The sequence below is a fragment of the Erwinia sp. 009765445 genome (assembly GCF_058137865.1).
Genome location: NZ_JBYUWC010000010.1, coordinates 1 through 56,963, shown reverse-complemented (window position 1 = coordinate 56,963; position 56,963 = coordinate 1). Strand labels below are relative to the sequence as shown.

Annotated in this window: 52 protein-coding genes and 1 pseudogene (1 of these 53 running past the window's edge); 31 read left to right on the top strand and 22 right to left on the bottom strand. The window is 57.4% G+C overall.

Annotated features, from left to right (window positions below; all coding sequences use genetic code 11):
* A protein-coding gene (locus AC3Y5R_RS12640; protein ID WP_489921627.1) for a LysR family transcriptional regulator crosses the window boundary here: on the bottom strand, positions 1 to 766 show its 5' portion. 152 nt of this gene lie to the left of the window's left edge; 766 of the gene's 918 nt are visible here — the first part of the coding sequence; it begins with the start codon at positions 764 to 766; the stop codon falls past the left edge of the window.
* Positions 767 to 860: 94 nt separating this feature from the next.
* Here AC3Y5R_RS12640 and AC3Y5R_RS12635 point away from each other — a divergent pair, with 94 nt between their 5' ends.
* Together AC3Y5R_RS12635 and AC3Y5R_RS12630 are read left to right on the top strand one after the other, a co-directional pair.
* Positions 861 to 1,478 (top strand): glutathione S-transferase family protein, encoded by a 618-nt coding sequence (locus tag AC3Y5R_RS12635; RefSeq protein ID WP_489921626.1) that lies wholly within the window; start codon positions 861 to 863, stop codon positions 1,476 to 1,478.
* A 2-nt stretch (positions 1,479 to 1,480) separates the two neighbouring features.
* Positions 1,481 to 2,371 (top strand): pyridoxamine 5'-phosphate oxidase family protein, encoded by an 891-nt coding sequence (locus AC3Y5R_RS12630; protein ID WP_489921625.1) that lies wholly within the window; start codon positions 1,481 to 1,483, stop codon positions 2,369 to 2,371.
* 54 nt (positions 2,372 to 2,425) lie between these two features.
* On the opposite strand, the gene dtpA is transcribed toward AC3Y5R_RS12630, so the two are convergent.
* The gene (dtpA, locus tag AC3Y5R_RS12625; protein ID WP_489921624.1) at positions 2,426 to 3,925 is read right to left on the bottom strand and encodes a dipeptide/tripeptide permease DtpA; all 1,500 of its coding nucleotides are present in this window, start codon (positions 3,923 to 3,925) and stop codon (positions 2,426 to 2,428) included.
* A 706-nt stretch (positions 3,926 to 4,631) separates the two neighbouring features.
* Between dtpA and betI the strand changes: the two genes are divergently transcribed.
* From betI to AC3Y5R_RS12580, 9 genes and pseudogenes are all read left to right on the top strand, one after another.
* Positions 4,632 to 5,228, top strand: coding sequence for a transcriptional regulator BetI (betI, locus tag AC3Y5R_RS12620; protein WP_489921623.1), 597 nt, complete (start codon positions 4,632 to 4,634; stop codon positions 5,226 to 5,228).
* Positions 5,229 to 5,255: 27 nt separating this feature from the next.
* Positions 5,256 to 6,713, top strand: a complete 1,458-nt coding sequence (gene betB / locus AC3Y5R_RS12615; RefSeq protein ID WP_489921731.1) for a betaine-aldehyde dehydrogenase — start codon at positions 5,256 to 5,258, stop codon at positions 6,711 to 6,713.
* Positions 6,714 to 6,767: 54 nt separating this feature from the next.
* On the top strand, positions 6,768 to 8,462 hold the full coding sequence (betA, locus tag AC3Y5R_RS12610; RefSeq protein WP_489921622.1) for a choline dehydrogenase: 1,695 nt from the start codon (positions 6,768 to 6,770) through the stop codon (positions 8,460 to 8,462).
* 106 nt (positions 8,463 to 8,568) lie between these two features.
* Positions 8,569 to 9,717: an LLM class flavin-dependent oxidoreductase gene (locus tag AC3Y5R_RS12605; RefSeq protein ID WP_489921621.1), complete on the top strand. Its 1,149-nt coding sequence runs from the start codon at positions 8,569 to 8,571 to the stop codon at positions 9,715 to 9,717.
* A complete protein-coding gene (locus AC3Y5R_RS12600) occupies positions 9,714 to 10,589 on the top strand; it encodes an ABC transporter substrate-binding protein (protein WP_489921620.1) in 876 nt (291 codons plus the stop codon). Before AC3Y5R_RS12605 ends, AC3Y5R_RS12600 begins: the two co-directional genes overlap by 4 nt.
* The gene (locus AC3Y5R_RS12595; protein WP_489921619.1) at positions 10,586 to 11,530 is read left to right on the top strand and encodes an aliphatic sulfonate ABC transporter substrate-binding protein; all 945 of its coding nucleotides are present in this window, start codon (positions 10,586 to 10,588) and stop codon (positions 11,528 to 11,530) included. Before AC3Y5R_RS12600 ends, AC3Y5R_RS12595 begins: the two co-directional genes overlap by 4 nt.
* A 221-nt stretch (positions 11,531 to 11,751) precedes the next feature.
* A pseudogene (locus AC3Y5R_RS12590) lies at positions 11,752 to 12,208 on the top strand (STM2901 family protein).
* Positions 12,205 to 12,378: a hypothetical protein gene (locus AC3Y5R_RS12585; protein ID WP_489921618.1), complete on the top strand. Its 174-nt coding sequence runs from the start codon at positions 12,205 to 12,207 to the stop codon at positions 12,376 to 12,378. The pseudogene AC3Y5R_RS12590 and the gene AC3Y5R_RS12585 overlap by 4 nt, the downstream one beginning before the upstream one ends.
* A gap of 20 nt (positions 12,379 to 12,398) precedes the next feature.
* Positions 12,399 to 12,524: a DUF1493 family protein gene (locus AC3Y5R_RS12580; RefSeq protein WP_489921617.1), complete on the top strand. Its 126-nt coding sequence runs from the start codon at positions 12,399 to 12,401 to the stop codon at positions 12,522 to 12,524.
* A 423-nt stretch (positions 12,525 to 12,947) separates the two neighbouring features.
* Here the strand turns inward: AC3Y5R_RS12580 and AC3Y5R_RS12575 are convergent, their stop codons facing one another.
* The 12 genes from AC3Y5R_RS12575 to AC3Y5R_RS12520 form a co-directional block, all read right to left on the bottom strand.
* Positions 12,948 to 13,745, bottom strand: a complete 798-nt coding sequence (locus AC3Y5R_RS12575; RefSeq protein ID WP_489921616.1) for a hypothetical protein — start codon at positions 13,743 to 13,745, stop codon at positions 12,948 to 12,950.
* A gap of 157 nt (positions 13,746 to 13,902) precedes the next feature.
* Positions 13,903 to 14,994: an alkylhydroperoxidase domain protein gene (locus AC3Y5R_RS12570; RefSeq protein WP_489921615.1), complete on the bottom strand. Its 1,092-nt coding sequence runs from the start codon at positions 14,992 to 14,994 to the stop codon at positions 13,903 to 13,905.
* Positions 14,991 to 16,019, bottom strand: coding sequence for a putative FMN-dependent luciferase-like monooxygenase (locus AC3Y5R_RS12565; RefSeq protein ID WP_489921614.1), 1,029 nt, complete (start codon positions 16,017 to 16,019; stop codon positions 14,991 to 14,993). Before AC3Y5R_RS12565 ends, AC3Y5R_RS12570 begins: the two co-directional genes overlap by 4 nt.
* On the bottom strand, positions 16,016 to 17,644 hold the full coding sequence (locus AC3Y5R_RS12560) for a dipeptide ABC transporter ATP-binding protein (protein ID WP_489921613.1): 1,629 nt from the start codon (positions 17,642 to 17,644) through the stop codon (positions 16,016 to 16,018). The genes AC3Y5R_RS12565 and AC3Y5R_RS12560 overlap by 4 nt, the downstream gene beginning before the upstream one ends.
* The gene (locus AC3Y5R_RS12555; protein ID WP_489921612.1) at positions 17,641 to 18,501 is read right to left on the bottom strand and encodes an ABC transporter permease; all 861 of its coding nucleotides are present in this window, start codon (positions 18,499 to 18,501) and stop codon (positions 17,641 to 17,643) included. Before AC3Y5R_RS12555 ends, AC3Y5R_RS12560 begins: the two co-directional genes overlap by 4 nt.
* Before the next feature lie 37 nt (positions 18,502 to 18,538).
* Complete coding sequence (locus AC3Y5R_RS12550) at positions 18,539 to 19,483, bottom strand: ABC transporter permease (protein ID WP_489921611.1); 945 nt, start codon at positions 19,481 to 19,483, stop codon at positions 18,539 to 18,541.
* Between the two features lie 14 nt (positions 19,484 to 19,497).
* Complete coding sequence (locus AC3Y5R_RS12545; RefSeq protein ID WP_489921610.1) at positions 19,498 to 21,138, bottom strand: TIGR04028 family ABC transporter substrate-binding protein; 1,641 nt, start codon at positions 21,136 to 21,138, stop codon at positions 19,498 to 19,500.
* Positions 21,139 to 21,373: 235 nt separating this feature from the next.
* Positions 21,374 to 22,156 (bottom strand): hydroxyethylthiazole kinase, encoded by a 783-nt coding sequence (gene thiM, locus AC3Y5R_RS12540; protein ID WP_489921609.1) that lies wholly within the window; start codon positions 22,154 to 22,156, stop codon positions 21,374 to 21,376.
* A gap of 23 nt (positions 22,157 to 22,179) precedes the next feature.
* Complete coding sequence (locus tag AC3Y5R_RS12535; RefSeq protein ID WP_489921608.1) at positions 22,180 to 23,091, bottom strand: sulfurtransferase; 912 nt, start codon at positions 23,089 to 23,091, stop codon at positions 22,180 to 22,182.
* Complete coding sequence (locus AC3Y5R_RS12530) at positions 23,091 to 24,443, bottom strand: LLM class flavin-dependent oxidoreductase (protein WP_489921607.1); 1,353 nt, start codon at positions 24,441 to 24,443, stop codon at positions 23,091 to 23,093. Before AC3Y5R_RS12530 ends, AC3Y5R_RS12535 begins: the two co-directional genes overlap by 1 nt.
* A gap of 95 nt (positions 24,444 to 24,538) precedes the next feature.
* Positions 24,539 to 25,387: a beta-1,6-N-acetylglucosaminyltransferase gene (locus AC3Y5R_RS12525; RefSeq protein WP_489921606.1), complete on the bottom strand. Its 849-nt coding sequence runs from the start codon at positions 25,385 to 25,387 to the stop codon at positions 24,539 to 24,541.
* A 162-nt stretch (positions 25,388 to 25,549) separates the two neighbouring features.
* Positions 25,550 to 25,723, bottom strand: coding sequence for a YnfU family zinc-binding protein (locus tag AC3Y5R_RS12520; protein ID WP_489921605.1), 174 nt, complete (start codon positions 25,721 to 25,723; stop codon positions 25,550 to 25,552).
* 350 nt (positions 25,724 to 26,073) lie between these two features.
* On the opposite strand from AC3Y5R_RS12520, the gene AC3Y5R_RS12515 reads away from it, so the two are divergent.
* The 11 genes from AC3Y5R_RS12515 (at position 26,074) to AC3Y5R_RS12465 (ending at position 37,363) form a co-directional block, all read left to right on the top strand.
* On the top strand, positions 26,074 to 27,099 hold the full coding sequence (locus AC3Y5R_RS12515; RefSeq protein WP_489921604.1) for a methionine ABC transporter ATP-binding protein: 1,026 nt from the start codon (positions 26,074 to 26,076) through the stop codon (positions 27,097 to 27,099).
* Positions 27,092 to 27,760 carry a methionine ABC transporter permease gene (locus AC3Y5R_RS12510; protein ID WP_489921603.1) on the top strand — a complete coding sequence of 223 codons (669 nt, stop codon included), beginning with the start codon at positions 27,092 to 27,094 and terminating at the stop codon, positions 27,758 to 27,760. Before AC3Y5R_RS12515 ends, AC3Y5R_RS12510 begins: the two co-directional genes overlap by 8 nt.
* Positions 27,761 to 27,778: 18 nt before the next feature.
* Entirely contained in the window at positions 27,779 to 28,591 is an 813-nt protein-coding gene (locus AC3Y5R_RS12505; protein ID WP_489921602.1) for a MetQ/NlpA family ABC transporter substrate-binding protein, read from the top strand.
* 338 nt (positions 28,592 to 28,929) lie between these two features.
* Positions 28,930 to 29,943 carry a quinone oxidoreductase family protein gene (locus AC3Y5R_RS12500; RefSeq protein WP_489921601.1) on the top strand — a complete coding sequence of 338 codons (1,014 nt, stop codon included), beginning with the start codon at positions 28,930 to 28,932 and terminating at the stop codon, positions 29,941 to 29,943.
* Positions 29,940 to 30,374, top strand: a complete 435-nt coding sequence (locus tag AC3Y5R_RS12495; protein WP_489921600.1) for a PaaI family thioesterase — start codon at positions 29,940 to 29,942, stop codon at positions 30,372 to 30,374. Before AC3Y5R_RS12500 ends, AC3Y5R_RS12495 begins: the two co-directional genes overlap by 4 nt.
* Complete coding sequence (locus AC3Y5R_RS12490) at positions 30,371 to 32,011, top strand: ABC transporter substrate-binding protein (RefSeq protein WP_489921599.1); 1,641 nt, start codon at positions 30,371 to 30,373, stop codon at positions 32,009 to 32,011. Before AC3Y5R_RS12495 ends, AC3Y5R_RS12490 begins: the two co-directional genes overlap by 4 nt.
* Before the next feature lie 4 nt (positions 32,012 to 32,015).
* Positions 32,016 to 32,981: an ABC transporter permease gene (locus AC3Y5R_RS12485; protein ID WP_489921598.1), complete on the top strand. Its 966-nt coding sequence runs from the start codon at positions 32,016 to 32,018 to the stop codon at positions 32,979 to 32,981.
* Between the two features lie 2 nt (positions 32,982 to 32,983).
* A complete protein-coding gene (locus AC3Y5R_RS12480) occupies positions 32,984 to 33,862 on the top strand; it encodes an ABC transporter permease (protein WP_489921597.1) in 879 nt (292 codons plus the stop codon).
* Entirely contained in the window at positions 33,859 to 34,866 is a 1,008-nt protein-coding gene (locus AC3Y5R_RS12475) for an ABC transporter ATP-binding protein (protein WP_489921596.1), read from the top strand. The genes AC3Y5R_RS12480 and AC3Y5R_RS12475 overlap by 4 nt, the downstream gene beginning before the upstream one ends.
* Positions 34,863 to 35,822: an ABC transporter ATP-binding protein gene (locus tag AC3Y5R_RS12470; protein ID WP_489921595.1), complete on the top strand. Its 960-nt coding sequence runs from the start codon at positions 34,863 to 34,865 to the stop codon at positions 35,820 to 35,822. The genes AC3Y5R_RS12475 and AC3Y5R_RS12470 overlap by 4 nt, the downstream gene beginning before the upstream one ends.
* A complete protein-coding gene (locus tag AC3Y5R_RS12465; protein WP_489921594.1) occupies positions 35,819 to 37,363 on the top strand; it encodes a class I adenylate-forming enzyme family protein in 1,545 nt (514 codons plus the stop codon). The genes AC3Y5R_RS12470 and AC3Y5R_RS12465 overlap by 4 nt, the downstream gene beginning before the upstream one ends.
* A 71-nt stretch (positions 37,364 to 37,434) precedes the next feature.
* Here AC3Y5R_RS12465 and AC3Y5R_RS12460 read toward each other — a convergent pair whose 3' ends face one another.
* From AC3Y5R_RS12460 to AC3Y5R_RS12435, 6 genes are read right to left on the bottom strand one after another with little or no spacing between them, the layout of a single operon-like run.
* On the bottom strand, positions 37,435 to 38,277 hold the full coding sequence (locus AC3Y5R_RS12460; RefSeq protein ID WP_489921593.1) for a VOC family protein: 843 nt from the start codon (positions 38,275 to 38,277) through the stop codon (positions 37,435 to 37,437).
* Between the two features lie 20 nt (positions 38,278 to 38,297).
* The gene (locus AC3Y5R_RS12455; RefSeq protein WP_489921592.1) at positions 38,298 to 39,452 is read right to left on the bottom strand and encodes an amidohydrolase; all 1,155 of its coding nucleotides are present in this window, start codon (positions 39,450 to 39,452) and stop codon (positions 38,298 to 38,300) included.
* A 17-nt stretch (positions 39,453 to 39,469) separates the two neighbouring features.
* Positions 39,470 to 40,303 (bottom strand): amino acid ABC transporter ATP-binding protein, encoded by an 834-nt coding sequence (locus AC3Y5R_RS12450; protein ID WP_489921591.1) that lies wholly within the window; start codon positions 40,301 to 40,303, stop codon positions 39,470 to 39,472.
* Between the two features lie 18 nt (positions 40,304 to 40,321).
* Positions 40,322 to 41,218: an amino acid ABC transporter permease gene (locus AC3Y5R_RS12445; protein WP_489921590.1), complete on the bottom strand. Its 897-nt coding sequence runs from the start codon at positions 41,216 to 41,218 to the stop codon at positions 40,322 to 40,324.
* A 10-nt stretch (positions 41,219 to 41,228) separates the two neighbouring features.
* Positions 41,229 to 41,732: a GNAT family N-acetyltransferase gene (locus AC3Y5R_RS12440; protein WP_489921589.1), complete on the bottom strand. Its 504-nt coding sequence runs from the start codon at positions 41,730 to 41,732 to the stop codon at positions 41,229 to 41,231.
* A gap of 17 nt (positions 41,733 to 41,749) precedes the next feature.
* A complete protein-coding gene (locus AC3Y5R_RS12435; protein ID WP_489921730.1) occupies positions 41,750 to 42,670 on the bottom strand; it encodes an ABC transporter substrate-binding protein in 921 nt (306 codons plus the stop codon).
* A gap of 246 nt (positions 42,671 to 42,916) precedes the next feature.
* On the opposite strand from AC3Y5R_RS12435, the gene AC3Y5R_RS12430 reads away from it, so the two are divergent.
* Positions 42,917 to 43,912, top strand: coding sequence for an MsnO8 family LLM class oxidoreductase (locus tag AC3Y5R_RS12430; RefSeq protein ID WP_489921588.1), 996 nt, complete (start codon positions 42,917 to 42,919; stop codon positions 43,910 to 43,912).
* Positions 43,912 to 45,252, top strand: coding sequence for an LLM class flavin-dependent oxidoreductase (locus tag AC3Y5R_RS12425; RefSeq protein WP_489921587.1), 1,341 nt, complete (start codon positions 43,912 to 43,914; stop codon positions 45,250 to 45,252). Before AC3Y5R_RS12430 ends, AC3Y5R_RS12425 begins: the two co-directional genes overlap by 1 nt.
* Positions 45,253 to 45,359: 107 nt before the next feature.
* On the opposite strand, the gene AC3Y5R_RS12420 is transcribed toward AC3Y5R_RS12425, so the two are convergent.
* Positions 45,360 to 46,259: a sulfonate ABC transporter substrate-binding protein gene (locus AC3Y5R_RS12420; protein WP_489921729.1), complete on the bottom strand. Its 900-nt coding sequence runs from the start codon at positions 46,257 to 46,259 to the stop codon at positions 45,360 to 45,362.
* Positions 46,260 to 46,404: 145 nt separating this feature from the next.
* Positions 46,405 to 48,297: a sigma-54-dependent Fis family transcriptional regulator gene (locus tag AC3Y5R_RS12415; RefSeq protein WP_489921586.1), complete on the bottom strand. Its 1,893-nt coding sequence runs from the start codon at positions 48,295 to 48,297 to the stop codon at positions 46,405 to 46,407.
* A 275-nt stretch (positions 48,298 to 48,572) separates the two neighbouring features.
* On the opposite strand from AC3Y5R_RS12415, the gene ssuD reads away from it, so the two are divergent.
* The 7 genes from ssuD to AC3Y5R_RS12380 all read left to right on the top strand — a co-directional run bounded on the left by ssuD (position 48,573) and on the right by AC3Y5R_RS12380 (position 56,898).
* Positions 48,573 to 49,745, top strand: coding sequence for an FMNH2-dependent alkanesulfonate monooxygenase (ssuD, locus tag AC3Y5R_RS12410; protein WP_489921585.1), 1,173 nt, complete (start codon positions 48,573 to 48,575; stop codon positions 49,743 to 49,745).
* A 24-nt stretch (positions 49,746 to 49,769) separates the two neighbouring features.
* On the top strand, positions 49,770 to 51,173 hold the full coding sequence (locus tag AC3Y5R_RS12405; protein ID WP_489921584.1) for an FAD/NAD(P)-binding protein: 1,404 nt from the start codon (positions 49,770 to 49,772) through the stop codon (positions 51,171 to 51,173).
* A gap of 94 nt (positions 51,174 to 51,267) precedes the next feature.
* On the top strand, positions 51,268 to 52,677 hold the full coding sequence (locus tag AC3Y5R_RS12400; RefSeq protein ID WP_489921583.1) for an LLM class flavin-dependent oxidoreductase: 1,410 nt from the start codon (positions 51,268 to 51,270) through the stop codon (positions 52,675 to 52,677).
* Positions 52,674 to 53,690, top strand: coding sequence for a methionine ABC transporter ATP-binding protein (locus tag AC3Y5R_RS12395; RefSeq protein WP_489921582.1), 1,017 nt, complete (start codon positions 52,674 to 52,676; stop codon positions 53,688 to 53,690). The genes AC3Y5R_RS12400 and AC3Y5R_RS12395 overlap by 4 nt, the downstream gene beginning before the upstream one ends.
* Positions 53,687 to 54,388, top strand: coding sequence for a methionine ABC transporter permease (locus AC3Y5R_RS12390; RefSeq protein ID WP_489921581.1), 702 nt, complete (start codon positions 53,687 to 53,689; stop codon positions 54,386 to 54,388). Before AC3Y5R_RS12395 ends, AC3Y5R_RS12390 begins: the two co-directional genes overlap by 4 nt.
* A complete protein-coding gene (locus AC3Y5R_RS12385) occupies positions 54,385 to 55,257 on the top strand; it encodes a MetQ/NlpA family ABC transporter substrate-binding protein (protein WP_489921580.1) in 873 nt (290 codons plus the stop codon). The genes AC3Y5R_RS12390 and AC3Y5R_RS12385 overlap by 4 nt, the downstream gene beginning before the upstream one ends.
* Positions 55,258 to 55,440: 183 nt before the next feature.
* Positions 55,441 to 56,898, top strand: coding sequence for an MFS transporter (locus AC3Y5R_RS12380; protein WP_489921579.1), 1,458 nt, complete (start codon positions 55,441 to 55,443; stop codon positions 56,896 to 56,898).
* Positions 56,899 to 56,963: the final 65 nt, after the last annotated feature.

Below are 56,963 nucleotides of genomic sequence, written 5' to 3'. Positions count from 1 at the left end.
CCAGCACCTCGCAAAGTGAGCCCTGCTGAATATCATCATAAACCTGGTAAGAGAGCAGGCGGGCGATGCCTTTACCGGCGCGGGCTGCTATCAGCTGCGTCTCCACTTCGTTAACGGTCAGCCTCGGCGTAATTCGTACCCGCTCCTGCGGTGCTTCAGCAGCAAACCGCCATTCCCGTTGCGAAGTGGCCGTGGTCCCGGCAATTAGGCGATGATCGGTTAGCATCACTGGCGTGAGCGGTTTTCCATGCAGCGTAAGATAAGCCGGGCTGGCAACCAGCATCTTTTGCACGCTGCCCACCTCGGTCGCCACCAGCGAGGAGTCGCGCAGCTGGCCAATTCGCACTGCCATATCCAGCCCCTGCTCAATCAAATCCTGATAGCGGTCGCTGAGCTGCAGATCAATCTGAATATCCGGGTACATTTCCAGAAACGTAAGCACCAGCGGGGCGATATGCTTGCGGCCAAACTGCACCGGTGCCGTCAGCCGAAGTTTGCCGCTAAGCTGATTACGGGTGGTGGTGACCAGCGCCTGCTGATAATCCTCCAGCAGGCTTCTGGCGCGTTCATACAACTCCAGTCCGGCTTGAGTGGGCTGCAGGTGACGGGTGGTGCGCTCAATCAGGCTGACGGCAAAACGATTTTCCAGCGCTGCCAGAGTCCGGGTAATGGCAGGGGGAGAACGGCGCAGCGTGCGGGCTGCTCCGGCCAGGCTGCCCTGTTGTACCACGGCGACGAACACCGCCAGCTCGTCAAGCTTATCCATGATCCTTCCACTTAGCGAAATTATGAATTGCTATTTTTGCCAGTTTACGCTGTTTTCAGCAAGAGTAAGCTGACTGAAACTACAGGAGACGAAAATGAGTACATTAACACTGTATGGCAGCGAACTGTCCGGGCACGCTCACCGAGTCAGATTGCTTCTCAGCATGCTGAAACTGGAAGCGGAATGGGTTGAGGCAGGAGCCGACGTGCGCAAACGAGAGGATTTTATGGCTCTGAACCCGCTCGGGCAGATACCTGTGCTGGTGGATAACGGCACGGTGATTGCCGACAGCAACGCTATTCTGATCTGGCTGGCAAAGCGCTATGCGCCGGACAGCGGCTGGCTGCCGCAGGAACTGCTGAAGGAGGTGCAGGTGCATCAGTGGCTGGCGAAAGCCGCTGGAGAAATCCGCTACGGTGTCGCCTCGGCGCGCTTGATCAGGCAGTTCAACGCCCCGGAAAACTACGATTCTGCAGTGAGCGTGGCAGGGAAATTTTTACCTCAGTTCGAGGCACATCTGGCCGGGCGTCAATGGCTGGTGGGTGACAGGGCAACCCTCGCCGATCTGGCCTGTTACGCCTACGTTGCCTGTGCACCGGAAGGGGGCATTGCGCTGCGTGCTTATCCAGCGGTTAAGAGCTGGTTGCAGCGTGTGGAAGCCCTGCCGGGTTTTATCGCTTTACCGGCACTGCCGCTGCCAGCGGAAGCCTGAACATGTTTCATCCGGGAGAGCAGCTGGCGCAGGACAAAGCGGGCTATGAGCGGGTCAAAGCCGCCCTCTACCCGGCAATGCCTGAGCAGCACCGTCTGTTTTATCAGGGATTACACCTGTTCTATCTCTCGGTGCAGGACGAAGAGGGTTATCCGGTAGCAGCGTTAATTCAGGGAGAGGCTGGCTTTCTGCAAACGCCGGATGATACCCATCTGGAGATCCCTCTGGCAGCTGTGGAGGCTGTTCCCTGGCTGCCGCGCCTGCAGCCGGGGATGCCGCTCGGTGGTCTGGGGCTGGATCTGTCCAACCGCCGCCGCAACCGGGTGAATGGGTTGATTGAAAGCCTCAGCGACGGTAAGCTGAGTCTGCGTGTTCAGGAGAGTTTCGGAAACTGTCCAAAGTACATTCAACGCCGGTTACTGCCGGGAGCCGATCTCCGCAGAAAACTGGAGGTGGAACGGCTTAACCGCCTGGATGCAGATGCACGTTATCTGATTTCCGCCGCTGATACCTTCTTCGTCGCCAGCCATGCACAGCGGCAGAATGAAACGGGCGGAGCGGATATCTCGCACCGTGGCGGGGTGCCCGGATTTGTGCAAATTAAGCAGGGTAAGCTGTTGATCCCCGATTATTCCGGCAATCGCTATATGAACACGCTGGGCAATCTGCTGATTGAGCCACGTTGCGCTCTGCTGATCATGGACTTTCATCAGGGGGCTGCGCTGCATATTCAGGGGCGGGCGGAAGTGCTCTGGCACGAGCCGGTCAGAGGACTGGTGGAACGCTACTGGACGGTAGAGCCGGAACGTATTTTACGGATCCGTCAGCTGTTGCCTGCCGTCGGGAGCGACGTGGAATATGCTGACTCCTCGCTGGAGGCTGGGAAGAGCTGAGCCCAAAAAAAGGGCGACATCGCTGTCGCCCCGATCTTTATCGCCAGAACAGGATTACGCTTTGACATCCTGCGGCTGTGCGACCGGCTGGTCGTCCTGAGTCATGCGGTTCAGCTTTGGCGCTGTCAGCATCATCAGTACGGCAATCACACCGGTGGCAATACCAATTTGCAGGAACACATCACCGTAGACGTGCAGTGACTGCAGTGGGTCGGTGATATCTTCCGGCACTGCCATCAGGTTCGCCACTTTACCGGCAATCATCGCTGCGCCAGCGGTGGTCAGGAACCAGGAGCCCATGATAAAGCCCATCAGACGCTGAGGAACCAGCTGTGCCACCATCGCCAGGCCCAGACCGGAGATCATCAGCTCACCGACGCTCTGCAGAGCATAGCTGAGGATCAGCCAGTTAACGGAAACGATACCCATCTGGTTAGCGAACTTCGCGCCCAGTGGCAGTACCAGAAACGCGGCTGAACAAAGGATCATCCCGAGAGCAAATTTGTGCGGCATCGGCAGACGGTCGCCCATTTTGTTATACACCGCAGCGAGAATCGGGCTGAAAATCATGATCCAGAACGGGTTCAGCGCCTGATACTGCTCGGCCTCAAACGCAATGCCCAGAATGCTGTGCTCAACGTTACGGATGGCAAAGAAGTTCAGGGAAGTTGGCATCTGCATATAGAGAACAAAGAACACCACCGCCTCTGCCATCAGCAGAAAAGCAACGATCATCTTACGGCGGGCTGCGCCCTTCAGCTTGAACGCCTCTTTGGCGAAAATCACCACGATACCCAGAGCAACCAGTGCCAGCACCATACGGGCAATGCCCTGGTTATGCAGCAGCCAGGTAGCAATCGTCACCAGTACCGCAATACCCACAAGGGTGCCCAGCAGTTTGCCGACGTGCAGCGGAGCGAAGTCAGGTTTGGAACCGTAGTTTTTCACCCACTTGCGGCACAGCATAAAGTTCACCAGCGTGATCAGCATACCCACTACGGAAAGTGAGAAGGCCACGTTCCAGCCGTAATGCGCGGCCAGCCACGGAGTTGCCAGCATAGAGAAGAACGAACCGATGTTGATCGCCATGTAATACATGGTGAAGGCACCGTCGAGGCGCGGGTCGTCTTTTTCATAGCAGGTAGAGAGCAGCGAAGAGGGGTTAGCTTTAAACAGGCCATTACCGACGGCGATAGTCGCCATGCCGATATAGACCACGCCAACGTCGTGACCGGAGAAGGCCACCAGCGCATAGCCCAGCGCCAGGACCAGCGTACCCAGCACGATAACGCGCTTGGTGCCCAGCACTTTGTCACCCAGCCAGCCGCCCACGGCCACCAGACCATAAACCAGCGCGCTGAAAGAGGAGAAGAGGGTGATGGACTCGGCTTCGGACATGCCCAGCATCTTGACGAGATAAACCGCCATGATGCCCTGCAGGCCGTAGTAACCGAAACGCTCCCACAGCTCGATCGAGAAAATCAGATAGAACGATTTGGATTGCTTAAATGCATTGAGGCTCACGGCCTCGGGTTGTTTGTTTGCAGTTGACACTAGTACCTCTGAAGTCAGTATCCTGATTCGACCCAAAAATTAAGTCGTTGTCATACAAGGTGGGCATTCGCCGCATGGTTATAAGATGGGAAAAACGGCGACCAATTTCGCCGATCATTCCGCCTCAGGCAAGTCTTTTTTCATATATTGCTGGAAAGGGGAGTGAAAGTGTTAATGGGTAGATCAAAGGTGTATAAATAGTTTTAATGACTATTTTTAATTTTTTGTTTGGTATAAACAACTTAAATGAGACTGCAATTTATTCAGTTGACAGAATTACTCTCCGATCCCCTTTTTATGGTCAATAATGTCACTGGATTATTAATGAGCAATATTATCATCTGAAAAGACTCTTTAAAGCATGGCAAACTAATGCCTGGCAGTGTTGATGGTCAATTCTAAAGCAATCGCGCATGTCAAATGTGATTCAGATCACTAAAAGTCAGCATAATATTTGTTGAAAAATAACATTCATCGCCTGGCTGGCCCCAAATTTAAATAAATGACTTGCTGTTGAACAAAGGTGCTGTTCTTGTAATGAAAATGTGACCTTCAACGCTATAAATCGGTCTATTTATCTTTTATGTCAGTGTCGCGTTCAACAAACCGCAGCAGCCTGATTCGCGACTCGATTTTATTATTGATTGAACGTTCAATATAAAATGTCTATAATCATTATCATTCAATAGCTAAAACCGATGAAGCGATGCCAAAAGTTGGAATGAAAGCCATCCGTCAGGCGCAACTGATCCATGCCACGTTGACGGTAATTGATCGGGTGGGCCTGGCAGACGCCAGCCTGGCGCTGATTGCCAAAGAAGCAGGGGTGTCGACCGGGATTGTCAGCCACTATTTCGGCGACAAAAACGGTCTGCTGGACGCCTGTATGCGGCAGATCCTCTCCGACCTCTATACGGCCGTTGAACACTATCGCCAGCAGGCAGCCGACCAGCCAGAAGCGCAAATCCGGGCCATTATCGATGGCAATTTCGACGTGTCGCAAATTGCCGGGCCGGTGCTGAAAACCTGGCTGGCATTTTGGACCAACAGCCTGCATCAGCCCGATCTGCAGCGGCTGCAGCGCATTAACGATCGCCGCCTCTATTCCAACCTGGCGTCGCAATTTGCCAGAGTGCTGGAACCCCAGCAGGCACGTCACGCAGGGGCCAGTCTGGCAGCGCTGATCGACGGGCTGTGGTTACGCATGACGCTGGCACCGCAACCCATGGAACAGGGACTGGATGACGCAAGGATGCTTTGCTATCAGAATCTCGCGCTGTGGCTTTCAGCCGCGGCGAAATAAACCCCCGAAGGAGGAGGCATGGCCGATATGCAACGCCGTGGACTGTACATTAATGGCCGGGAAGAAGCCGGTCAGGGCGAAACATTCACCACCATCAATCCCGCCAATGGTGAAGTGCTGGCAGAGATCACCGCAGCCAGCCAGCAGGATATCGAACGCGCCGTCGCTTCAGCCGCCGCCGGTCAGCGCATCTGGCGTAGCTACACGCCGTCAGAGCGCAGCCGCGTGCTGTTAAAAGCTGTTGCTCTCCTGCGTGAGCGCAATCAGCAGCTGGCAGAACTTGAAACTGCCGATACCGGTAAACCGATCAGCGAAACCGCCGTGGTGGATATCGTCACTGGGGCAGACGTACTGGAATACTACGCGGGTCTGGCCGTTGCGGTTGAAGGGGAATCTATTCCATTGCGTGACAGCGCGCTGGTATATACCCGCCGTGAGCCACTGGGGATTTGTGCCGGGATTGGCGCGTGGAACTACCCGATCCAGATTGCTATGTGGAAAAGTGCTCCGGCACTGGCAACCGGCAACGCAATGATTTTCAAACCCAGCGAAGTGACGCCGCTCAGCGCGCTTGAGCTGGCGAAAATCTTCACCGAAGCCGGTCTGCCGGATGGCGTGTTCAACGTGGTACAGGGCGCAGCCGCCGTGGGCCAGGGCCTGAGCCAGCACCCCAAAATTGCCAAAGTCTCCTTCACCGGTGAAGTGAACACCGGCAAGCGGGTGATGGCCGATGCCGCGCTCGCTAATCTTAAGTCAGTGACCATGGAATTAGGAGGCAAATCGCCGCTGATCGTCTTTGAAGATGCCGAGCTGGAGCGCGCTGTGGATGGCGCGATGATGGCTAACTTTTACAGCAGCGGCCAGGTTTGTACCAATGGCACCCGCGTGTTTGTACACCGCTCACTGCTTCCTGCTTTCGAAAAGCGTCTGCTGGAGAAGATGGCGGGGATCAACTGCGGCGATCCGCTTGACCCGCAGGTAAACTTCGGTCCGCTGGTCAGTGAAGAACACTGCCAGAAAGTGGTCTCTTATCTGAACATCGGTAAAGAAGAGGGTGCCCGCCTGCTGGCTGGTGGTTCACGTATCACCGAAGGGAAGCTGGCGAAAGGCTGTTACGTTGAGCCAACGGTGTTTACCGACTGCACCGATGAGATGCGTATCGTGCAGGAAGAGATCTTCGGCCCGGTGATGAGCGTGCTGGTCTTCGATGAAGAGCAGGAAGTGATTGAGCGGGCGAACAACACCGAGTACGGCCTTGCGGCTGGTGTATTCACTACTTCTCTGAACCGGGCGCACCGGGTTATCCATCAGATGGAAGCCGGGATCTGCTGGGTCAACAGCTGGGGTGAATCTCCGGCACCGATGCCGGTTGGGGGCTACAAGCAGTCCGGGGTTGGCCGTGAAAACGGCATTGAAACCCTGCATCACTACACCCGTACCAAATCGATCCTGATCGAAATGGGCGAGTATCCGACAGCATTCTGAAGCTGAAACTGATTTTTTGCCGCGGCGCTCCGGTCGCGGCTGCCTGGAGGTTTAATGCAGAAATTTGATTACATCATTATTGGCGCTGGTTCAGCAGGCAACGTGCTGGCCACGCGACTGACTGAGGATGCTGACGTATCGGTACTTTTACTGGAAGCGGGTGGGAAAGATCACCGCTGGGACTTCCGTACCCAAATGCCAGCCGCTTTGGCTTATCCGCTGCAGGGCAAACGCTACAACTGGGCTTTTGAAACCGATCCCGAGCCGAAAATGAACAACCGCCGCATGGAATGTGGGCGTGGAAAGGGGTTGGGTGGCTCCTCGCTGATCAACGGCATGTGCTATATCCGTGGCAATGCGATGGATTATGACAACTGGGCGAAAAAAGAGGGGCTGGAAAACTGGTCCTATCTCAACTGCCTGCCGTACTTCCGCAAAGCCGAAAAACGAGATATTGGCGAGAACGATTACCACGGCGGCGAAGGCTACCTGAGCGTCACCACGCCAAAAAAAGGCAACAATCCGCTGTTTCGCTCGTTTATCGAGGCGGCGAAGCAGGCCGGGCACCATGAAACCGACGATCTGAACGGCTACCGTCAGGATGGGTTTGGCCCGATGGACCGAACTGTCACCGCCGAGGGACGCCGATCCAGTACCGCCAGAGGCTATCTGGACGTGGCGAAGCAGCGCTCAAACCTGACCATCGTCACCCACGCCCAGACTGACCGCATCCTGTTCAGCGGCAAAACAGCAACCGGCGTAAGCTGGCTACATAACGGCAAGGAACAGCAGGTGGAAGCCACACGTGAAGTGCTGCTGTGCGCCGGGGCGATTGCCTCCCCGCAGATCCTGCAGCGTTCGGGCGTGGGGCCGGAAGAGTGGCTGCGCGAGCTGGACATTGAGGTGGTGCACCCACTGCCGGGCGTCGGGCGTAACCTGCAGGATCACCTGGAAGTGTATATGCAGTTTCGTTGTAAAAAACCGGTCAGCCTCTATCCTTCACTGCAGTGGTGGAACCAGCCAGCGATCGGTGCTGAGTGGCTGTTTAACGGCACCGGCATCGGGGCCAGCAACCAGTTTGAGGCGGGCGGTTTTATCCGCAGCGATGACCAGCCGGACTGGCCGGATCTGCAGTATCACTTCCTGCCGGTGGCGATCAACTACAACGGCAGCAGCCCGGTTAAAGAGCACGGCTTCCAGGCACACGTTGGGCCGATGCGTTCCATGAGCCGTGGTCGCGTAAAGCTGACCTCAAAGCATCCGTATGCCGCGCCATCGATCTTCTTCAACTACATGTCTGAAGAGCGTGACTGGGTGGAGTTCCGCAACGCGGTGCGCCTGACCCGTGAAATCATGCGGCAGCCAGCGCTGGCTGAATATTGTGGTGATGAAATCCAGCCGGGGGCAGAGGTGCAGAGCGATGAGCAGATCGATGCCTTTATTCGCGAGCATGCCGAGACGGCCTATCATCCCTGCGGCAGCTGCGCGATGGGTAACGATGAGATGGCCGTTGTCGATGCAGAAGGGCGCGTGCACGGTATCCGGCGTCTGCGCGTGGTGGATGCTTCGATTATGCCGCAAATTACCACCGGCAACCTGAATGCACCAACGGTAATGATCGCTGAGAAAATGGCGGACCTGATCCGTGGCCGCACGCCGCTGGCCGTTTCCACCGCTGAGTATTATCAGCTGGAGCGTGAACAGGCCGAAGCTGAACTGAGTATCGAACGGTCCGGAGGCTGGGTGTAATCTGAAACGCGGCAAAGGATTGCCGGATATCTTCTTTGTCGCCGCAGATCGGCTTTGTTATTGATGTGAAGCTTTTATTATTTCACACCAGACAAGGCAGGATATTGTGGAAATCTACTGGTATTTAACCGCACCCGACGGGCATAAGCCTTGGTCTGCTGGCGGCAGCCGTAAAATTGATTACGCCTATTTTCAACAGGTCGCCCGCGCGGTGGACCACCTTGGTTTTACCGGAGCACTCCTTGCTACTGGCGCGCACGATCCCTGGATCCTCGGCGCTTCGCTTATCCCCTATACCGAAAGAATGAAATTCCTGATCGCTATTCAGCCCGGGCTGATTTCCCCGACGCTGCTGGCGAAGATGGCGGTGACATTCAATCAGTTTTCTAAAGGAAGAGTGCTGCTCAACGTGGTCAGCGGGGATAAAAATACCCTTGGCGCTTACGGGATGCACCTGGAGCACGACCAGCGATATGAGCTGGGTGACGAATTCCTCAGTGTGCTCCGGCCACTGCTGGCAGAACAGCCAGTAAACTTCTCCGGCGAACACTATCAGATCACCGATGCCAGACTGGCGCTGGGCAACGGAGGGTATCCGCCGCCGCCGCTGTGGTTTGGCGGTTCCTCCGATGCGGCACAGGAAGTGGCAGCAAAACATATCGATACCTATCTCTCCTGGGGCGAAACACCGCCGCAGGCCGCTGAAAAAATTGCTCAGGTCAAACAACGCGCACAGCAGCATCAGCGCACGCTGCGCTATGGCATCCGCCTGTATGTGATTGTGCGGGAAACCGATGAAGCGGCCTGGGCTGCCGTTGATGAGCTCTATCGCTCAATGGATGATCAGGCTATCGCTGCCCGTCAGGCACTGGCGCAGAACTCTGACTCGGTCGGGCAGGCCCGCATGGGCGCGCTGCACAACAATGCCCGTCCTGAAAACCCGCGAGATCTGGAAATTTACCCTGGCCTGTGGGCAGGAATTGGGCTGGTGCGTCCGGGGCCGGGCACGGCGATTGTGGGCAGTCCTGACACCGTGCGCAAAACCCTGCGGGCCTATCAGGATGCGGGCGTTGAGGTATTTATCCTCTCAGGCTTCCCGCTGCTGGAAGAGGCCTACCTGTTCAGCGAGCTGGTGATGCCAGGGCTGGAACTGGATAACGCAGAACCGTTTCGCGAGCAGGCGGGAGCGGCCAACACCTTCACCTGGGGTAATTTGTGGGATCGCCCGATAGCAGAACAGGAGCCGCAGAAATGACCCTGAGAATCGGCAGTCATCCCAGCAATCTTTCCCTGTTTATTCTGCGCCATCGCGGCGTGCTGGAAGCCCGTGCGGAAGCTGAAGGCTGGCAGGTGGTCTGGAAGGATTATCAGCACGGCGGCGACAGCGCGGACTACTTGCGGCATAACCAGCTGGACGTGGTGGGCACCGGTTCAACACCACCGGTCTATGCTCAGGCCAGCGGGCTGGATGTGGCCTATCTGGGCGCTTCTCCCAGCCGTGACGCCAACTGCGCGTTACTGGTGATGAAGGAGCGTGAACGGCAGGCGGTGCAGCAGCTTGCCGGTGCGCGTATCGCCTGCATGAAAGGCTCATTTACCGATCATTTTATTGCCCGGTTGCTGCAGCAAAATGGCCTGTCGCTGAAAGATATTACGCTGGTGGATCTTGGCGGTAGCGACTCTGCGCGGGCTTTAAGGCTGGGTGACGTTGACATCTGGGCAGCGATTGACCCATGGCTGGGCGTGGCGCAGGAGGCTAAACGAGTCAGAACGCTGGCGCGGGTGGGAGAATATGTCGCCAACCGCTCGGTATTCTGGTGTCGACGGGAGTGGCAGCAGCGCCATCCGGAGCAGGCGCAACTGGTACTGGAGGTGCTGGCTGAAAATGATCGCTGGGTTGCTGAGCATCCGAAAGATGCGGCTCAACTGCTGAACCAGCATCTGCCAGCCAGCATCAGCGCCGCTACCTGGCTGAAAACAATCGGCGCTCGTCCCTGGGGGATCAGCGCGGTTTCCGCCACGCTGCTGACTGAACAACAGCAACAGGCCGACGATCTTTACGCTAGCGGTTTCCTCGACCAACCGCTCACGCTTACCGAACCGACTCTGACAGGGATCCAGGCATGAATAAGGGAAAAAAAATGGTGCTGGGTTTGCTGCTGGCGATTGGCTCTCACGCGGCCGTGGCTGAGACTACGCTGAGAATTGGTTTTCTGAAGGGGCCGACCGATCTGGCACTGGTAAAGGAGAATGGCAGCCTGGAGAAGGCGCTGGCGGCGCATGGCGTGAAGCTGGAATGGGCAGGAAACTTTACTGCAGCGGCGCCAGCGTATGAAGCGTTGAACGCAGGTTCAATCGACATGACCACCGGCAGTTCAACCGCTTTCGTTACCGCCATTGCTGCCGGGTCGCCGCTGCTGTTCTTTGGCTATCAGGCTATGCCTGCAGACGGCGAGGGAATTGTGGTTCGCCAGGATTCTCCAATCCATACTCTTGCCGATTTACGCGGCAAAAAGGTGGCCGTTAACAAAGGCGGTACCGGGGAATATTTGCTGTCGAAAGCGCTGCAGAGCGCAGGTATCCCGGAAGGAGAGGTACACAAGGAGTATCTCAGCCCGGGCGACACCGGCACGGCATTTGCCGGCGGCCATGTTGATGGCTGGGCCGTGTGGGATCCTTTTCTGACGCTGGCAAAACAGAGTTTCCAGGGACGGTTGCTGATTAACGGCAAGGCGCTGGGATCGGAAAATGCTGCCGGTTATTTTGTCAGCCAGAGCTACTACAAAGCGCATCCCGAAGTGGTGAAGTGGGTCTGGGAGGTGCTGAAGCAGCAAAATGCCTGGGCGAAACAGCATCCGCATGAAGCCGGAGCCGTCTGGGCTAAGCAGATGGGCCAGTCAGGTAACGGTGTGGGTAATCTGCTGGGTGAAGTGAATACCGTGCCGGTTACCGAGGTTGGTAGCGCCGAACAGGAACATATTCGCCATATCGCAGACTGGTACCTGCAGCAGAAACTGATTAAAAGCGTGCCGGACATTGCAGCGCATACGGTGGATCTGGGGCAGTAAGACAGGGGAAGCAGGCAGACTGCTAAAGTCTGCCTCTCTGAATCGCAGCAGCAGGCGATTCGCTGGCGGACTTCTGCGGCTATCAGTTAGCGCTGGTGGAGTGTGAAGGAATGATTATTGGCAATGCGGAATAGATTAATACGGTAGGCAGGTTCAGGCATTGTTTGCAAAGCGATCTTTTTGGTTTAAATTAGTGCCAGGACTAATGACAGGGAGCACGTATGGATACGGTTGAGGAACTGAACGGAACTTACTTTTATAAAGGGTTATCTAACATTACGCCTCATGAACTCCTTTTTTTGGGTGCTAATAGAAGAAACGGAAAAGCAATTGGGGGTACAGGATATAGCAGGTATTGCTGCTTTAATATTGGGAAATAACAGTATCGATGTTACAGGTAAACCTAATGCTGTCACTCCGGGAACATCCCATGCATCACTGTTTTTCCGTAAACATATTAGTTACGGGTTTAAAAGGAGGATTTTACCCACGCTTACAAAGAAATCATTTTCTTTAAGAGGCATAAAGATTATGTGGGTCAATAATCTTGGCGCTTTTGTAGGAAGAAGCATTGCGATTGTGGGCTGGGTTATACTTACTCATGACGTAACAATGATTAGCTTCCGGACTATCAATAACTACAATTCTGTTGTACGACCTGAGGATAAAATCTGGTGAGCCATGTAACAGATGATGATGTCAGGGATTTTGTTAAAAATAAATTGCCGTTGGTGACAACGCTTTTTCTCAAGAAAATTTATGTCGATGATAAATGCACCTTACAAGAGATATATGAAGCAGATGATATTGCAGATATGGCTGAAGAGTTTTTTTACACTTCAATGTAAAACCATCTGCTTTCACTCTTATGAATTATTATCCCTGGAAAATAAAATCATTTTTGTCCCGAAGGGAAATCAATCAGGATAAGAAACCTCTAACAATAAAGATGTTTATTGAATCAGCTAAAGCTGACCACTGGCTTTATGATTAGCATAACGTTTAAAAAAATTGTTTCCTGGCCGGTGGCGGGAACCACCATGATTATGGTGCTACGTTTCGCTTTACCTTTCACTTTCACCGCTGTTCACCCGTTTGTAATTTCACTGGCAGAACAGGACGTATTTTACAGGTTGCTGGGCTGGGATATGACGGCGGAAACTTACGGTGAGGTGGCAGGACACAGATACGGAAAAACAGACTTGCGTTAACAAGTCTGCATTCAAATACTTTCCTTTCCAGGAACGGATAACCGTTTTAAACGGTGCTCTTTCTGGTTCGCCTTCCTGTCTGTCAGGATTGCATTTTGTAAAACTGGCCAACTGACTTACGAGGAGCCCGGGCCTCAATTCGAACCCGGGACACGGGAATAGCGGAGAATCCCACTCCGCTTCTCAACCAGTCCGGCGCCGGGAGATTAGCCCTGGCTACCTGACTCAGCTGAAGTTGCTGAACTCGCTGCCTGGCTGGTGCTGGCAGCAGAGTCTGAATCTGTGGATTTGGTGGTACTGCTGGATCCTGTGTCAGTGCTTTTGGCGCTGCTGGCAGCAGAATCGGTACCTGTGGTTGCCGGAGTCGTACTGCTGGTGGTTGCCGCAGTCGTATTAGTAGTTGTAGTGGCAGTGCTCGCAGGTGCTGTACTGCTGGTTGTGGCAGTAGTAGTTGCCGGAGTTGTGCTGGTGGTCGTTGCATCATTAGCAACCGGAGTGATCACTGGTGTCGGAACCACGGCAGCGGCCTGGGCGACAGGGGCTGGCGGAACCGGAACCGGCGTGGCCTTACCGGCCGCAAAGGTCGGCTTGTTCTTCCGCATCGAGTAGGTCACATGCTGCACTGTATTCTGCGTGGCGGTGATCTCAACCGGCGGAATGGTGACTCGTCCGTAACCATACAGCGTTGACACATAGCCACCCACTTTGTGTTTGCCTGGTGTCAGGTGTAGATCTGTTGTCTGTCCGCGTACCAGCGGACCGGCATCGTCGCCGTCGATGGTGACATTGATCGTCGAACCATCATCGGTCCGGCTGATAGCGTGGGAGACAGTTACCTGCGCAGGACCCGTAGTGAAGTTGTTTACGGCTGGCTGCTCAGTGGTTTTCGTCACCGGCTTTTCGCCAGTTTGCGCCGCCGGCTGTTCGCCAGTGGGTAAAATCTTCGCACAACCAGTCAGCGTCAGGGCGGCCGTGATGGCGGCCAGTGTAAAACGGTAAACCATAATGCCTCGTTTTATTTACAGCTCAGGAACCCCCATTTTAACCAGTCTGGCCGGGCAGTGACAGGGGGTTTCCGGTTCAGGATGCTCTTAAAATTATGAGCAGGTGTGAAACGTTTAGCGATCTCCTGACACCCGGCGCCCACCAACATAGCCTGAATCAGGGCACAAAAGGTTCCCCCAGCGTCAGCATCAACCGATTGGCCCAGGCAAAAAAGGCCGCGCTTTGCACCAGGTCCAGCAGGGCTAATTCATCCAGTCCGGCCTCTCGCAGGGGAGTTAACTGCTCAGCCCTGAGCGAATGAGGCGTGGCCGACAGTGCCGCAGCAAACGCAATCACTGCCTGCCAGCGGGAAGTCTGATTGCCATCCAGCGGTTCTCCCGGCGGCGTGTCGATCAGCTGCTGCACGGCATCACTTTTCTTCGACAACTGGCTGGCCTTGCGGGCATGCACTGAAGTGCAGAAAATACAACCATTAACTTTGCTGGCCACCGCCGCTGCCAGTTCACGTTCCGCGCGTGGCAGGCCATCAGCAGTGTAGAAAATGCCTTTATCGGTAAGCGTGCGTTGCTCCAGCAGGGGCAGGTTACGGCCCAGCAGACGGAAATAGTCCGAGTCACTGTGACCGAACTTTGCCAGTGTGGCCTGTTCAACGGCGTTAAATTCTGCCAGAGGTTTAGCCGCTATCCAGGGTTCCCAGCCCAGTTCCTGCTGGGTAAAAGCCACCGGAGCTTTTCGGCCGGAAGCGGTCTCCGGTGTTGTGTGCCACACTGCCGCAACCGCCGGTCGGGCAGAAGAGGTAATTTGCTGGTTATTCAGCAATCTTAATCCGGTCAGCAGCCTGCTCTGAAAGCTGACAAAAGCGATAAGTTGTGACAGTGTCACTATGGCATCCACGCTCCAGCCCGCTTTTTGCAGCTCCTGCAAATGCTGCGGGCCGGATGCGGCAGGCGTAAATGTCAGGGTCTCGGCATGGGCCACGGCCAGATGATATTTTTCGCTGTCGGGCTGCTCGCCAGCCTGATGCGCGTAGTGAGCGGAAAGGCGTTCATCCTGATGCCATCCGGCGATCTGTTGCGCCAGGGCAAAACGCCAGCTGAGCGGGAAATCGCGATCCTCAGCGGAAAACAGCACTTCATAGCTGCCCTGAGCATGTTGCGTGGCGGCTTCGCGAACCGCCCGGGCATCGGCCAGCGGGCTGCCCGGAATGATTTCTGCCAGTTGATCGAGCAAATCTGTTGTCTGGGTCACAGGGTTTCTCCGGTTGTCAGTGTGTCTGCGGCATTTCGCCAGCCGAGTGCGGGGGCGACCTCGCTGGCCAGTAACTCAATGGATCGCAGAATGTAAGGATGGGGAGGATCAATGGAATGCACCTGGAAAGAGACATCGGTAGCTCTGGCCAGCGCCGTATCCTGCCGCAGGGAATGAGCAACCTCTGCGGGTGAACCGAGATGTACATCAAAAGCCGCAATATAGTCATCCAGGCTGGAACCTGAAATCAGGTACCCGGCAGCGCGGTGCTCGACCGCCTGCGCAGACAGGCCGGTGACCGCCAACGCCCGGGCTTCGCTGCCGCTATCGGTGACGAAAGCGGTCCTTGAAGCAAGGATGCGCGGTTCAGTCCCGGCAGGCAGCGCGGCCAGATAGGCATCAATCATCGTATTCTGGATATCTTCCAGTGGCAGCAGAGGCTGATCGGGCGGGCGGGGCTGCGTCCGGGACAGCATCAGACCATGACCGGCTGCTCCGGCTCGCGCTGCGCCTTCCACAGAGAATGTTGCCTGCCAGAGTCGGTCAGCCAGCTGCAGCGCGGGTGGATACAGATGGTTTTCCGGATGCGACAGTGTCTCTCCACGCCAGGCCGCCAGCAGCGTGGCAAGGTTTTTGGCAAAAGCGTCGGCACGTTGTTCGATCGTCAGCTCAAACGGCAGGAATGAAGTGGGCGTACCGCCGGACCCGAGGCCGATCTCCAGCCGGTGATTAGCCAGAAGGTCGAGCACTGCCGCATCTTCCGCCACGCGCAGTGGATTTTCCAGTGGCAGGGTGATAATGGCTGTGCCCAACCGGATGCGCGAGGTCTGTGCCGCCACGCTGGCAAGGAACACCAGAGGGGAAGGCAGACCGCCTCTATTTTCGTGAAAGTGGTGCTGGGCTATCCATGCGGTATCGAAGCCCCATTTTTCCGCATGCTGGATTTGCAGCGTCGCCAGACGGTAGCGCTCCTGAGCCGTGGTTTTATCCAGCAGACGGGTAAAAAAGCCGAGTCGTTTAGTCATAAGATTTCCTTACTGATGGGGGCGAAGCCGGGGATTGCGGCGATCAGCTCGCGGGTATACTCACTGGCCGATTGGGTGAAGACAGCCTCTGTTGCGCCATGATCAACCAGCTGCCCGGCGCGGAGCACCGAGACGCTGTGGGCCAGTTGACGGACCGTGGCTAAATCGTGCGAGATAAACAGGTAAGTTAAGCCGAGTTCCTGCTGCAACTGCCGCAGCAGGGCAAGAATTTGTGCCTGAACCGTAACGTCCAGCGCGGAGGTTGCTTCATCAAGCACCAGAATTTCCGGTTCGAGGATCAGTGCGCGGGCTATTGCCACACGCTGGCGCTGGCCTCCTGACAGCTCACGGGGTTTGCGCGTGAGCAACTCCAGCGGCAGGGCCACACGTTGAGCAATACTCTCCACCCGTGCCTGTCGCTCTTTTTTGTCCAGCCGTGCGAAGTTGAGTAAAGGTTCCTCAATCACCTTAAACAACGTCTGCGATGGGTCCAGCGTGGTAAAAGGATTCTGGTACACCAGCTGAATTTTTTGCCGGAGCAGCCGCTGCGCCTCACCGCTTAAGCCTGACACCTCAATACCACCAAGCTGAATTTTGCCGCTGTCGGCCCGTTCAAACCCCAGCAGGATCCTCGCCAGCGTGGTTTTGCCTGAACCAGACTCGCCAACCAGTGCATGAGTGGTGCCCCTGGCGACCTGCAATGAGACGTTGTCCAGCGCCCGCAGTTGCTGCTTCTGTCCGCGGCCCAACGCAAACTGCTTATGCAGCCCGTCGATTTCTATCGCGGGTAGCGCCAGGGCTTTTTTACTCATACAGAGCACTGGCGCAGAGAACGCCGGGGCGTCGGCAAACAACTGCCGCGTATAGGCACTCTGTGGATCAGACAGCAGTGCCGCCGTGGTGCCTTGTTCCTGGATTTTGCCGTGACGGAAAACCACTATTCTGTCCGCCCGCGCTGCAGCCACCGCCAGATCGTGAGTCACCAGCAGCACCGCAGTGGTCGTTTCGTGGCAGAGTTCAGCAATCAAATCCAGAATGCGCTTTTGCACGGTGACATCCAGTGCACTGGTTGGCTCATCGGCGATGATCAGCGTCGGCTGCAGCGCGACGGCAATGGCGATCAGTACCCGCTGTTTCATACCGCCGGAGAGCTGGTGTGGATACTGACGGGCGCGCAATTCCGGATGTGAAAGCCCGACGCGGGCCAGCAGGGCAATGACCTTCTCTTTTTCCTGCTGGCGGCTCAGACGCTGATGCAGGCGGATCACCTCGGCCACCTGATCCCCGATGGTTTTCACCGGGTTGAGCGAGCTACCGGGATCCTGCGGGATCAGGCTGATGCGGGCGCCACGCAGTTGATCAAGCCGTTTCTGCGGCCACTGGCTGATATCCACGCCGTTGAGCAGGATCTCGCCGCTCTCACGCTGACCATTTTCCGCCAGCAAACCAATAATAGCCTGCGCTGTAGAGGTTTTGCCGGAGCCGGATTCGCCAACCAGCGCCACAATTTCTCCCGGATACAGGGCGAAACTGACGTTATGCACCACGCGTTTTTGCTCGCCGCGGCTGCGATAGCCAACGTTAAGATTTTTCACTTCAAGGATCGGTAAGGCTGCATTGCTCATCGGCGTTCTCCTGCAAACTGCTGGCTAATGCGGTTAGCCGCCAGCACGACTAAAACCACCACCACCCCGGGGAAGGTGGTCAGCCACCATGCCGTGGAGAGATAGTTACGGCCTTCCGCAATCAGCAGACCCCATTCCGGCGTCGGCGGTGGCGTGCCATACCCCAGGAAGCTGAGGGTGGAAATCGCCAGAATCGCATTGCCGAACTGCAGCGCGGCGAAGGCGAGCACCGGCGTCAGGGAGTTGGGTAAAATATGCCGCCACAGCACGGCCAGAAAGGTACCACCGCTGCCGTAAGCTGCTTCGACATAATCGGCGTGCCGCACGCGAAGCACTTCCGCCCGCGTCAGCCGCGCAAAGTTCGCTACCGATGTTATGCCGACGGCGATGGCAGCATTGACCGTGCCAAAGCCGAGCAGAATGATAATGCTCAGTGACAGCAGCAGGCCGGGAATGGAGAGCAGAACATCGACAATGCGCATCAGTACCGTCTCTGTCCGGCCACCGGTTGCCCCGGCCAGCACGCCAAGCAACGTTCCCACCACCAGGCCCAGCAGCACCGCCACCAGCGCGCCGGAAAGCGAGTGCGAGGCTCCCCAGACAATGCGGGCGTAAACATCACGGCCCAGTTGGTCGGTACCCAGCCAGTGTCCGGCCTGCGGTGCCAGGCGCTGCGCACCAGCCACGCCTTCGGTACCGCTGTAGTGGGTGAACCATTCCGGTGCCACGGCCCAGAGTATGGCAATCAGCATCACTGCCCAGGCCAGTAGCAGGCCTGGCTGAACCTGCCAGCGCCGTGGGGAAAATACGCGCCGGGTGCGGGATGAGGTACGATCGGTCAAATCGGCAAGGCTCATACTGAGGGCTCCGGAGCAGTCACAGGGTTGCGTCCATTCATGCGGTGGCCCCCTGATAGTGGTTCAGACGGGGATCGAGCAACGGCGTCACCAGGTCGGCCAGCAGATTAACCAGCACAAAACCGGTGGCGGAAATCATCACAATGGCCTGCAGTACCGCGACATCCTGATTATTCACCGCCTGCTGGGTCAGCTGTCCCAGACCGCTGAGGCCGAATACCGTTTCGGTGATCAGTGCACCGGCAATCAGCTCTCCCAGTAGCAGGGCTGCGATGGTCAGCACCGGGATCAGCGCATTTCGTGCCACATGATGCAGCAGCACGCGGCGCTGGCTGGCACCTTTGGCCCGTGCCACGGCGACAAAGGGCTGTGTCTGCACACTGTCGATGCTGCGGATCAGGATCTGCGCCAGCGGGGCGGAGATCGGCACCGCAAGGGTGATCACCGGCAGGATCAGACCCACCCATTCACCGGGATTGATCACCGGCACCCAGCGCAGCTGAAAAGAGAAGATCTGGATCAGCGCAATGCCCAGCCAGAAGGTGGGCAGGGCGATAAACAGCGAAGGCAGAGACTGCAACGCATTTTTCAGCCAGCGCAGCCCCAGCAGACTGCTGGAAAAGGCCAGCAGCACGGCAATCAACACCGCCAGCAGAAAGCCAGGGATCGCCAGCCGCAGCGTGGCCGGGAAGTTCTCCGCAATCAGCTGAGCGACCGGTACGCCAGCCTGTACGGAGAAGCCAAAATCGCCGCGCAGCATCGCCAGCAGCGTATGCAGATACTGTTGCCACAACGGCGTGCTGGCACCATAAGCCTGACGCATCTCCTCGATTTGCGCCGGGCTGAGGCCGAGATCCGGGTTCTGAAACTTAATCAGAATGGCGTCCCCCGGCAGCACTTGCAGCAGCACAAAGGAGACGGTGAATGCCGCCCAGAGTACCAGCAGTGCCTGCCCGGCACGGAAAGTCAGATAGCGCGTCACGGTTGCTTCTCCCCTCAGTGTTTTTCCAGCCAGACGCCGTAGAAACTCGGACGGCCGACCGCTTCAAAACTCAGGCCCTTCAGCCACGGAGCACCGGCGAAGACCTGCGGCTCTTCGAAAATCGGAATGTTATAGGCCTGGTCAATCAGATAGCGCTGTGCGTCGCCGGTCAGCGCCAGACGTTTTTGTGCATCGGTTTCGGCGGAGATGGCTACCAGCAGCGCGTTCAGCTTGTCATCACGGAACTGCTTCACGCTGCTGCTGGAGCCGCCTTTCTGCAACAGGGCATCGCGATTCGTCGGGTAAAACATACTTTTCACTACGTCCGGATCGGCGCGTCCCACTTCGGAAACGGTCAGCGGGGTTTTAAGCGGATCGAGGTTATCCACCGTATGGCTGCCTGCATCGCCTGCCCGTACGGCAAGGCTGACGCCAACCTGTTTCCATTGCTGGGCCACCAGCTGCAGCACTTCTTTGTTCTGCGGCTGTGGCAGGGATTCATACACAGTCAGCGCCAGGCGCGCGCCATCTTTCTGGCGGATGCCGTCACTGCCAGGTTTCCAGCCCGCGTCATCCAGCAGTTTTTTCGCCAGCTCAGGGTCATAGTTCAGTTGCTTACGGAGATCGACATAGCCTGCGGCCGACTTCGCCAGCACGGAAGTGGCGCGGGGATAGTTTGGTGAGAACAGGGTATCGACAATTTGCTGGCTGTTGGTGGCGTGCAGCAATGCCTGACGAACGTTCAGGTCGGCCACCAGCGGGTTATCCGGACGGAAACTGATGCTGTCATTCACTCCACGCGTGGGCGCGGCATAGATCGGAAATTTCTGCCCGGTGGCCTGTTTCTCGTCATAGGCCTGTACCTGGCGGATCAGATCGGCCTGGCCGGCCAACAGCGCACCGATGCGCACGCTGTCTTCCGGCGTGACGATCACTTTTATCGCATCAAGATTGGCGCGACCCTGCTGCTGCAGGCTTTTCGGCCCCCAGTGATAATCCTTGCGGGCCACCAGATCCACTTCGCGGCCCAGCTTCTCATCGCTGACCACAAACGGCCCGGAACCGATAATGTGCCGCGCATCGCCCAGTGCGTCAAAACTGCGGGCCAGCGTGCTGAGCGAAACCAGCCCGGAACCAATCGTGGCAGTCCCCTGCAGGAAACCGGGTGAAGGCTTTTTAAAGAAGAATTTCACCGTTAACGGGTCAATCACCTGGCTGTGATCGTAGTTATTGATCACTTCGGAGACGGGCAGGCGGTTTTGTTTGTTACCCAGCCCGTAAGTATCAAAGTTCTTTGCCACAGCGTTGGCATCCAGCGGCGTGCCGTCGGAGAACGTGATGCCGGGGCGCAGTTTAAAGGTGTATTCCGTCTTATCCGCATTACTGCTCCAGCTCTCTGCTACCCACGGCTCCACCTGCAATGTCGCCGGGTTTTGCCAGGTGAGTTTGTCGGTGATCTGATTGAGAATGCCGCCGTTGGGGTAAAATCCCCCGGCCGGAGGATAAAGATTGGTGTGCGCCTGTTGTTCAAGATAGATCAGTGTGCCGCCCTGAACAGGCTGATCGGCAGCAGTAACATTCCCGGCAAATAACGCTAATGAAACACTCAGGGCCAGCGGGCGGTACAGTGCCTGCAGACGAAAAGAAGACGGCATGATCGATCCTTTATTGTCAGTTATTACGGTGTAGTGATAATAAATATCAGCCTGCATAAGGGGTAAGGTGAACCAGGAAAATCAGCTAAGGTTAATCACTTGCTGAATAAACGTCGGTCAGCTTTGTCGCCAGGTGAATTCATTCTTTAATTAAAAGGCCCCGCTGTTGCAGAGCTTTTGTATCTGAAAATTCGGGGAATGCCTGAGCCAACAACTCAGTCGGGCGGGTTCCCTCTTATTCGTCTGGATCTAGCAGTGAAAGCTGGTCGAGGAACTGTACGGCGAAGCTGCCGGTTCCTTTAGCTCCTGACGCACGCTGGGCCCCCTCGGCATACACTGCATGGGCCGCGGCCACGGAATAGAGAGGGTTTTCGCTTCCGGCGAGGAAAGCCGCGCTCAGTGCTCCCAGACTGCAGCCTGCTCCCGTCACCTGGGTCAGTCGGGCATCTCCACCTGCAACACTGATGGTATGATGCCCGTCGGTGATGTAATCCACCGCGCCGCTGACTGCGATCACGGTATCGTACTTCAACGCTTCCTGCTGGATCACCAGCAGCGCCTGTTCCGCCCCCAGCGTGGTTTCGACGCCCTGGGCACCGCCGCTTCCGCCCGCCAGTGCGACCAGCTCCGAAGCATTGCCCCGGATAGCGGTAGGTTTGTGGCTGAGCAGATGTTGGATCACCGCATCATATTCCACCGCTCCGGCACCCACGGCGACCGGGTCGAGTACCCAGGGAACGCCTGCTCCGTGGGCAGCGATCGCTGCTTCAGCGACTTCGGCTGGAGTGTTGGACATCAGGCAGGCGGCGTTGATCCACACTGCATGAGCATGGCTGCCGAAGGCGCGCTGCCAGTCAAGCGCTGCGCCAATCGCCGGTCCAGCCCCAACTGCCAGCAGGACATTGGCGGATAAATTCGCCGCAATATAATTGGTCAGGCCATAGCAAAAAGGCTTGAGGGATTTCAGTCGACGCAGCTCGTCACGCACAATCGGGTCATTCCAGCTCAGTTTTTTCATGTTTTTTTCCAGGTATTGCTACGTCAGTTAAGCGAAGAGGGCCATTTACCGGGCGCAGCCCCGCGAAGAGTGGGCAGTGAAGGGTCGCCCAGCCAGCCGTTGAGAGAATCGTCATACAGAGCAATTTGCCCGGCAGGCAACCCGGCGGCAGCCAGCGCCAGGGCCAGTCCTGCCGCGTTGATGCCTCCGCCGCAGTACAGCACCGGCTCGCTGTCAGCGGTCAGGTCGAGCATCTGCAAAGCAGAGATCACGCGGTCACGATCGATACGACCTTCGTCATCAAGCAGCACTGGATAAGGCAGGCTGAGGCTACCGGGGATATGACCAGTGCGCGGATCGCTACCTTCTTCACCGGTATACTGCGCGTGGCGCAGGGCACAGATCAGCGGGCGCTGGCGGTCGGGTGCCTGCTCAGCCAGTGCGGCAACCTGCCTGGTGGTGAGCATTGCGCTGCTGTTGCACAGCCTGACCTGAGCATCACCAGCCTCCAGGTCAGATGGCGCGCCTGAGGACAGTTGGCCACTGACAGAGTGCCAGGCTGGCAGACCGCCGTTCAGGCAGCGAACCGCAGGGAAATTGAACACTACCGTCAGCAGATACCAGAGGCGGGCCGCCCAGGCGCCGTTCAGCTGGTCGTAAACCACGATGCTGTCGTGCTGACTGACGCCCACGGCCTGAAGCGCCGTGGAGAGCTCTCCGGCGGTTGGGCAGGTAAATGGAAAAGCGGCATCGGCATGGGAAAATGCGCCGGTCAAATCGGCAAAACGTGCGGTGGGAATATGTTGCTGAAGGAACAGCGGCAACCCACTGACGTAGCGTGTCTGGCCCTGCGGCGTTTGTTCCCGCGCTATTGAGCAGTCGAGTACGACGACTTCAGCAAGATGTTCAGCCAGCCAGCTGGCTTCAACTAATGGTGAGGAGGGCAGTGAAGTCACTATTTTTCACCCCGCAAATTGGCACGCTGTTGCCAGGCATCGCGCTCAGGTCTTGCCAGGCCGAAATGCTCACGCGCAGTTGCTCCCTGGTATTCAGTCTTATGCAGGCCGCGACGCTGTAACTCCGGCACCACAAATTGAACAAACTCTTCGAAAGCACCGGGCAGATGGGTGGCCTGGATCATAAAGCCATCGGCCGCCCCTTTTTCCAGCCAGAGCGCCATATTGTCAGCGATGGTTTGTGGCGAACCGACCATGTTGCCTTCAGTACGGGCACCGTACCAGCGGCCAATTTCGCGGATGCTGAGGTTTTCACGGCGGGCGAACTCCAGCACCTCTTCATAGTGGCCCTGCACGCCCACCTCTTCCAGTTCGGGCAGCGGCCCATCCAGATCGTATTGCGTCAGGTCGACATTCACGTGATAAGCCAGACGGGACAGGCCCGCCAGCGGATGCACCAGTTCAGCAAAGGCACGATGCTTTGTCTGAGCTTCAGCATCGGTTTCGGCTACGACGACGGTCGCTGCTGGCAGGATCCTGACGTGCGTCGGATCCCGACCAAAGCGGGCCACGCGTTGTTTGATATCACGGTAGAAGTCGATGGCAGATCCCAGTGACTCGTGGCTGCAGAAAATCACATCCGCCCAGCGGGCAGCAAAATCCCTTCCGGAAGGCGAAGCGCCAGCCTGAATCAACAAAGGATAACCCTGTGGGGAACGCGGGACACTCAGCGGTCCCTGAACAGAGACGTGTTGCCCGCTGTAATTTACCGCATGGACTTTATCCGGGTCGCCAAACACGCCGCTGGTCTTATCCTGAATCAGCGTGTCGTCCTGCCAGCTGTCCCACAGCTGAGTGGTGGCCTGCAGAACTTCTTCGGCACGGGCGTAGCGAGCCTCGCGCGGGGGCAGACGCGGGTGACCGAAGTTTTGAGCTTCGGCGTCCTGAAAGGAGGTGACGATATTCCAGCCTGCACGGCCTTCGCTCACGTGATCGAACGTAGCCAGAGAACGGGCCAGATGCCAGGGCTCGTGATAACCGGTGGAGAGTGTCGCGGCCAGACCAAGATGTTCGGTCACACCCGCCATCACTCCAAGGATCACCATCGGGTCCAGGCGGGGAGTACCCGATCCCCACTCAACAGCGGGTCGAAAAGAGCCCCCCAGGGAGCGGGGCACGGCCAGCGCATCAGGAATAAAAGCCAGATCGAAGCAGGCCGACTCCAGCAGGCGGGCCACCTGACGATAGTAGCTGGGGGATAAAAAAGCCGGACTGGCATCGGGGTGCCGCCAGCCTGAAGTGCCCATTGGCCCGGCATTCATAAAGGCGGCAAGATGCATAGTGTGTGGCATAACGTCTTTCCCGGTGAAATTAAGACGTTATAGCAATCACGTTCTCCGGGACAAAGTCTGTTATCGACTAAGGTTATCCGGAAATGTAATTAGCATCAGGCCACATGTGTCTCCACGGCAGATAAATGTTTTTCCAGCAGACTGAGAATATTTTTGTCGATGGTTTCATCAAATTTACGGGCAAAAAGATGTGGTGATTTTTTCAACATGCCCACATCTCTGACCGTATAATCACGGGGCCGCAGCTTAATTGTTCCGGCAGGTATCCAGTCAATCTCTCTTTTATCATCGTTAATGACATTTGGCCGGTAACTGGTATTCATCATTACCGTCTGGAAAAAGCCCTCATCGGGAATTAATGTGTTCTGATAAAACAGTCTGAATCGTTCGACTTCCGGGCTTTTCGTCACGAACTCACAAAACTGGCGGCTGACCATCATCCACTGATTACCGATATAGGGCGTGACGCCACTGAGAAAGCGTCTGGGCATCATCGGTTCACTCATCCGATCGTCCTGCTCAAGAAAATAGTGTTCGATTCGGTTCAACGTTTCAGGGCGACAGTCCCGCTGATTCATTAATTTAAGAAAATCTTTTCCCCGGTGCCGCTTAAGAAAATCAAAAACAGACTCCTGAGATTTTAAGGGAAAATCCTGGCCGCTCATGTTGATGAAAAAATCCCACTGAGCATTTACTTTTAATAATTCTGCCATTCCCCGCAGTTCTGCATCCACAAGGCTGTAGCCTCCCCACTGCATGTTTTCGCTTTTTAACAGTGAGGCATTAGGATAACCTGATAAAAATACTGCAATTTCTTTCTGTAATGCTATCCCGCTGCGCTTATCCACATGGATCAGATAGTGGTTATCAGCATGCCAGATAGCGTTGAACATGCGACGGAATTGTTCGGGGTAGCGGTGAACTAAAATAAAATAGGCAATCATAGTTCTGGATCCTTTTATCGGTAACGTGACTCAATTTTGCTAAAAGTATCGGCAAACTATTGAGAGGCAGGCAGAGAGGCTAAACACTCAATTAACATGATGTTAAGTGGGCGCGAGTTTTCTGAAATAAAAACAGAGCGTAAGTGAAGTGAAAAATGAGGATCAGGGGTGTCGACTTTTTTCTTTAGCTAAAAATAAACTACCGCAATGGAGACAAATAAGTGGACTGTTTCTGCGCACTTTATTCGCATCATGTTCGGTGACAAAGGCGCACTCCGGGCAGGCGACACGGATGGTTTTCTCCCTGAAAAAATTCAATACGGAAAAATATGACATAATCTGCACACCGCGGCTAATGGGTAGCAACTATATACCCATTAGCTGCGGATAGCTTACGATGCTTTCGTTTATTTTTTTATTCTGCTTTTCGGTGGAGGTTCTTTTTTGCTCAAAGCATCCTGCTGATGGCAGGGATAAATCCATTTGTTCGCTAAGGTTATCCGGAAGATAGCTTAACAACCCGCGGCGGTTTTCAATTCTGTTTCGCTATAAGTCATGCTTTTAAAATCTTTTCTTATTTATTGTCGCGTCCCTACTATCCCGTGGACATAAGTTTTTCCAATAATGTATTAAAAATCATCAGTTCATTTAATCAGCGACACAGCTGAACACGGGTAGACAGCTCCATGATCGTTCTGCAAAACGTATTTAAAACTTTTCAGGCCAGCAGCGGCCCGATAACCGCCGTGGAGGACGTCAGTCTCCGGGTCGGACAGGGACAGATTTACGGCATTATTGGCTACAGCGGCGCGGGAAAAAGCACCCTGATCCGCCTGCTCAACGGGCTGGAGAAGCCCACTTCAGGCAGCGTGACCCTTGCCGGGCAGGACATTGCCCAGGCGAAGGGCGAGGCGCTGCGCAAGGCCCGGCTGAAAATCAGCATGGTGTTTCAGCATTTCAACCTGCTCTGGTCGCGGACGGTCAGCGAAAATATTGCCTTTTCCCTGCAAATTGCCGGGGCGCCGAAAGCGGTGCTCCAGGCACGGGTTAAGGAACTGGTTGCACTGGTTGGGCTGAGCGGCAAAGAAAACACCTATCCGTCGCAGCTGAGCGGCGGGCAGAAACAACGCGTAGGGATTGCCCGCGCGCTGGCGAACAGCCCGGAAGTGCTGCTCTGCGATGAGGCGACTTCCGCACTGGACCCGCAAACCACCGATGCGATCCTCGATCTGCTGCTGGATATTAACCGCAAGCTGAATCTGACTATCGTGCTGATCACCCATGAGATGCATGTGGTGCGCAAAATCTGTCATCGCGTGGCGGTGATGGAAGCCGGAAAAATCGTGGAGGAGGGCGAGGTACTGTCGGTCTTTACCCATCCGCAGCAGCCCATCACCCGTCAGTTTGTCAGGCAGACAGCGGGTTATAACAGTGCCGAAACGCCATTTAACGCGGAGCTGGTGAACAGCCATGCCGGAACCGTGCTGAAGCTGACTTTTGTCGGGCAAAATACCGGACAGCCAGTCGTTGGCGAACTGACGCTGAAATACGCGCTGCCGTTTAATATTCTGCACGGAAAGATGACCCAGACCGCCAGTGGCACCTTCGGTGAGCTGTGGCTGCAGGTGGCCGCCAGCGGCAGCCAGCTGGAAAACATTCTGAACGACCTGCACGGCTATGGCATCACGACTGAGGTGGTAACAAATGACTGAGACTCTTTTTCCTCATCTGAAGCTGGACCAGCTGTGGGCCGCCACCGCAGAGACGCTGTACATGACCTCGCTGGCTGGAGTGGCGACGTTCGTATTTGGGATTGTACTGGGACTGGTGCTGTTCCTGACCGCACGCGGCGGATTATTCCAGAACCGCACCCTGTATTCCGTGATTTCCGTGCTGGTGAACGTGTTCCGCTCCATTCCGTTCATCATTCTGATTGTATTGCTGATCCCGTTCACCAAAACGCTGATTGGAACCATTCTCGGCGCCAACGCGGCGCTTCCCGCGCTGATTGTTGGCGCGGCACCGTTTTACGCAAGGCTGGTAGAAATTGGCCTGCGTGAAGTTGATAAGGGCGTGATTGAGGCATCACGGTCGATGGGCGCGCGCCTGAGCACGCTGATCTTCCGCGTACTGCTGCCGGAATCTTCCCCGGCGCTGGTTTCCGGCATCACGGTAACGCTGATCGCGCTGGTCAGCTACAGCGCGATGGCTGGCGTGATTGGCGCAGGCGGCCTCGGCAACCTGGCCTATCTGGAAGGCTTCCAGCGTAATCACGGCGACGTGACGCTGGTGGCAACCGTAACCATTCTGCTGATCGTTTTTATCATCCAGTTTTTAGGTGATGTGATAACCACACGGCTCGACAAACGTTAACTTTTGAGGGAATGAATAATGAAAAAAACACTGACGCTGCTGGCTGCAGCAACTCTGGGTGCGCTGAGTCTGAGCGCATGGGCGGATACGCTGACCGTGGGTGCTTCTAACGTACCGCACGCGGAAATCCTTGAGCAGGCCAAACCAATCCTGGCTAAGCAGGGCATCGATCTGGAAATTAAACCCTTCCAGGACTACATCCTGCCAAACACCGCGCTGGCCAGCCATGATATCGACGCCAACTACTTCCAGCATGTGCCATACCTGAACAGCGTGCTGAAAGACCATGCCGGTGACAAATCCTATGATTTCGTCAGCGCCGGGGCGATCCATATTGAGCCAATCGGGATCTATTCCAAAAAGTACAAATCGCTGAAAGACCTGCCGCAGAACGGCAAAGTGATCATGCGTGACGCGGTGGCGGAAGAAGGGCGTATTCTCTCAATCTTCGAAAAGCAGGGTGTGATTAAACTGAAGCCGGGCGTGAGCAAAATTGACGCGCGCATCAGCGACATCGTTTCTAACCCGAAACACCTGCAGTTCCTGGCCAACGTTGAGGGTGCGCTGCTGCCGCAGATGTACAACAATGACGAAGGCGATGCGGTGGTGATCAACGCTAACTACGCCATTGATGCGGGCCTTAACCCGGTAAAAGATCCTGTCGCAGTTGAGAGCGGCGAGAACAACCCGTACGCCAATATCATCACCGTGCATCGCGGTGATGAAAACAAACCGGATATTGTCGCGCTGGTGAAGGTTCTGCACTCCAAACCGATTCAGGACTGGATCCGCACAAAATATAAAGGTGCCGTTATTCCTGTTAATAACTGATTGTTCATTCTTCATGGTTTGATCAGCCAGATGTAAATATTATGGGCTAAGGAAATCATAGTGTCTGTAAAGGCTCCTGCTTCGGCTGGGGCCTTTTTTTTTGCGAGCAGCATTCAGGATAAATATGAAATTATATTTATCCTGTACGGGGGGGGCCTCCCCAGCCCGGCTAAATAACAATAATGCATGACTAAATCTGATTCTGACTTATTAACTTTACAGGTTAACTTTGCCGTTATTGTTTATTTACCTTTGCCGGGTAAAGCGGAATCATGTTTTTTTATTTGCAGGCTCAACCCGGCGCGGTTTCGCGCCCTTAGATCTTTTTCGGGGAAAAAATGAAAGCAATAGTACTGCGTGAGCATGGCGGTAATGACCAGCTACGCCTGGAAAACGATTTTCCGGATCCTCAGCCCGGACCGCATGATGTCATCCTGCGGGTCAGGGCCTCCTCTCTTAACTATCACGATATCTTCACGCGCCGGGGGATGCCCGGCATCACGCTGCCGCTGCCGGTGATTATCGGTCTGGATGTGGCAGGGGAAATCAGTGCCGTTGGCGACCAGGTGAAGGGGTGGCAGGTTGGCGATCGCGTGCTGGCGGACCCCGTCAATCGCGTTGACGGCGGCCTGCTGGGCGAGACCACGCATGGTGGCCTGGCGGAATATTGTCGGGTTCCTGCCCACCAACTGATTGCCCTGCCGGAAAGCGTCTCTTTCAGCGAGGCCGCCGCGTTGCCGGTAGCTTACGGCACGGCCTGGCGCATGATGCAGAACATTGGCCAGATCCAGCCAGGGGAGAAAGTCCTGATCCTGGGTGCCAGCGGTGGTGTGGGCGTCTGCTGTGTGCAACTGGCTAAACTGGCCGGGGCCTGGGTCATCGCTTGTGCGGGCAGCGAGGAGAAAGCGCAGCGCCTGCGCGAGCTGGGGGCGGATGAGACCATCCTCTACCGCGACGAAGATTTCATGAAGACCATCTTTGCCCGTCATGGCAAACCTGCCCGTCGCCGCAGCGCTGTTGAACCGGGAGGTGTGGACGTGGTGGTTAATTTTACCGGCGGTGACAGCTGGGTGAGGTCTCTGCGGGTGCTGAGAGTGGGCGGGCGGGTGCTGACCTGTGGTGCGACGGCAGGCTTTTCGCCGCAGGAAGACCTGCGTTATATCTGGACCTATGAGCTGCAAATTCGCGGCTCTAACGGCTGGGAGCGGGAAGATCTGCACAGCCTGTTGCAGCTTGTCGCAGAGAAAAAACTGACGGTAGTCATCGATCGGCAGTGGCCGCTGGCGCAGGGATCTGAAGCGCTGGCCTCGCTGGAAGAGCGCCGGGTGTTTGGCAAGGTGGTGGTGGCATGAGCCTGTTATCCCGTGCCGACCTGCAGGCGATTTTTGCGGCTTCACCCTTCATCCATTTCCTCAATATCAGCGTCGATGAGATCGACTATCAGAACGAAACGTTGACCGTCTCCGTGCCGATGCGCGCCGAGTTTGAGCGCAAGGCTGGCAGCGGACAATGGCATGGTGGCCCGCTGGCCTCGGTCATAGACACCGTCGGGGATTTTGCCCTCGGTATGCTGCTGGGACAGGGGCTGCCGACCATTAATTTTCGTGTCGACTATCTTCGCCCGGCCATTGATACCGACCTGCGAGTGGTCGCCACAGTGCGCCGCAGCGGACGGACTGTAGGCGTGGCGGATGTGGATGTTTTTAACCAGCAGGGACAACTGCTGGCGATAGGCCGGGCAAGCTATGCCATGTCGGCCGTGACCACTGAGGGAAAAGCATGAGCATTAATATTCAACGTCGCCGTCTTCTGACACTGGCGGCAGGTAGCACCGCGCTGGCCGCTGCCGCGAAAATCAGTGGATTTTCACTTATCAGCCAGGCCGCCGCCGCAACGGAAACGCTGACCACGCCAAAGCGGGGTGGCACGCTGGTGATCTCCTGGGGCGGTCTGGAACCGCAGGCGCTTTATGTGCCTGGCGGCGGCGGTTCCGCGCCGTTTCAGACTTCGACCAAAATTCTTGAGCGCCTGCTGAAGCTGGATAACAACCTGGTGTTTCAGCCCGCGCTGGCTGAAAGCGTTACGCCCTCGGCCGACTTTAAAAGCTGGACTATGGTGCTGCGTCAGGGAGTGAAATGGCACGATGGTAAAGACTTCACCGCCGATGACGTAGTGTTCAACGCCCTTCAGCACTGGAAGGCGATCTCCGCAGGGATTGCGCTGAAATCTCTGCAAACCGCTGAGGCGGTGGATGCCCATACCGTTAAGCTGGACTTCTCCGTGCCGGTGCCGGAGTTTTTCCTGAAATCGACGCTGGCGGGCCAGTATCAGCTGGTGTTGCCGAAACACCTGTATGAAGGCAAAGATATCCTCACCAACCCGGTCAACAACAGCCCGGTGGGGACCGGACCGTGGCGCTATGGTAACTGGGTTCGCGGCAGCTATGTGGAGTATGCCCGCAACGAGCACTACTGGGGCACCGGCCAGCCTTACCTGGACAAGCTGATCGTCCGCTGGTGGGGCGACGCCGCCTCGCGCACGGCTGCGCTGGAAACCGGAGAGCTGAACGTGGGCTATTCGAACCCGGTTCCCGCCCGTGAAATTGATCGCCTGGTCAAAACCGGCAACATTGTGCTGGATACTCGCGGCTACGAAAACTCAGCCTGGACGGTAACAGCAGAATTTAACCAGCGTCGGGATAACGTTAAACGGCGTGAAGTGCGTCAGGCGATCCTCCACGCCATCGACCGGCAGTTTATTCTCAACACCATTTATTTCGGTCGTGGAAAGGTTGCAGTTTCGCCGATTTTCAGTAGCAACAAGCTATTTTTCACCGATGATGTGCCGCAATATGATTTCAATCCTGAAAAGGCAAAACAGCTGCTCGACCAGGCAGGTTTGCCGCTGAAGGACGGCAAACGTTTTACGGTCAATCTGCTGGCAGCCGCCTGGTTTGAGGAGAATGCCAAACTAGGTCAGTACCTTAAACAGGCACTGGAAGACGTGGGCATTGCCGTGAAGCTCGACTCCGTCGACCGCGCCACCGCGCTGAAACGAATCTACAGCGATTACGATTACGACATCGCCATTTCTAACTTTACCGCGCCAATTGAGCCGGTGCCGACCGTGACGCAGTTCTTCACCACGGATGGCATTGTCAAAGGGGCCGCTTTCCGCAACGCCACCGGCTTCAGCAGTGCCGAAGTGGACCGCCTGGTCGCGCAAATCACCGTCGAAACGGATGAAGCAAAACGCAAAACGCTGGTACAGCAGTTCGCCCGTGTTGCCAGCACTGAAGTGCCGATTGTGCCGCTTGTCGAGATGCAGTCTTACACTCTGGCGCATAAAAACGTCCGCAACTTTACCACTGACGCCAACGTGCAGGGCACTTCACTCAACGACGTCTGGCTGGCGGGGTAAAGTGATGCTGCGTTTACTGTTGCGACGAGTATTGCAGGGTATTCCGCTGCTACTCGGGGTGATCGTGATTAACTTCGCCCTGATGAAGCTGGTACCCGGCAGCCTGCTGGACGTAATGACCGCCGAACAGCAGGTCACCGATCCGGCGATGATTGAGCGCCTGCGGCACCTGTACGGGCTGGATCAGTCGGCACTGATGCAGTTGCTGCACTACCTGATGGCGGTTTGCCAGCTGGATCTCGGCTTCTCTTACCGGCAGAACATGCCGGTGATTGACGTGATCATCGCGCACCTGCCTGCCACGCTGATCCTGATGCTGGCGAGTATTGCACTGGCCGCGATTGTGGGTATCAGCGCGGGCGTGCTGGCGGCGGTCAGGGTTAACAGCCTGTGGGACACGGTGATTTCGGTGCTGGCGGTGCTCTGTTTTGCCGCCCCCAGCTTCTGGCTGGGGATCATGATGATCATCCTGTTCTCCGTCAGGCTGGGCTGGTTCCCGGTCGGCGGCATGGAGACCATCGGTGCCAATTTGTCAGTCTGGGGTCATGCGCTGGATATACTGCACCACCTGGTCCTTCCTGCGCTGGCGTTGGGGCTGTTCTATGCCGCCACCTATGCGCGGGTGATGCGGGCTTCGATGCTGGAAGTCTGGCAGATGGACTTTGTGCGTACTGCGCGGGCGAAAGGGTTGAGTCGGGCGAGGGTGATTATCGCCTATACCCTGCGTAATGCCCTGTTGCCGGTAGTCACGCTGTTGGGATTGCAGTTGGGAACGGTCCTCGGTGGCAGCATCGTGATTGAAGCGGTGTTCAGCTGGCCCGGCCTGGGACAGGTGCTGTTTGACAGTGTGATGAGCCGTAACTATTCGGTGATCCTCGGCGTGCTGGTGCTGAGTTCGGTACTGGTGATCGTCATCAACATTGCCGTCGACCTGGTTTATTCCCGGCTCGATCCCCGGATAAGGAGCTGAGCATGTCACTGACGACGTTGCCTGCTGTGGCTTCTTCTCCCCGCCGTTCGGGTTTTTTCCGCGCCTTCAGCCGCCATGTTGGTGCCGTTTTCGGCCTGCTGATCCTTCTGCTTATCGTACTGGCGGCGCTGAGTGCTGGCTGGCTGTATCCGAAAGATCCGTTGCGTATTGTGGCAATGCCGGAGATCTGGCCATTTCAGGACTGGCACTATCCGTTAGGCACCGATTCGCTGGGACGGGACATTACTGCGCTGATTCTGCATGGGGCTCGTGCCACTCTGCTAATTGGGCTGGTGGCAAGCTTAGCTGCCACGCTGATTGGTGTCACTGTCGGGGCGACGGCGGCATGGTTCGGTGGCTGGGTGGACGAGCTGCTGATGCGGGTAGCCGAGCTGTTCCAGGTGATCCCTAACGTGGTCTTTGTCCTGACGGTGGTGTCAGTGCTTGGGCCGCAAATGGTCAATATCATTATTGCCGTCGGACTGGTCTCCTGGCAGCCGATTGCCCGGCTGACGCGGGCAGAATTCCTGTCGTTTAAAGAGCGGGAATTTGTGCTGGCCTGCCGTGCCAGCGGCATGAGCAGCCTGAAAACGGTGACCGCCGAAATCCTGCCCAACGTGCTGCCGCCGGTGATCGTGCTGGCCTCGCTGGTGGTAGCTGGCGCCATCCTCTACGAATCGGTGGTCTCTTTCCTCGGTCTGGGCGATCCGAACCTGGCGAGTTGGGGCAGGCTGGTAGGGGAAGGACGTACGCTGATCCGCTCCTCCTGGTACATCTGCGCCATTCCCGGCACGGCCATCATGCTGGCCGTGCTGGCCCTGAACCTGATTGGAGATGGACTGAATGATGCACTGAATCCAAAACTAAGGGACCGCTCATGAAGCCGCTGCTGGAAATGCAGGATCTCAGCCTGTCGCTGCGCGTTGGTTCCTGCAAAGTAACGGCGCTGGACACGCTATCCCTGAACCTGTGGCCGGGAGAAACGCTGGCAGTGGTGGGCGAGTCAGGCTGCGGCAAATCCCTGACCGCGCTGGCGATGATGGGGCTGTTGCCCTCGTCAGTCGCCAGTATCAGCAGTGGCCGGATCCTTTTTGAGGGACATGACCTGGCGAAGCTGTCGGAGCGTCAGTTTCAGCAACTGCGCGGACGGCGGATCTCGATGATATTTCAGGACCCGATGAGCTCGCTCAACCCGGTCAAAATGGTGGGCACTCAACTGATGGAGGTCCTGCGTGTGCATCTCGGGCTGAGCCGCCAGGCCGCCTGGGATCGGGCAGTGAGCCTGCTGAAGCGGGTGCATATCCCCGATCCGCAACGGCGGATGCGTGAATATCCTCACCGCCTTTCCGGTGGGATGTCGCAGCGGGTGATGATCGCCATGGCGATCGCCTGTGAACCCGCGCTGCTGATCGCCGATGAACCCACCACCGCGCTGGACGTCACCATTCAGGCGCAAATCCTTGACCTGCTGCGAGAACTGCAACAGCAAACCGGGATGGCGCTGATGCTGATCACCCATGACCTGGGCGTGGTGGCGTCAATGGCCCAGCGGGTCGCGGTGATGTACGCCGGACGAAAAGTCGAAGAGGCACCGGTGCTGTCGCTGTTTCAGTCGCCCTCTCATCCTTACACGCGGGGATTGCTGCAGGCCACGCCGCGTTCAGGCGGCCAGCGGGAAAGGCTGACAGATATTCCGGGACGAGTGCCTACGCTGATCGATCTGCCTGCCGGATGTGCCTTTTATGAACGCTGCTCGCTGGCGCAGCCGCAATGCCGCAAACAGCCACCTTCACCGATCGCTGTTGGCGGCCAGCACGTTGCCGCCTGCTATCTGGCGCAGGAAGTTGATTATCCCCAACGCAAACAGGCCGGAGGCAGAGGATGAATTCAGTCCTTGAAGCCAGTCATCTCAGCGTCCGCTACCGGACTGATGACGGCGACGTTTATGCTCTTTCTGATGTCAGCCTGACCCTGCAGGCCGGAGAGACACTCGGGCTGGTGGGCGAATCCGGCTGCGGCAAATCCACGCTGGGCAAAGCCCTGATGCGGCTGATCCCCTGTGAGGGATCGCTGTGGGTCGGCGGTGAGGAAGTCAGCGCTCTGCAGGGAAAACAGCTGCTGCCGTTTCGTCGTCAGGTGCAGATGATGTTTCAGGATCCGCAAGGCTCGCTGAATCCACGCCAGATCGTCGGCACCAGCATTGCCAGACCCTTGCAGGTGGCGGGATGGAAACGTCAGGCAATAGCGGACAGAGTGGCGGAGCTGCTGGAGAAGGTCGGTTTACCGGCCTCGGCGGCCAGTCGTTACCCTCATGAGTTTTCAGGAGGGCAGCGACAGCGTATCGGCATTGCCCGCGCGCTGGCGCTGGCGCCGGGCGTGGTGATCTGCGATGAACCCGTCTCAGCACTGGATGTTTCTGTCCGTGCCCAGGTCATCAACCTGATGCGGGATATCCAGAAGCAAAGCAACGTTGCCTATCTGTTTATTTCCCATGACCTGTCAGTGGTGGAATACATCGCCGACCGGGTGATGGTGATGTATCTGGGCAGGGTGGTGGAGAGCGGGCCGACAGCAGCGTTGTGGCAAAACCCCGCCCATCCTTATACCGCAGCGCTGCTGGCCGCGGCCCCGGTTGCCGATCCTCTGCATCGCCCGGCTGAAACCATTTTACAGGGCGAGGTGCCCAGCCCGCTGTCACCCCCGGACGGCTGTGCCTTTCATACCCGCTGTCCGAAAGCCAGCCAGAAGTGCCGTGAACAACGGCCGGAACTCAGTCCGCTTACTGCCGGGCGCCTGCTGGCATGCCATTTTCCCCTAACTGAATCCGGAGGCTCATTGTGAGCGCTTTACACCAGAACCTGGGTGACCTGATCGACAGACACCTGCCCCTTGATCGTACCGCGATAATCGATCTGCATGATGCAGCCCATCCCAGAGAGTACAGCCACCGGCAGATTGACGAGCTGGCCGGTGGCGTGGCGCATTTTCTGCTGGCGCAGGGGCATCCCCGTGGATCGGCCATCGCCATTGCCTCGCTCAACCGGGCGGAGTATCTGGCGGCCTATTTTGGCATTATGCGGGCCGGTCTGGTGGCGGTGCCGCTGAATATCAAAGTGCCTGCGGAGACCCTGCATTATCTGGTGAAGGATGCGGATATCCGGCTGGCTTTTGTTGATGAGCCACGGCAGGCGGTACTGGAGGAAGTGGTCACCACCATCAGTTTCGATCAGGCCGGGCCGACCGGTTTTGCCCGGCTAATCCGCCCTCAGCCTTATGCCGGTGTGAAGCCCGCGGCGGACGAACTGGCGATGATCCTCTATACGTCTGGCTCAACCGGGCGTCCCAAAGGCGTGCCGCTGACCCACTACGGGCAGCGCTGGGCGCTGGAAGCCACCCGGCTGGGTGGCGTGGAACCGGACGGCCCGCAGCAGCGCTATCTGGTAGCGCAGCCGCTGTTCCATATGAATGGTTTGTTCTTTGCCAAGCGCGTATTTGCCGCCAACGGCCTGCTGGTGGTGCTGCCCTCATTCAGCATCGACAGCTACCTGCACGCTTTGTCCCACTACCGCATTAACGTGGTGACGGCGGTGCCGACCATGTTTGCCCGCCTGCTCAGGGATCAGCGGCTGCTGGCGCAGTATGACTTCAGCGCGCTGAGCAAAATCATGCTGGGCTCCGCACCAATGACACTGGGCCTGCTGGATCGCCTGAAACTCGCCTTCCCCGGAGTGCCAATCAGCCATGGCTACGGCACCACCGAGGCGGGGCCGGCCGTGTTTGGTCCTCATCCGGAGGGTCTGCCGACGCCACCTTTGTCACTGGGCTACCCGCTGGCGCAGGGAGAAATTGAGCTGACTGGAGGAGAGGGGCCGCAACAGGGCGTGTTACGCATGCGTAATCCCGCCGTGACGCCGGGCTATCATCGTTTACCGCAAAAAAGTGCTGAAGTGCTGGATGACGGCTGGTACTACAGCGGAGATGTGATGCAGCGCGATGAGCAGGGCTTCTACTATTTTGTCGGCCGCGCCGACGATATGTTTGTCTGCTCCGGGGAGAATATCTATCCGGTTGAGGTGGAAAAAACGCTGGAAGCCCATCCGCTGGTGCGGCAGGCCTGCGTGGTGCCGCTGCCGGACGAGGAGCGCAGCCAGGTGCCGGTGGCATTTGTGGTGCTGCGACCGGACAGCCAGCTCAGCGAAGAGGAATTGAAGCAGCATGCTCTGGCAAATGCACCGGCTTACCAGCATCCACGACGCATTGCTTTTGTCACCGAACTGCCGTGGGCGGGAACCAATAAAGTGGATCGTAACATGCTGGTCCGCCAGGCGAGAGAGCTGGAACAAACCAATGGCTGGCATAATCCGCAGGCGGAGATAGCCTGAAGGGAACCGGGAAGCTGAGAAAAGCAGGCAGGCGTCGTGAGAAACTCTCAGACGCCTGTTTTGTTATGCTGCTACTGCCAGAATCGCAGCGCCAGGTTGAAAGCGTCACCGGCACCGACCAGCAGGGCATTGTCACGTCCGGTAAAGCGAATATCGCCTCCCAGCAGGCTCTGGCGGGCGGCGTCCAGCGAGGTGGTTCGCAATCCCAGCGCAGCCATGCGCGGTGAACCGTCGAAATCCGCCGGCAGAGAGCCATACTGGGCAATGGCAGACTCCGGGGGCAGGAACGAGACGGTGGCTTTCCCGGCCTGCAAAGACAGCGACTGCTGGCTGCCGGAACTCAGGCTGGCTGTCGGGAACAGCTGGCGGTAAACCTCCGCGGCCTGCTGAGGATCGCTGGCGACAATCACGAAATCGGTAATATCCGCCACGCCATTACGGTGCCGCTGCCACTCGGGCTGCCAGACCGCTTCCGGCGTCAGATGCTGGCAGAAGAAGCTGCGGCCGTTGGGGACGGTGCCTTCTCTCAGCCTGACGGTGCGAAAGCGGGCCTGCTGCTCGCTGCCGTCGGGTAATTCGACCGGCCGGTAAAAACTCTCCGGCGGTTCGCCTGCAAGACCCTGTTGGCGGAGATGTTGCCAGGCCTGATCCGCATCGGGGGTTTTCCACACCAGGCCGTTCAGGCCGGGCGGTGAGGTCCAGATCGCCTTACGCAGGTCCGCAGCGCCTCGCTCATAGCCCAGCAGCTCGAGGTAGTTTTCCCCAAACACCGCCAGATGGTTGCTGGAGCCAAGGGAATGATGACCACGGGCCGTCAGCTGAAAGCCAAGGCGGCGATAGAGGCTGGACGCGTCGTCCAGCCTGTCGGCAACGTTGATCACCACGTGATCGACAACAGGCGTTAAGTCAGACATGTTTCTCTCCGTTATGGCGGTTAAGCCGGGATTGACTGGGGCTGGTGGCTGCCGACCCGCAGCAGCGCCTGTTCGGCCAGCTGGCTGAAATAGCGGGCGGCCGGGGCCAGTATCGCTTCATCGGGATCGAACTCAGGGTGATGCAGGCCAGATTCGCTGGCGCTGCCGATGCTGACAAAGGCGCCGGGGATCTGCTGCAGGTAAAAGGCAAAGTCTTCACCACCCATCTGCAGTCCGGCCTCTTCGACCAGATAGCCGCTCTCCTGGGCGACATTCAGGCTGAAATCGGCCCACTCCGGCGTGTTGTGCAGCGCAGGCGGACCAGGCTGCCAGATCAGCTCGGCTTTACCACCAAACGTGGCGGCGACGCCGTTTATCACCTGGCGGATTTTGCCTGGGATCTGCTCACGGATTGTGTCATTGTGGGTACGCACCGTCCCTTCCAGCTCAATGGTCTGCGGCAGCACGTTCCAGGTATTGCCGCCCTCAATTCGGGTGATGCTGACCACCACCGACTCCAGCGAGCTGAAGGTGCGGCTGGGCAGGGTTTGCAGAGCGGTAACAATGCTGCTGGCAATGACAATTGAGTCGATGCCTTCCTGAGGACGCGCGGCATGGGCACCTTTGCCCGTCACGCGGAGAGTGAAGCGATCGACATTGGCATAGTAAGCTCCGCCACGGGTTTTCAGCGTGCCGACCGGGTATTCCGGCGCGTTATGCATGCCAAAAATAGCCTGCACGTCCTTTAATGCTCCGGCTTTAAGCAGCTGTTTTGCACCGTTAAAGGCTTCTTCAGCAGGCTGGAACAGAAAGCGTACGCGGCCTGGCAGGGTGGCTTCGCGCGCTTTTAACAATCGTGCCACGCCCAGCATCACCGAGGTATGGATATCATGACCGCAGGCATGCATCACCCCTGCGTTAACGGACTTAAAGGGCAGGGAAGTCGCTTCCTCAATCGGCAGCGCATCGATGTCGGCCCTCAGGGCAATCAGCGGTTCACCCTGACCGATTTCGGCCACCACACCGGTTTTCAGCCCGAAGTCGATTTCGCGGATCTGATCCTGCTGCAGCCACTTGCGGATGCGTTCAGACGTGGCGAACTCCTGATTAGAAAGTTCAGGGTTCTGATGCAGCTCCCGTCGCCAGGCCACCAGTTGGTCAGTAAAATTACTCATATCACCTCCGGGAAAAGTCACAATACGCGCTGTAAAAAGCGCTGAGTACGTTGATGTGTCGGGTGGCTGAGCACCTGCTCAGCGCTGCCGGTTTCGACAATTTTGCCGTCAACCATAAACACCACGTGGTCTGCCACCTGGCGGGCGAAGCCGATCTCATGGGTCACCACCACCAGAGTGACGCCAGACTCAGCCAGATTTTTAATCACTTCCAGCACTTCGCCGACCAGCTCCGGATCCAGCGCCGAAGTGGGTTCATCAAACAGCAACACCTTTGGGTTGAGTGCCAGCGCCCTGGCGATGGCGATCCGCTGCTGCTGTCCGCCGGAAAGCTGGCGCGGCCAGGCATCTGCCTTGTCAGCCAGACCTACCGTTTCCAGCAGTTGGTGAACACGCAGTACGGCCTGTTTACGGGTCAGCAAACCATGCACCACCGGCGCTTCGATAATGTTCTCCAGCACCGTCATATGCGGAAAAAGATTGAAGTTCTGGAACACGTAACCGACCTGAATGCGTTGTTTCAGGATCGCCCGCTCCTTCAGCTCATACAGGCGGTCGCCCTTGCGGCGGTAGCCCACATAGTCGCCGTCGATTTGAATAAAACCTTCATCGACGCGTTCCAGATGGTTGATGGTGCGTAGCAACGTCGATTTGCCTGAACCGGAAGGACCGAGGATTACCGTTACGCTCCCCGGTTCAATGGTCAGACTGACGTTATCCAGCGCGGTGAACGCGCCGTAGCGCTTGCTAATGTTGCTGATTTCGACTCTTCCTGCTTGTGCCTGCGGACGCGACGAACGGGCCACGCAGGGCGCAGGATGCAGGGGATAGAGTTCAAAGGCTTCGGACATCAGGTCACTCCTCTGGGATCAAACTCTGAGCGCGCGGCGAAATAAACTCAGCCGACGAGGAACGGTGGGGCGCAGCACGCCGCGGGAGAAAAAGCGTTCGACGAAATGCTGCAGGATGGAAAGCACGGTGGTGATCAGCAGATACCAGACGCTGGCCACCATCAGCAGCGGGATCACCTGCTGGGTGCGGTTGTAGAGCACCTGCACGGTATAAAACAGTTCCGGCATCGACAGCACATAGACAATCGCGGTGCCCTTGGCGAGGCTGATCACCTCATTAAAGCCGGTGGGCAGAATGGCCCGCAGCGCCTGTGGCAGGATGATGCGAAACGTGCGGCGGGCAGGGGGCAGACCCAGCGCGGCGGCCGCTTCATGCTGACCGTGGTCGACGCCGGTAATGCCGCCACGGATAATTTCAGCGGTATAGGCTCCCTGAACCATCGACAGGCCAAGCACCGCTACGGTGAACTGATCCAGCAAATCGGTGGTGGCATGGGTGAAAAAGGTCACCGAAGTGAAAGGGATGCCCAGCGACAGGCTGTCGTACAGATAGGAGAAGTTATAAAGGATGATCAACACCAGCAGCAGAGGCAGCGAGCGGAACAGCCAGATATAGCCCCAGGCCAGCGCCTTCAGCAGCCACGACTGCGACAGGCGGGCCAGCGCCAGCGCTGTGCCGATCAGCGTACCAAACACCGTGCCGAGCAGGGTGAGGAGCAGCGTTTTGCCCAGTCCGCTGAGAATTGCGGGGTCGAAGAACCACCGGGCAAAGACCTGCCACTCCCAGCGCGGGTTGGTGGCTATCGACTGGATAATGCCCAGCACGATAAACAGGGAGAAGACGGCGCCAGCCAGCCGCAGCGGATAGCGTGCCGGAATGACCTTCAGGGGATGGACAGCCTGTTGTGTTGTCATGGCAGGTTCCTTATGCGCAGTTGACCAGGGCATTCAGCGCCTTGGTGAAGGGCAACCGGCCATCAAAAGGGGGCAGTGAGTAGCGTTCAGGATCGACCGTGGTATCAAACTGTGGCTGATAGCCATGCGACAGGTAAAGGCCCACGGCCTCCGGCTGGCGAAAACCAGTGGTCAGGAACAGCTGTTGATAGCCCTGCCGGAGTGCAAGATTTTCAAGCTCAGCCAGTACCTTCTGCGCCAGTCCCTGCCTGCGCATGGAACGGTGGGTCCAGATGCGTTTCAGCTCGGCGGTCTGCGCGTTATAGCGTTTGAACGCCCCCATGGCGATTGGTGTTTCGTGCCGTAGCAGTACGATAAAAGCGCCGTCCGGAGGGGCATACAGCCCCAGCGGTTCCTCTTCCTGATCGCCGAAGTAGTCGCCGTAGCGGTCATGGTATTCGGCAAACAGGCCGTCAATGATCGGTTCAATCAGCGGATCGTCAGGACGGGTATGAATAAAGATATCTTCGATCATTGGTTGCTCTCCGGTTATCAGTCGCCGAGTCCCGGCGGGTTAATCTCGGAATGGTCGATTTTGTCAACGGTTTCTCCCCAGCGATCCAGCACCTTCAGATAGCTGCCGCTGGCGATGGCGCTGTTCAGCGAAGCCTGCACGGCATTGACCAGTCCGCTGCCTTTTTTCAGGGTGACCGCGATATTGGCGGTCTGCGGCCAGCCGCCGGGCACCGTGCCAGCCAGGCGGGTGGTGCCGGTCAGACGTGATTTATAAGCGCCGGCAACGTTTGGACCGAAAGTGGCATCCGCCCGACCAGACTGGAGCGCGAGGGTGGCGGCCGCATCATCAGTGACGTACAACGGCTGCATAGCTGGTAAGCCTTTCGCGCGGTTCTCCTTGTCCCATGCCAGCAGCACGGCTTCCTGATTGGTGCCGGAACCGACAATGATCTTTTTACCGGCGATATCCGGAGCTTCACTTATTTTGGTGATTTTGCTGCTGGTTTTAACGTAAAAACCCAGCGTGTCCTGTCGATAGGTCGCAAAATCAAATCGGGCTTTGCGTTCTTTGGTCACGGTAATGTTATAAACCGCCGCATCATATTTCCCGGAGGTCACGCCCAGCGGCCAGTCTTCCCAGGAGGCCGGAACAATATTCAGCTTCAATCCCAGCCCGTCTGCCACCAGGCGGGCAATATCCGCTTCGCTGCCAATCACCGTTTTATTATCGCGGGCATACAGACCAAATGGCGGGCCGCTGCCCAGCAGGGAGATGGCCACGGTCAGCGTGCCGGGGTGCACAAATTTATAGTTCGCCGGGATCAGTGCAGCCGCTTCGGCGCTTTTGGGTGTGTGGATTGGGGTTTCATTGGCCGCCAGGTCAATACCTGGCGCGGCGATGGCGGCGGAACTGAGGCCCATCAGCAGGGCCAGCGTGGTGAAGCGGGTGCTATGCATCATTTTATTATTGTTCCCTGTTCATATTTCCGGTCTGTCCGCACTATTCCGGATGCTCCCGTTGAAGTAAAACAACAAAATTAAATAAACAAAGGGGGAAATAACAAAAGGAAAAAAGAAATTAATAGCAGAACAGAAGAGCGTGGGTTTATTTGTCAGCCAGTAATGCTAAGTCAGAATTAATATTTAGGCTGTGCCGGGTTATATGAAATTCTCGCGTTAAACAGTGCCATAAGGAATGCCTGAATGAGTTATCGCCTGAGCTTATTAGATCAAAGCCCGCTGGCTGAGGGGCAGAACCCGGAAGCGGCGCTGGCCGCCACGCTGACTTTTGCCCGTGAGGCGGAGCGGCTGGGCTATCACCGGCTGTGGGTGTCAGAGCACCATGACAGCGATCGGCTGGCAGGCAGTTCGCCAGAGGTGCTGATCGCCTGGCTGCTGGCGCAGACCAGCCACCTGCGCATCGGCTCCGGCGGGGTGATGCTGCAGCATTACAGCCCGTATAAAGTCGCCGAGAATTTTCATCTGCTGGCTTCGCTGGCGCCTGGCAGGGTGGATCTGGGGATTGGCAAAGCGCCGGGTGGCCTGCCGCTCTCCACCAGAGCTTTGCAGGGTTTGGCAGCAGACAGGCGCGATGATTTTCCGACGTTGCTTGAGCAGCTCACCCACTATCTGAATCCGCCCGATCCTGAGCAGGCCGGAACCGAAGCCCGGGCGTTGCCCACGCCGTCCCGGCCTCCGGAACGCTTCCTGCTGGGAGCCAGTAAAGAGAGCGCCCGGCTGGCTGCCTCGCTGGGCTGGAACTTTGTTTTTGCCGGGTTTATCAACACTTCTGAAGCGGTGATGACTGAGGCCGTTATGGCTTACCATGAATTCTCTCAGGGCAAAGGTCAGGCGTTGATCAGCCTTGCCGCCTTCGCAACGGAAACCCGGCAGGAGGCAGAAGAGCTGATCGCCGAGCAGCACAACTTCCTTGTCACGCTCGGAGAGAGGCACGTCACCGTTGGCACGCTGGAACAGGCTGAAGCGTTCGTTCGCCAGTCAGGCGTCAGCGATTATCGCATCGATAAGCAGCCGCTCGCCGTGCTACACGGCACCGCATCGGCCATTCACCAGCAGCTTGCTGCTTTGCAGCAGCGTCTGAACGTCTCTGAATTTATTCTGCACACGCCGCTGGCCGATGCCGGTCTGCGTTTGCGTTCCATTGCGTTGCTGGCGGGCCAGCAGGTTAAGGAGATCTGATGAGTAAAAATATCAAGCTGGGCCTGATGTTGCACGGCGCGGGCGGGCATATGCACTCCTGGCGTCATGAGAAAGCGCCCGCGGACGCCAGCGTGAATTTCCGTTATTTCACCTGGCTGGCGCAGCGTGCCGAAGCGGCAAACTTCGATTTTCTGTTCGTCGCCGATGGCCTGCATATCAACGAAAAATCGTTACCGCATTTCCTCAATCGCTTCGAGCCGGTGGCGCTGCTAAATGCACTGGCTGGGGTGACGGAGAAAATTGGCCTCGCCGGCACGGTCTCCACTTCATACAGCGATCCCTTTACCGTCGCCCGCCAGCTGGCCACCCTGGATAACATCAGCGGAGGCCGCGCCGGATGGAATGTGGTGACCTCGCCGCTGGCCGGTTCATCAAAGAATTTTGGCAAAGAGCACCCGGATCATGCGCTGCGCTATCAGATTGCGGAAGAATATATCAGCGTGGTGCAGGGGTTGTGGGATTCCTGGGAGGATGATGCCTTTGTCCGTGACCGCCAGAGCGGCGTCTTTTTCGATGCATCCAAACTGCACAAGCTTAATCATCATGGGAAATTTTTTTCTGTAGAGGGGCCGCTTAATATTCAGCGTTCGCCGCAGGGGCAGCCGGTGATCTTCCAGGCTGGCGCTTCCGATACCGGTATTGAACTGGCGGGAAAATCCGCCGATGCGGTCTTTACCAACGCCCGCACGCTGGAAGAAGCCAAAATCTATTCGGCGAAATTGCAGGCGGAAGTGGAGAAAAATCACCGCGAAGCGCCAGGGATTTTCCCTGGCATCAGTCCGATTGTCGGCTACACGCCGGAGGAAGCGGAAGCGAAATATCAGCATCTGCTCTCGCTGCTGTCGACGGAAGATGCGCTGGCCTATCTCGGCCGTTTCTTCGATCACCACGATTTCAGCCAGTATTCACTGGACGGACCGTTCCCGGAACTGGGCGAGCTGGGAGAAAATACCTTCCGCTCCACCACCGACAGCATCAAGCGCCGGGCGAAAGAGCAGCAGCAAACTCTGCGCCAGGTTGCCTTTGAAACCACGCTGCCAAGAGGCGAGTTTTTTGGTACACCGGATCAGGTTGCCGACACCTTTATCCGCTGGGTGGAAGAGGGCGGCGCCAGTGGTTTTATCATCAGCGGCCCGGTACTGGTGGAGGCGCTGGAGGATATCACCCGCCACGTGCTGCCGATTCTTGCCGGGCGCGGTTACTGGCAGCCTTCAGAAGAGACAACTCTGCGGGCAAGGCTGGGGATCCCGTTTAAGGTTAATCGTTATGCCAGCAAGGTACAGTTGAAGCAGGGCGAGAGTCGGTTAGTTGGGAAATAATAAGCGATGGTGGGCCATAAGGTGGCACTGAAATGGTTCGGGGTACCCTGTCGTAAGGCAACCCCACTTTCGTTAATGCCAGTCCATCAGGGGGCTGGCGTTCAGGTTTACTCTTTCTTATCCAGCGACCAGGTCGCCGTGCTGACCACCACCTTCACCGGCAGCAGCCCAATCTGGGTGAATTTGTCGGCCAGCTTCTGCTGCTCGCTGAACACTTCCGGCGTCATACGCTCTGAACCAAACGGCATTCTGCTGATGGCTTTCTCCCAAATTGGCTGTGGCAGACTGGTAGAAGTCGAGAGGATTTTAGCCGCATCCTGTGGGTTCTTATTCGCCCAGTCGCTCAGCGTCCCTAATTCCACCACCACCTGCTTCGCGGTCTGCGGCCAGGTATCGGCGAACTTCCGGCTGGCGAGGTAGAAGGTATAGTGTGGCACCAGGCCTTCAGCATTCTTCACCAGTCGCGCTTTGGCATTGGTTTCCACTTCGGAGAGGTAGGGCTCCCAGATAACCCAGGCATCCACCGCGCCACGCTGGAAAGCGGCACGGGCATCGGCAGGTGGCAGGTAGACCGGGGTGATATCTTTGTAGCTCAGCCCGGCATTTTCCAGCGCGGTGACCAGCAGATAATTAACATCCGAGCCTTTGTTCAGCGCCACCCGCTTGCCTTTCAGGTCGGCTACAGATTTGATGGCGGAGCTTTCCGGCACCACAATCGCTTCGGTTTTCGGGTTAGCCGGAGAGTGGGCCAGATAGACCAGATCGGCTTTGGCGGCCTGAGCGAATGCCGGAGGCGCGTCACCGGTGGCGGCCAGATCGATGCTGCCAACGTTCAGGCCTTCCAGCATCTGTGGCCCGGCCGGAAATTCGACCCAGCGCACGGCAATTCCCTGTTTTTTAAAATCGGTGTCCAGCGTGCCGCGGTACTTCAGCAGCGCAAAGATATTGGCTTTCTGATAGCCAATAGTGACCGTTTTTGGCGCAGTTTCCGCCAGCGCTGGGTGCATCGTTCCGGTCAGAGCAGCGGCAATAAGGCCGCCAAGGAGATATTTTTTCACGATTTTTTCCCTGAATAAAAGTGGTATCAGCGCAACATAGCAAACTGCGTGAAAACTGCTTAACGAGTAAAAAGCATATCCTAAGCTGAAAAATTCATTCCCGCCACACCGCATCCCCTACCTTGATCGCTCTTGGCAGCAGGCCCAGCGCGTAAAAGCGATCGGCTATCGCCTGCTGCTGGCGAATGATGTGCAGATCCATGCGTTGCGTCTGGTGGCTGCGGCGGGCCAGGGCGCGGCTCAGCGAGGAGGTAGCCAGCCCCAGCTCGGACGAAAGCAGAACGGCCGCTTCTTCCCGATTGCTGTCGATATAGCGCCCGGTCTGCTCCAGTGCCGACATCAGCGCATGCAGTAAATCGGCGGAACGGCTGGCGAAATCGCGGTGGGCGAGATAGAACTGATGGTTGTTAACCCGCTCAACGCCATTGGCAATCGCCCGCAACTGTCCGCTCTCTTCGGCATCGCTCAGCAGCGGATCCCACATCATCCAGGCATCCACGGCGTGATGATCGCTGGGCGTCAGCGGATATTTCGGTGGCGCATAGACCACGCGCACGTCATCCAGCGTCATGCCTGCCTCATCCAGAATTTGCAGCAGCAGGTAGTGAACGTTGGACCCTTTGTTCACCGCAATCCGCTTGCCTCTCAGGTCGGCAAGAGAGTGGATCGGGCTGTCGCGGGCGACCATTAATGCCACGCTCTGTGGCGCAGCCGGTTCCCAGGCCACATACAGCAGCGGCTGATTGCTGGCCTGCGCAAACAGCGGCGGTACTTCACCGGTGGTGCCAAAATCGATTTCACCGTTATTCAGGGCGTGCAGCAACTGCGGCCCGGCGGGAAACTCGCTCCACAACACGCTGACACCCTGGCTGGAAAACTGTGCTTCCAGCGACTGGCGGGCTTTGAGGATCCCCAGATTGCCGAACTTCTGATAACCCACCCGCAGTTCACGTTCTTTATTCGCCTCCGCCGGGCTGGTGCGGCTGCTGAAACCAGCCAGGCTGCGGCGCGGTTTGATCAGCCCCAGGTGACCAAGATGGGTACGCAGCGTATTGCGGCTGATCCCGAGCAGAGAGGCTGTCTGCAGCTGGTTGCCATCGCTGAGTTCAAACGCGTTGCGTACCAGCGAAGAGAGAACGCGTTGGTAAACCGGGCTGGCGTTATCCTGCAACTGCTGGCGCATAAAGGTATCCAGCGACGCTTCGCGAGCGCTCCCGGCTGCGGCTGCATTCATTGGAGTCAGCCGCAGTTGTGCAGGAGTAATCAGAGGTTCTCTGCTCAGCAACACCGCGTTATGCAGAGTATTCTCCAGCTCGCGGATATTCCCCGGCCAGGTATAGTCCATCAGCGTGGCCAGTGTCTCTTCGCTGAGCTTAAGCTGCGGGCGGCCCAGACGGCGGCCATACAGCTGCAGGAAATGGTCGGCCAGCAGCGGAATATCCTCACGCCGCTGGCGCAGTGGGGGCAGCGTCACCGCCGCGACGTTCAGCCGGTAATAGAGATCTTCACGGAAGCGGCGCTCGCGAATGGCACTTGCCAGATCCACATGAGTAGCGGCCACCACGCGTACGTTCACTTTAACCGGACGATGCGAACCCACCCGCGTCACTTCCCGCTCCTGCAATACCCGCAGCAGCTTCACCTGCAGCGGCAGGCTCAGCTCACCGATCTCATCCAGTAGCAGCGTGCCGCCTTCCGCCGCTTCAAACCAGCCCTGATGGCGCTCTGCCGCGCCGGTAAAGGCACCTTTCTCATGACCAAACAACTCAGACTCCGCCAGGCTTTCAGTCAGTGCGCCGCAGTTGACTGCCAGAAATGGCTGCTGTCTTCGCGGGCTGTGATGATGCAGATAGCGCGCCACCACCTCTTTCCCGGTGCCGGTTTCACCGACGATCAGCACTGTGGCATCGGTTGGGGCAAGCCGGTCCAGCACGTTCTGAAAGGCGATGGAGGCGGGATCGATCAGCTCGGGACCCTGGTTTTGCATCTCTGACTCCTGGCGAGGGAAAGTGCGAAAACGATACCGCCAGACTGTTGCGGTGGCGAGAGGGTGGCTGAGGGTGAAAGTTGCAAATGCAGCATTAACATGGCAGCACCTGCTGCATTTGCAGCAGTCTGATGGCCTGGTGGTAAATTATAACCTGTTGATATAAATAGATAATAAAACCGTTCAATGCTGGCACGCATTCTGCAATATGGATTATAACCAAACACGATGAATCTATAAAATAAATTCAAATAACGTTATAAGGGAAAGTGATAATGACTGAAGCCGCGCAGGAAAACATCAATGTCTTCTGGTTTTTGCCCACTCATGGCGACGGGCGCTATCTGGGCACGACTCAGGGAGGAAGGGCAGTCGACCTGCCTTACCTGCAACAGGTGGCGCTGGCGGCAGACAATCTTGGTTACTACGGCGTGCTGATCCCCACCGGCAAAAGTTGCGAGGACTCCTGGCTGGTGGCTTCAGCGCTGGCTCCGATCACCAAACGCCTGCGTTATCTGGTGGCTGTCCGTCCCGGTTTGCAGCCGCCCAGCCTGGCCGCGCGGATGGCCGCTACGCTGGATCGCCTCTCTGAAGGCCGCCTGCTGATTAACGTCGTAACCGGAGGCGACCCGGTAGAGAACAAAGGCGACGGCATTTTCCTCAGCCACGCGGAACGCTATCAGGTCACCCGAGAGTTCCTTGAGGTCTATTCGCGTTTACTGAAGGGGGAAAAAGTCGATTTCTCTGGTGAACACATCCGCGTGGAAGGAGCGGAAGTGCTGTTCCCACCGGTACAGGAAAACGGGCCGCCGCTCTACTTTGGCGGCTCTTCTGATGAAGCCATCGATGTTGCTGCCAGCCAGATCGACACTTATCTGACGTGGGGAGAACCGGTGGAACAGGTGGCGGAGAAACTGGCCGTGGTTCGCCAGCGTGCCGAAGAACGCGGACGGAAGTTGAGTTACGGCATCCGTCTGCACGTGATCGTCCGTGAAACAGAAGAAGAAGCCTGGGCCGCCGCAGACCGGCTGATTGCCCATCTGGATGAAGAGACGATTGCAAGCGCCCAGAAGATTTTCTCGCGCATGGACTCAACCGGACAGGCACGCATGAGTGCCCTGCACGGCGGTTCAAAAGACAGTCTGCGTATTGGGCCGAATTTGTGGGCCGGGGTAGGTCTGGTGCGGGGCGGAGCCGGTACCGCGCTGGTGGGCAGCCCTGAACAGGTGGCTGAACGTATCCGCGAATATCAGGCGTTGGGCATTGAGAATTTTATTCTGTCCGGCTATCCGCATCTGGAAGAAGCGCACCGCTTTGCCGAACTGGTGATGCCGCTGCTGCCACTGGCTGCCAATGCGGAAAAACGCCAGCGCACGGTAAACACCGGGCCTTTTGGTGAAACCATCGGCGGCGACCGTCGCCCGAACAAGCCAGCCAGCGCTAAGTAACTGTTGACCATCCGGAGTTGGATTATGGCTGAAAAGCATATCGTAATTATCGGCGGCGGGTTCACCGGCACGGCGCTGGCGATCCACCTTGCGCGTCTCGGCACTGCAGGGCTGAAAGTGACGGTGATCGAACCCCGCGAGCAGCTGGCGCAGGGCGTTGCCTATGGCACCCGCGATCCGGCTCATCGCATTAATGTACCGGCTTCACGCATGCAGCTTTCTGCGGCGGAGGAAGGGGATTTTGACCGTTGGTATCGTGCTTCGGACGCACTGGATGCCGATCCGCATGCCCTGTGGTTGGACGGCCAGGTTTACCCGCAGCGCGGACAGTTCGCGGCTTATGTTGCAGCACAGTATGCTGAAGTTAAAGCTGTTTCAGCCGTCACGCTTCGTCACGTTCATGACAAAGCCGTGACGCTGATTGATGGTGACGTTGTCACGCATTCCGGGCAGCGGATCCCGGCAGATGAAGTAGTGCTGGCGATCAGCCATCCAATGCCAGCCGTGCCGCATAACCTGGCATCAGCATTAAGCGGGCATCCGGGATTGATTGCTAATCCATGGCGGCATGATGCTCTGGCCGACGTGGCGAAAAGCGATCGCGTGGCGATTATTGGCAGCGGCCTCACTATGTCTGATGTGGTGGCCTCGCTGCAGCGGCAGGGACATTGTGGCAGGATTGTGGTCTTCTCACGCCGTGGACAACTGCCCCGAAATAACCTCAGCGGCGATTTCGAGCCCCGCCCGCTGGATTACACTCGCCCGCAGCAGGCCACTGCCCGCGCCTGGCTGAAACGGATCCGTGACGAAGTGCGCGAGGCTGCCGCCGAAAATCTGCCGTGGCAGCTGGTGCTGGACGATATCCGCCAGAACGGCCAGCGCATCTGGCAGCAGCTGTCGTTAAAAGAGCAGCGCCGGTTTTTGCGTCATCTTCGTCCGTGGTGGGACGTCCATCGCTATCGCATTGCGCCGCAGGTCAGTGAAGTGCTCAACCAGCGCCAGCAGGGCGGACAGCTTCGGGTGGTAGCTGCCCGTCTGAGCCAGGTCGCGGCTGATGGCTGCGCGATTAACCTGACCCTTAAGCCGCGTGACGGCGAGGCAGAAACGCTGACTGTGGATCGGCTGATTGTCACTACCGGTCCGGCACATGGCGCACTGTTGCAGAGCGATGCATTGCTCAGCCAACTGGCCGGAGAAGGCACTGTTCAGGCCGATCCGCTGGCGCTTGGCATCCACGTTAATGCCGCGTCACAGACGATGAACGAACAGGGAGAAGCGAATCCTCATCTGTATGTGGTGGGACCGGCGGCCCGTGGCCGGTTTGGCGAGCTGATGGGGCTGCCTCAGGTGGCCGAGCATGCGGAGTCGCTGGCCCGCCAACTGCTCGGCGTTCCTTCCCTGACGGCCAGAGAGCGATGTCCCGCTTAACGACTCCCGTTTACTTCTCAGAATTCCCCTTTTTATTAAAATAATTGCCGCGACGGACGGAGAGCCTCTGCCCGCCGCCGCTCTGGAGCCTGCTATGCCATCGCAACGTGAAATTCGCCTTAATGCTTTTGATATGAACTGTGTCGGTCACCAGTCTCCCGGTCTGTGGGCGCATCCACGCGATCGCTCCTGGCAATATAAAGACCTCTCTTACTGGACCGATCTGGCCCGCCTGCTGGAGCGCGGCAAGTTCGACGGGTTGTTTATTGCCGACGTGCTGGGTGTGTATGACGTGCTTAATGGCAATAACGAAGCGGCCATCCGTCACGCTACTCAGGTGCCGGTTAACGATCCGCTGGCGCTGATCACGCCGATGGCGCTGGTCACCGAGCATCTGGGCTTTGGCCTGACGGCTTCGCTGTCGTTTGAGCACCCTTATCCTTTTGCCCGCCGCATCTCCACGCTGGATCACCTGACTAAGGGCCGCGTTGGCTGGAATATCGTCACTTCCTACCTGGAAAGCGGCGCCCGTAATATCGGCTACCAGGCACAGACCGACCACGATGCCCGTTATGACTACGCCGACGAGTATCTGCAGGTGATCTACAAGCTGCTGGAGGGGAGCTGGGAAGAGGGGGCGATCCTGCGCGACCGCGAGCGCCGCATCTTCAGTGACCCGAAAAAGATCCACCCAATTAATCATCAGGGCACCTTTTTCCAGGTGCCAGGGATCCACCTGTGTGAACCTTCGCCACAGCGTACGCCGGTGCTGTATCAGGCTGGCGCATCCAGCCGTGGCAAGCAGTTCGCCGCGGAACATGCCGAATGCGTCTTTGTCGCTGCACCGTCCAAAGTGCTGCTGAAAAAAACCGTGGCCGATATTCGCCGCCGTGCTGCTGAAGCGGGGCGAGATCCGCGCAGCATCCTGATTTTCAACCTGCAAACGGTCATTGTCGGTGAAACGGACAAAGCCGCGCAGGCGAAGTGGCAGGAGTACAAAAGTTACGTCAGTTACGAAGGCGCGCTGGCGCTGATCTCCGGCTGGACCGGCATCGATTTCGGCCAGTATCAGCCGGACCAGGTGTTGAAGCATCTGCACACCAACGCCATTCAGTCGGCGGTGGAAACCTTCTCTACCGCCGATCCGAACCGTCAGTGGACGGTACAGGCGCTGGCGGACTGGGTTGGCATTGGCGGCTTTGGCCCGCTGCTGGTGGGCAGCCCGGAAACGGTAGCCGACGAGCTGCAGAGCTGGGTGATCGATACCGATGTGGACGGCTTCAACCTTGCCTATGCCGTAACCCATGAAACCTTTACCGACGTGGTGGAGCTGCTGATCCCGGAGCTGCAAAAACGCGGTGTTTACAAGCAGGAGTACCAGCCCGGCACGCTGCGCGAGAAGCTGTTCCGTCAGGGGCCAAGGCTGGAGATTCCGCATCCGGGAGCGGGCTATCGTCGTACATCCAGTGACAGTTTGACGACCGAGAACGAGGGGGCCGTATGATTGAAATCGACGGCCTGAGAAAACATTACCGGGCACCGGGGGGCAAAGTGATTGAAGTGCTGAAAGGCATTTCGCTGACCGTGCCGCCTGCATCAATCACCGCAGTGGTCGGCCCCAGCGGCGCGGGGAAGTCAACCCTGGCCAAGTGCATCAGCCTGCTGGAGAAACCTTCATCAGGCAGCATTCGCGTTAATGGCGAGGATCTGTCACGCCTGTCGGGCGAAGCCCTGCGGCGTGAGCGACGGGCTATCGGCACCGTTTTCCAGTCCTCAGCGCTGCTGCAGCGTAAAACGGCCTGGGAAAACGTCGCGCTGCCGCTGGAGTGGCTGGGCGTGGTGCCGGGCGAGATCAAACGCCATGTCGGACAACTGCTGGAGAGCGTCGGGCTTCAGGATAAGGCTGATTACTATCCCGCGCAGCTTTCCGGCGGACAGCGGCAGCGGGTAGGGATCGCCCGTGCACTGGCGCTGAAGCCTTCGGTTCTGCTGGCCGATGAGGCGACTTCAGGGCTGGACCCGCAGACTACCAGCGCCATTCTTAACCTGTTTAAACAGCTGCGCGATCGGTTTGGACTCTCGATAATTCTGATCACCCACGAGATGGACGTCGTCCGTCGCGCGGCCGACGCTGTGGCTGAAATCAGCGACGGGCAGCTGATCCAGCAGGGGGCGCTGAATGAACTGCTGGCGCGGCCTGACTCACGGCTGGCTCAGCAGCTGTTCCCGCTGCAGCCGCTGAAGGCTGCGGGCGATCTGCACCTGCAGTTAACCTATGGCGACCGCCCGCTGGCTGCCGACTGGATCAGCCAGCTCAGCCAGCACTATCAGCTGCACATCGATCTGCTGGCCGCGCATGTCGAGCAGGTTGGCGAACGTCTTGCCGGGCGGATGCGGATTGCGGTGCGCTTCGGTCAGCGTTCCGTTCAGCCACAGACGCTGATCCAGCACCTCTGGCAGCTGGGCATTAATGCGGAACTCACTGACCAGCTTCCGGCATTACAGGAGGCAGGATGAAACCCGCAGACGTAATGAGCCACGACACGCCGTGGAGCCAGATCCACACCCTGATGCTGCCCGCCTACGGAGAGACCTGGCTGATGGTCGGCATCGTGATGCTGTTTGTGGTGACGCTGGGTGGCCTGCTGGGCGTGGTGCTGTTTAACACCTCCCGACGTGGTCTTTTTCCGCAGGCCACGGTCAACCGCAGCCTTAGCTGGATAGTGAACATGGGCCGATCGCTGCCGTTTCTGGTGCTGATGGCGGCGATTATTCCGTTCACCTTCTGGCTGACCGGAACCACCATTGGCATTCCTGCGGCGGTGATCCCGATGATTGTCGCCGGAACGCCTTTTTTTGCCCGGCTGGTGGAGAACTCACTGCGTGAGCTGCCAGCAGAGGTGACCGCCGTCGGGCTGGTTTCCGGCGGTTCCACCTGGCAAATCATTACCCGCGCGCAGCTCAGTGAGGCACTTCCGGCGATTGTTGCCGCCATTGTGCTGAACCTGATCTCAATGATTGAGTATTCGGCCATTGCCGGAACCATCGGCGCCGGGGGCATTGGGTATCTGGCGGTGGTCTATGGCTACCAGCGTTTCGATAATCACATCATGATCGCCACCATTGTCGTGCTGATTGCCACCATTCAGCTTATTCAGTTTACCGGTGATCGACTGGTTGCCGCATTACAACACTCAGGAACACATTCATCATGACGCAGCAGGATTTTGAGATCAGGAAGAAGAAAACATGGCCGTGGCTGGTGGTGGTGGCGATTATCGTCATTGCCGGGCTGGCGTGGCACTTTATCGCGCAGAAACGCAACGCAGTGACGTTCAGCACCACCCTGAAAGTGCATTTTGAGCCAGCGATGGCCGGAGAGCAGCGGCTGATCGAATACGTTAACCAGCATATCGCACCGGATTACGGCATCAAACTGGAGGCGACAGGGCTGCAGGATCCGGTGCAGGCTGACCGGGCAGTGGCTGACGGGCAGTATGCGGCCACGGTGTACCAGCATCAGTGGTGGCTGAAGCAGGTGGTGGATGCCAACAAGTTTGCGCTGACGCCAACGCAGCCGCTGTTCCAGTGGGCATTCGGCATCTACTCCGACCGCTACAAATCGATCGGTGAGCTGCCACAGGGCGCGGAAATTATCGTGCCCAATGACGGGGCGAACCAGGGACAGGCGCTGTGGCTTTTACAACGTATCGGCTTGATTGGGCTGGATCCGGCAGTGGAGCCGCGCACGGCGCAGTTGAAGGATATCAGACAAAATCCGCATAACTTCAACTTCAAAGAACTGGATCTGCTGACCATGCCGAGGGCACTGAATTCCGTTGATGCCGCCATTGGCTATGTTTCCCAGTTTGATGCCGGGAAAGTGCCGCGCGAGAAGGGGATCCTGTTCCCACCCGCGCCGCAGACCTTCGCTTCACAGCTGGTGATCGGTACGCCTTACCTCAACGATGAGAATATTGTGAAGCTGAAAAAAGCTTTTGCCGATCCCCGCCTGCAGCAGTGGCTGAAAGATACCGACGATCCGTTGGTGAAGGGGGTGCTGGTGCCTGTTTCCGCCCAGTAAAGTCCCGCTGTCACCCTGACCAGACCGGATTAGCCTCAGGCTAATCCGGCGTTTGTGTTTGTGGTAAAAAATAATTCAACTTATTGAATTTTATGTATTTTATAGTACTTATTGTTGTTTGTTTTCAGCCGTAATCCTTTCTATAACAGCTCATCACCTGCCAATAATAAAATTGAGGATACGATGAGTACAATCAACCTTGACGGCGAGCTGTGTTCACCGCCGCCGCACTCAACACCGGTCCGCTCCGTCAGCGACGTGGCGAAACTGATCAACGGCAACACCCGCAAAAACAGCTACGCACGCTTTATCGTCTTTCTGGCGCTGGGCGGCGTGTTCCTGGATGCTTACGACCTGACCACGCTCTCCTACGGCATTGATGACGTGGTGAAAGAGTTTGGCCTGACGCCAACGCTGACCGGGTTTGTCACCTCGTCAATTATGATCGGCACCATCTTCGGCAACCTGCTGGGCGGCTGGCTGACCGACAAATACGGCCGCTACTCGGTGTTTATGGCCGATATGCTGTTCTTTGTGGTTTCCGCTATTGCCGCCGGGCTGGCCCCTAACGTCTGGGTGCTGATTGGCGCCCGTTTCCTGATGGGGGTTGGCGTGGGCATCGATTTGCCAGTGGCGATGGCCTACCTGGCAGAATTCTCGAAATTTACCGGTAAGGGTAATAAAGCCTCGCGGCTGGCTGCCTGGTGCCCGATGTGGTACGCGGCATCCTCAGCCTGCTTCTTTATCATCTTTGCACTCTATTTCCTGCTGCCGAAAGAGCACCTGGACTGGCTGTGGCGTGCTTCGCTGCTGTTTGGCGCCGTTCCTGCGCTGCTGATCATCGCGGTGCGCAGCAAATTTATGAATGAATCGCCGCTGTGGGCCGCCAATCAGGGTGATCTGACCGGCGCGGTGCGCATTCTGCGTGACTCTTACGGCATTGTGGCGCACGAAGCAAAACCCACTGCCGCGCAGCGGGAGAAAAAAGCACCACCCAAAGTCAGCTTCCGCGTGTTGTTCCAGAAACCGTATCGTGAACGCACTATTGTCACCGCGGTGATGAACGTCTGCATCTCCTTCGAATACACGGCCATTGCCTTCTTTCTGCCGTCGATCCTTGCTCAGTTCCTGGGCGCGGGCGTGTTTGAAACCATCTCCGCCTCGCTGGGGCTGAACGCGCTGTTCGCTTTTACTGGCGGATTACTGGGGATGCGCCTGGCGTGGAAATTCCCGTCGCGTCACGTGGCAATTGCCGGTTTTGCCCTGCAGTTTATCGCGCTGATTTCGCTGGCGTTGGTCGGGCATCCGCAGGCGGCTGTTGGCGTGGTGTTTGCCATTCTGATGCTGGGACTGTGGCTGTTCGCCGAAGGCTTTGGTCCTGGCGCGCAGATGATGATCTACCCGGCGCTCTCCTATCCGACCCATATTCGCGCCACCGGCGTGGGCTTTGGCCGTTCGCTGTCTGGCATCGGCAGCGCACTGGCGCTGTTTATCCTGCCGATCCTGCAGGCCTCCTTTGGCACCAACATGTTCTGGATCGTCTCGCTGGCGGCAATTATCCCAATCTTCTTCCTGCTGATTATCCGCTTTGAGCCGACCCGCCAGGACATCGATGACCAGTCTGAAACCGGAGAAATGTAATGAACGCGCCCCATTCATTTGATACTGAGCACAACCGTGATGAGGAAGGTGTGGAGCCTCACAGA

Coding starts and splice junctions, on each gene's coding strand:
- AC3Y5R_RS12635 (WP_489921626.1), top strand. CDS start 861: ATGAGTACATTAACACTGTATGGCAGCGAACTGTCCGGGCACGCTCAC.
- AC3Y5R_RS12630 (WP_489921625.1), top strand. CDS start 1,481: ATGTTTCATCCGGGAGAGCAGCTGGCGCAGGACAAAGCGGGCTATGAG.
- betI (WP_489921623.1), top strand. CDS start 4,632: ATGCCAAAAGTTGGAATGAAAGCCATCCGTCAGGCGCAACTGATCCAT.
- betB (WP_489921731.1), top strand. CDS start 5,256: ATGCAACGCCGTGGACTGTACATTAATGGCCGGGAAGAAGCCGGTCAG.
- betA (WP_489921622.1), top strand. CDS start 6,768: ATGCAGAAATTTGATTACATCATTATTGGCGCTGGTTCAGCAGGCAAC.
- AC3Y5R_RS12600 (WP_489921620.1), top strand. CDS start 9,714: ATGACCCTGAGAATCGGCAGTCATCCCAGCAATCTTTCCCTGTTTATT.
- AC3Y5R_RS12595 (WP_489921619.1), top strand. CDS start 10,586: ATGAATAAGGGAAAAAAAATGGTGCTGGGTTTGCTGCTGGCGATTGGC.
- AC3Y5R_RS12580 (WP_489921617.1), top strand. CDS start 12,399: ATGAATTATTATCCCTGGAAAATAAAATCATTTTTGTCCCGAAGGGAA.
- AC3Y5R_RS12575 (WP_489921616.1), bottom strand. CDS start 13,745: ATGGTTTACCGTTTTACACTGGCCGCCATCACGGCCGCCCTGACGCTG.
- AC3Y5R_RS12565 (WP_489921614.1), bottom strand. CDS start 16,019: ATGACTAAACGACTCGGCTTTTTTACCCGTCTGCTGGATAAAACCACG.
- AC3Y5R_RS12560 (WP_489921613.1), bottom strand. CDS start 17,644: ATGAGCAATGCAGCCTTACCGATCCTTGAAGTGAAAAATCTTAACGTT.
- AC3Y5R_RS12555 (WP_489921612.1), bottom strand. CDS start 18,501: ATGAGCCTTGCCGATTTGACCGATCGTACCTCATCCCGCACCCGGCGC.
- AC3Y5R_RS12545 (WP_489921610.1), bottom strand. CDS start 21,138: ATGCCGTCTTCTTTTCGTCTGCAGGCACTGTACCGCCCGCTGGCCCTG.
- thiM (WP_489921609.1), bottom strand. CDS start 22,156: ATGAAAAAACTGAGCTGGAATGACCCGATTGTGCGTGACGAGCTGCGT.
- AC3Y5R_RS12530 (WP_489921607.1), bottom strand. CDS start 24,443: ATGCCACACACTATGCATCTTGCCGCCTTTATGAATGCCGGGCCAATG.
- AC3Y5R_RS12525 (WP_489921606.1), bottom strand. CDS start 25,387: ATGATTGCCTATTTTATTTTAGTTCACCGCTACCCCGAACAATTCCGT.
- AC3Y5R_RS12520 (WP_489921605.1), bottom strand. CDS start 25,723: ATGTCATATTTTTCCGTATTGAATTTTTTCAGGGAGAAAACCATCCGT.
- AC3Y5R_RS12515 (WP_489921604.1), top strand. CDS start 26,074: ATGATCGTTCTGCAAAACGTATTTAAAACTTTTCAGGCCAGCAGCGGC.
- AC3Y5R_RS12510 (WP_489921603.1), top strand. CDS start 27,092: ATGACTGAGACTCTTTTTCCTCATCTGAAGCTGGACCAGCTGTGGGCC.
- AC3Y5R_RS12505 (WP_489921602.1), top strand. CDS start 27,779: ATGAAAAAAACACTGACGCTGCTGGCTGCAGCAACTCTGGGTGCGCTG.
- AC3Y5R_RS12500 (WP_489921601.1), top strand. CDS start 28,930: ATGAAAGCAATAGTACTGCGTGAGCATGGCGGTAATGACCAGCTACGC.
- AC3Y5R_RS12495 (WP_489921600.1), top strand. CDS start 29,940: ATGAGCCTGTTATCCCGTGCCGACCTGCAGGCGATTTTTGCGGCTTCA.
- AC3Y5R_RS12490 (WP_489921599.1), top strand. CDS start 30,371: ATGAGCATTAATATTCAACGTCGCCGTCTTCTGACACTGGCGGCAGGT.
- AC3Y5R_RS12485 (WP_489921598.1), top strand. CDS start 32,016: ATGCTGCGTTTACTGTTGCGACGAGTATTGCAGGGTATTCCGCTGCTA.
- AC3Y5R_RS12480 (WP_489921597.1), top strand. CDS start 32,984: ATGTCACTGACGACGTTGCCTGCTGTGGCTTCTTCTCCCCGCCGTTCG.
- AC3Y5R_RS12475 (WP_489921596.1), top strand. CDS start 33,859: ATGAAGCCGCTGCTGGAAATGCAGGATCTCAGCCTGTCGCTGCGCGTT.
- AC3Y5R_RS12470 (WP_489921595.1), top strand. CDS start 34,863: ATGAATTCAGTCCTTGAAGCCAGTCATCTCAGCGTCCGCTACCGGACT.
- AC3Y5R_RS12460 (WP_489921593.1), bottom strand. CDS start 38,277: ATGTCTGACTTAACGCCTGTTGTCGATCACGTGGTGATCAACGTTGCC.
- AC3Y5R_RS12455 (WP_489921592.1), bottom strand. CDS start 39,452: ATGAGTAATTTTACTGACCAACTGGTGGCCTGGCGACGGGAGCTGCAT.
- AC3Y5R_RS12450 (WP_489921591.1), bottom strand. CDS start 40,303: ATGTCCGAAGCCTTTGAACTCTATCCCCTGCATCCTGCGCCCTGCGTG.
- AC3Y5R_RS12445 (WP_489921590.1), bottom strand. CDS start 41,218: ATGACAACACAACAGGCTGTCCATCCCCTGAAGGTCATTCCGGCACGC.
- AC3Y5R_RS12440 (WP_489921589.1), bottom strand. CDS start 41,732: ATGATCGAAGATATCTTTATTCATACCCGTCCTGACGATCCGCTGATT.
- AC3Y5R_RS12435 (WP_489921730.1), bottom strand. CDS start 42,670: ATGCATAGCACCCGCTTCACCACGCTGGCCCTGCTGATGGGCCTCAGT.
- AC3Y5R_RS12430 (WP_489921588.1), top strand. CDS start 42,917: ATGAGTTATCGCCTGAGCTTATTAGATCAAAGCCCGCTGGCTGAGGGG.
- AC3Y5R_RS12425 (WP_489921587.1), top strand. CDS start 43,912: ATGAGTAAAAATATCAAGCTGGGCCTGATGTTGCACGGCGCGGGCGGG.
- AC3Y5R_RS12420 (WP_489921729.1), bottom strand. CDS start 46,259: ATGCACCCAGCGCTGGCGGAAACTGCGCCAAAAACGGTCACTATTGGC.
- AC3Y5R_RS12415 (WP_489921586.1), bottom strand. CDS start 48,297: ATGCAAAACCAGGGTCCCGAGCTGATCGATCCCGCCTCCATCGCCTTT.
- ssuD (WP_489921585.1), top strand. CDS start 48,573: ATGACTGAAGCCGCGCAGGAAAACATCAATGTCTTCTGGTTTTTGCCC.
- AC3Y5R_RS12405 (WP_489921584.1), top strand. CDS start 49,770: ATGGCTGAAAAGCATATCGTAATTATCGGCGGCGGGTTCACCGGCACG.
- AC3Y5R_RS12400 (WP_489921583.1), top strand. CDS start 51,268: ATGCCATCGCAACGTGAAATTCGCCTTAATGCTTTTGATATGAACTGT.
- AC3Y5R_RS12395 (WP_489921582.1), top strand. CDS start 52,674: ATGATTGAAATCGACGGCCTGAGAAAACATTACCGGGCACCGGGGGGC.
- AC3Y5R_RS12390 (WP_489921581.1), top strand. CDS start 53,687: ATGAAACCCGCAGACGTAATGAGCCACGACACGCCGTGGAGCCAGATC.
- AC3Y5R_RS12385 (WP_489921580.1), top strand. CDS start 54,385: ATGACGCAGCAGGATTTTGAGATCAGGAAGAAGAAAACATGGCCGTGG.
- AC3Y5R_RS12380 (WP_489921579.1), top strand. CDS start 55,441: ATGAGTACAATCAACCTTGACGGCGAGCTGTGTTCACCGCCGCCGCAC.